The sequence below is a fragment of the Micromonospora sp. NPDC005161 genome (assembly GCF_053599855.1).
In genome coordinates this window covers 57672-114452 of record NZ_JBSFYQ010000019.1, presented here as the reverse complement: position 1 = coordinate 114452, position 56781 = coordinate 57672, and the positions used below count along the sequence as shown (strand labels likewise).

The 56781-nt window shown below is 70.8% G+C and carries 51 protein-coding genes and 3 pseudogenes (1 of these 54 cut by a window edge); 37 read left to right on the top strand and 17 right to left on the bottom strand.

Going from position 1 to position 56781, the window contains the following annotated elements:
• Together ACWD5O_RS19675 and ACWD5O_RS19670 are read right to left on the bottom strand one after the other, a co-directional pair.
• Nucleotides 1-498 carry the 5' portion of an NCS1 family nucleobase:cation symporter-1 gene (locus ACWD5O_RS19675; protein WP_450086134.1) on the bottom strand. The gene continues 1059 nt to the left of window position 1, outside the view, so only the first 498 of its 1557 coding nucleotides appear in the window; it begins with the start codon at nucleotides 496-498; its stop codon lies off the left edge, out of view.
• A 240-nt stretch (nucleotides 499-738) separates the two neighbouring features.
• Complete coding sequence (locus ACWD5O_RS19670) at nucleotides 739-2343, bottom strand: PucR family transcriptional regulator (RefSeq protein ID WP_387321967.1); 1605 nt, start codon at nucleotides 2341-2343, stop codon at nucleotides 739-741.
• A gap of 128 nt (nucleotides 2344-2471) precedes the next feature.
• Here ACWD5O_RS19670 and ACWD5O_RS19665 point away from each other — a divergent pair, with 128 nt between their 5' ends.
• Both ACWD5O_RS19665 and ACWD5O_RS19660 read left to right on the top strand, forming a co-directional pair.
• Nucleotides 2472-3776 carry an aspartate aminotransferase family protein gene (locus ACWD5O_RS19665; protein ID WP_450004858.1) on the top strand — a complete coding sequence of 435 codons (1305 nt, stop codon included), beginning with the start codon at nucleotides 2472-2474 and terminating at the stop codon, nucleotides 3774-3776.
• On the top strand, nucleotides 3773-5263 hold the full coding sequence (locus tag ACWD5O_RS19660) for a CoA-acylating methylmalonate-semialdehyde dehydrogenase (protein ID WP_450086133.1): 1491 nt from the start codon (nucleotides 3773-3775) through the stop codon (nucleotides 5261-5263). Before ACWD5O_RS19665 ends, ACWD5O_RS19660 begins: the two co-directional genes overlap by 4 nt.
• Here ACWD5O_RS19660 and ACWD5O_RS19655 read toward each other — a convergent pair.
• Genes ACWD5O_RS19655 through ccsA form a run of 6 tightly spaced genes read right to left on the bottom strand, consistent with a single transcriptional unit; the run spans nucleotide 5149 to nucleotide 10066 of the window.
• Nucleotides 5149-5514 carry a hypothetical protein gene (locus tag ACWD5O_RS19655; protein ID WP_450086132.1) on the bottom strand — a complete coding sequence of 122 codons (366 nt, stop codon included), beginning with the start codon at nucleotides 5512-5514 and terminating at the stop codon, nucleotides 5149-5151. The two genes, ACWD5O_RS19660 and ACWD5O_RS19655, sit on opposite strands and share 115 nt — an antisense overlap.
• Before the next feature lie 27 nt (nucleotides 5515-5541).
• Complete coding sequence (locus ACWD5O_RS19650) at nucleotides 5542-6438, bottom strand: cytochrome c-type biogenesis protein CcmH (RefSeq protein ID WP_450086131.1); 897 nt, start codon at nucleotides 6436-6438, stop codon at nucleotides 5542-5544.
• The gene (locus tag ACWD5O_RS19645) at nucleotides 6435-6986 is read right to left on the bottom strand and encodes a TlpA family protein disulfide reductase (RefSeq protein WP_354967391.1); all 552 of its coding nucleotides are present in this window, start codon (nucleotides 6984-6986) and stop codon (nucleotides 6435-6437) included. The genes ACWD5O_RS19650 and ACWD5O_RS19645 overlap by 4 nt, the downstream gene beginning before the upstream one ends.
• Complete coding sequence (locus ACWD5O_RS19640) at nucleotides 6986-8917, bottom strand: heme lyase CcmF/NrfE family subunit (RefSeq protein ID WP_450086130.1); 1932 nt, start codon at nucleotides 8915-8917, stop codon at nucleotides 6986-6988. The genes ACWD5O_RS19645 and ACWD5O_RS19640 overlap by 1 nt, the downstream gene beginning before the upstream one ends.
• A complete protein-coding gene (locus ACWD5O_RS19635; protein WP_387321981.1) occupies nucleotides 8907-9317 on the bottom strand; it encodes a cytochrome c maturation protein CcmE in 411 nt (136 codons plus the stop codon). The genes ACWD5O_RS19640 and ACWD5O_RS19635 overlap by 11 nt, the downstream gene beginning before the upstream one ends.
• Nucleotides 9314-10066, bottom strand: coding sequence for a cytochrome c biogenesis protein CcsA (gene ccsA / locus ACWD5O_RS19630; protein ID WP_449938518.1), 753 nt, complete (start codon nucleotides 10064-10066; stop codon nucleotides 9314-9316). Before ccsA ends, ACWD5O_RS19635 begins: the two co-directional genes overlap by 4 nt.
• 136 nt (nucleotides 10067-10202) lie before the next feature.
• Here ccsA and coxB point away from each other — a divergent pair, with 136 nt between their 5' ends.
• From coxB to qcrB, 9 genes are read left to right on the top strand one after another with little or no spacing between them, the layout of a single operon-like run.
• Nucleotides 10203-11246, top strand: a complete 1044-nt coding sequence (gene coxB, locus ACWD5O_RS19625) for a cytochrome c oxidase subunit II (RefSeq protein WP_354967395.1) — start codon at nucleotides 10203-10205, stop codon at nucleotides 11244-11246.
• Between the two features lie 17 nt (nucleotides 11247-11263).
• On the top strand, nucleotides 11264-13189 hold the full coding sequence (gene ctaD, locus ACWD5O_RS19620) for a cytochrome c oxidase subunit I (protein WP_450086129.1): 1926 nt from the start codon (nucleotides 11264-11266) through the stop codon (nucleotides 13187-13189).
• Nucleotides 13186-13812, top strand: a complete 627-nt coding sequence (locus ACWD5O_RS19615; protein WP_354967397.1) for a cytochrome c oxidase subunit 3 — start codon at nucleotides 13186-13188, stop codon at nucleotides 13810-13812. Before ctaD ends, ACWD5O_RS19615 begins: the two co-directional genes overlap by 4 nt.
• Nucleotides 13809-14213: a hypothetical protein gene (locus ACWD5O_RS19610; protein WP_354967398.1), complete on the top strand. Its 405-nt coding sequence runs from the start codon at nucleotides 13809-13811 to the stop codon at nucleotides 14211-14213. The genes ACWD5O_RS19615 and ACWD5O_RS19610 overlap by 4 nt, the downstream gene beginning before the upstream one ends.
• Nucleotides 14201-15115, top strand: a complete 915-nt coding sequence (locus tag ACWD5O_RS19605) for a cytochrome c oxidase assembly protein (protein WP_450086128.1) — start codon at nucleotides 14201-14203, stop codon at nucleotides 15113-15115. Before ACWD5O_RS19610 ends, ACWD5O_RS19605 begins: the two co-directional genes overlap by 13 nt.
• A complete protein-coding gene (locus tag ACWD5O_RS19600) occupies nucleotides 15112-15504 on the top strand; it encodes a c-type cytochrome (RefSeq protein WP_450086127.1) in 393 nt (130 codons plus the stop codon). Before ACWD5O_RS19605 ends, ACWD5O_RS19600 begins: the two co-directional genes overlap by 4 nt.
• A gap of 3 nt (nucleotides 15505-15507) precedes the next feature.
• Nucleotides 15508-16308, top strand: a complete 801-nt coding sequence (qcrC, locus tag ACWD5O_RS19595; protein WP_450086126.1) for a cytochrome bc1 complex diheme cytochrome c subunit — start codon at nucleotides 15508-15510, stop codon at nucleotides 16306-16308.
• Nucleotides 16305-17168: a QcrA and Rieske domain-containing protein gene (locus tag ACWD5O_RS19590; protein WP_450086125.1), complete on the top strand. Its 864-nt coding sequence runs from the start codon at nucleotides 16305-16307 to the stop codon at nucleotides 17166-17168. Before qcrC ends, ACWD5O_RS19590 begins: the two co-directional genes overlap by 4 nt.
• Complete coding sequence (qcrB, locus tag ACWD5O_RS19585; RefSeq protein WP_450086124.1) at nucleotides 17165-18928, top strand: cytochrome bc1 complex cytochrome b subunit; 1764 nt, start codon at nucleotides 17165-17167, stop codon at nucleotides 18926-18928. The genes ACWD5O_RS19590 and qcrB overlap by 4 nt, the downstream gene beginning before the upstream one ends.
• A 90-nt stretch (nucleotides 18929-19018) precedes the next feature.
• Here the strand turns inward: qcrB and ACWD5O_RS19580 are convergent, their stop codons facing one another.
• Entirely contained in the window at nucleotides 19019-19525 is a 507-nt protein-coding gene (locus tag ACWD5O_RS19580; RefSeq protein ID WP_450086123.1) for a hypothetical protein, read from the bottom strand.
• Between the two features lie 224 nt (nucleotides 19526-19749).
• Here ACWD5O_RS19580 and ACWD5O_RS19575 point away from each other — a divergent pair.
• From ACWD5O_RS19575 to ACWD5O_RS19565, 3 genes and pseudogenes are all read left to right on the top strand, one after another.
• Nucleotides 19750-20533: pseudogene (locus tag ACWD5O_RS19575) on the top strand (aldehyde dehydrogenase family protein); the annotation flags it as partial.
• Between the two features lie 19 nt (nucleotides 20534-20552).
• On the top strand, nucleotides 20553-21728 hold the full coding sequence (locus ACWD5O_RS19570; RefSeq protein WP_387322004.1) for an RNA-guided endonuclease InsQ/TnpB family protein: 1176 nt from the start codon (nucleotides 20553-20555) through the stop codon (nucleotides 21726-21728).
• Nucleotides 21729-21828: 100 nt separating this feature from the next.
• Nucleotides 21829-23019: an MFS transporter gene (locus ACWD5O_RS19565; RefSeq protein ID WP_387322006.1), complete on the top strand. Its 1191-nt coding sequence runs from the start codon at nucleotides 21829-21831 to the stop codon at nucleotides 23017-23019.
• A 111-nt stretch (nucleotides 23020-23130) separates the two neighbouring features.
• On the opposite strand, the gene ACWD5O_RS19560 is transcribed toward ACWD5O_RS19565, so the two are convergent.
• Together ACWD5O_RS19560 and ACWD5O_RS19555 are read right to left on the bottom strand one after the other, a co-directional pair.
• Nucleotides 23131-24759 (bottom strand): isovaleryl-CoA dehydrogenase, encoded by a 1629-nt coding sequence (locus ACWD5O_RS19560; RefSeq protein ID WP_450086122.1) that lies wholly within the window; start codon nucleotides 24757-24759, stop codon nucleotides 23131-23133.
• Nucleotides 24756-25355 (bottom strand): TetR/AcrR family transcriptional regulator, encoded by a 600-nt coding sequence (locus ACWD5O_RS19555; RefSeq protein WP_450086121.1) that lies wholly within the window; start codon nucleotides 25353-25355, stop codon nucleotides 24756-24758. The genes ACWD5O_RS19560 and ACWD5O_RS19555 overlap by 4 nt, the downstream gene beginning before the upstream one ends.
• 230 nt (nucleotides 25356-25585) lie before the next feature.
• On the opposite strand from ACWD5O_RS19555, the gene ACWD5O_RS19550 reads away from it, so the two are divergent.
• Both ACWD5O_RS19550 and ACWD5O_RS19545 read left to right on the top strand, forming a co-directional pair.
• Nucleotides 25586-27538, top strand: a complete 1953-nt coding sequence (locus ACWD5O_RS19550) for a beta-propeller domain-containing protein (protein ID WP_450086120.1) — start codon at nucleotides 25586-25588, stop codon at nucleotides 27536-27538.
• 99 nt (nucleotides 27539-27637) lie between these two features.
• On the top strand, nucleotides 27638-27988 hold the full coding sequence (locus ACWD5O_RS19545) for a hypothetical protein (protein WP_354967410.1): 351 nt from the start codon (nucleotides 27638-27640) through the stop codon (nucleotides 27986-27988).
• Nucleotides 27989-28067: 79 nt separating this feature from the next.
• Here the strand turns inward: ACWD5O_RS19545 and ACWD5O_RS19540 are convergent, their stop codons facing one another.
• Both ACWD5O_RS19540 and ACWD5O_RS19535 read right to left on the bottom strand, forming a co-directional pair.
• On the bottom strand, nucleotides 28068-28937 hold the full coding sequence (locus ACWD5O_RS19540) for an NAD(P)-dependent oxidoreductase (protein WP_450086119.1): 870 nt from the start codon (nucleotides 28935-28937) through the stop codon (nucleotides 28068-28070).
• Between the two features lie 167 nt (nucleotides 28938-29104).
• A complete protein-coding gene (locus ACWD5O_RS19535; protein ID WP_387322016.1) occupies nucleotides 29105-29599 on the bottom strand; it encodes a hypothetical protein in 495 nt (164 codons plus the stop codon).
• Between the two features lie 611 nt (nucleotides 29600-30210).
• Between ACWD5O_RS19535 and ACWD5O_RS19530 the strand changes: the two genes are divergently transcribed.
• On the top strand, nucleotides 30211-31188 hold the full coding sequence (locus tag ACWD5O_RS19530; RefSeq protein ID WP_450086118.1) for a Fic family protein: 978 nt from the start codon (nucleotides 30211-30213) through the stop codon (nucleotides 31186-31188).
• A gap of 39 nt (nucleotides 31189-31227) precedes the next feature.
• On the opposite strand, the gene ACWD5O_RS19525 is transcribed toward ACWD5O_RS19530, so the two are convergent.
• Both ACWD5O_RS19525 and ACWD5O_RS19520 read right to left on the bottom strand, forming a co-directional pair.
• Nucleotides 31228-31431, bottom strand: a complete 204-nt coding sequence (locus ACWD5O_RS19525; protein ID WP_450086117.1) for a DUF397 domain-containing protein — start codon at nucleotides 31429-31431, stop codon at nucleotides 31228-31230.
• Nucleotides 31424-31738, bottom strand: coding sequence for a Scr1 family TA system antitoxin-like transcriptional regulator (locus ACWD5O_RS19520; RefSeq protein WP_450086116.1), 315 nt, complete (start codon nucleotides 31736-31738; stop codon nucleotides 31424-31426). The genes ACWD5O_RS19525 and ACWD5O_RS19520 overlap by 8 nt, the downstream gene beginning before the upstream one ends.
• A 133-nt stretch (nucleotides 31739-31871) precedes the next feature.
• Here ACWD5O_RS19520 and ACWD5O_RS19515 point away from each other — a divergent pair, with 133 nt between their 5' ends.
• The 14 genes and pseudogenes from ACWD5O_RS19515 to ACWD5O_RS19450 form a co-directional block, all read left to right on the top strand.
• A complete protein-coding gene (locus ACWD5O_RS19515) occupies nucleotides 31872-32681 on the top strand; it encodes a low temperature requirement protein A (RefSeq protein ID WP_450086115.1) in 810 nt (269 codons plus the stop codon).
• A gap of 26 nt (nucleotides 32682-32707) precedes the next feature.
• Nucleotides 32708-33398: pseudogene (locus tag ACWD5O_RS19510) on the top strand (IS6 family transposase).
• Nucleotides 33399-34148: 750 nt separating this feature from the next.
• Entirely contained in the window at nucleotides 34149-34799 is a 651-nt protein-coding gene (locus ACWD5O_RS19505) for a DUF2291 family protein (protein ID WP_450086114.1), read from the top strand.
• A gap of 44 nt (nucleotides 34800-34843) precedes the next feature.
• The gene (locus ACWD5O_RS19500; protein WP_450086113.1) at nucleotides 34844-36388 is read left to right on the top strand and encodes a sugar ABC transporter ATP-binding protein; all 1545 of its coding nucleotides are present in this window, start codon (nucleotides 34844-34846) and stop codon (nucleotides 36386-36388) included.
• Nucleotides 36385-37506, top strand: a complete 1122-nt coding sequence (locus ACWD5O_RS19495) for an ABC transporter permease (RefSeq protein ID WP_450004835.1) — start codon at nucleotides 36385-36387, stop codon at nucleotides 37504-37506. The genes ACWD5O_RS19500 and ACWD5O_RS19495 overlap by 4 nt, the downstream gene beginning before the upstream one ends.
• Nucleotides 37507-37571: 65 nt before the next feature.
• Complete coding sequence (locus ACWD5O_RS19490; protein WP_450004834.1) at nucleotides 37572-38546, top strand: substrate-binding domain-containing protein; 975 nt, start codon at nucleotides 37572-37574, stop codon at nucleotides 38544-38546.
• 129 nt (nucleotides 38547-38675) lie between these two features.
• A complete protein-coding gene (locus ACWD5O_RS19485) occupies nucleotides 38676-39527 on the top strand; it encodes a DeoR/GlpR family DNA-binding transcription regulator (protein WP_328414910.1) in 852 nt (283 codons plus the stop codon).
• Nucleotides 39528-39579: 52 nt separating this feature from the next.
• Complete coding sequence (locus ACWD5O_RS19480) at nucleotides 39580-41406, top strand: dihydroxyacetone kinase family protein (protein ID WP_450086112.1); 1827 nt, start codon at nucleotides 39580-39582, stop codon at nucleotides 41404-41406.
• Entirely contained in the window at nucleotides 41403-42503 is a 1101-nt protein-coding gene (gene eltD, locus ACWD5O_RS19475; protein ID WP_450004831.1) for an erythritol/L-threitol dehyrogenase, read from the top strand. The genes ACWD5O_RS19480 and eltD overlap by 4 nt, the downstream gene beginning before the upstream one ends.
• A 53-nt stretch (nucleotides 42504-42556) precedes the next feature.
• The gene (locus tag ACWD5O_RS19470) at nucleotides 42557-44314 is read left to right on the top strand and encodes a dihydroxyacetone kinase family protein (protein ID WP_450086111.1); all 1758 of its coding nucleotides are present in this window, start codon (nucleotides 42557-42559) and stop codon (nucleotides 44312-44314) included.
• A 59-nt stretch (nucleotides 44315-44373) separates the two neighbouring features.
• Nucleotides 44374-44844 (top strand): ribose-5-phosphate isomerase, encoded by a 471-nt coding sequence (locus ACWD5O_RS19465; RefSeq protein ID WP_328414918.1) that lies wholly within the window; start codon nucleotides 44374-44376, stop codon nucleotides 44842-44844.
• 42 nt (nucleotides 44845-44886) lie between these two features.
• Entirely contained in the window at nucleotides 44887-45783 is an 897-nt protein-coding gene (rbsK, locus tag ACWD5O_RS19460; RefSeq protein WP_450086110.1) for a ribokinase, read from the top strand.
• 28 nt (nucleotides 45784-45811) lie between these two features.
• Complete coding sequence (locus ACWD5O_RS19455) at nucleotides 45812-46705, top strand: triose-phosphate isomerase (RefSeq protein WP_450086109.1); 894 nt, start codon at nucleotides 45812-45814, stop codon at nucleotides 46703-46705.
• 277 nt (nucleotides 46706-46982) lie between these two features.
• Nucleotides 46983-47480, top strand: a pseudogene (locus tag ACWD5O_RS19450) (IS6 family transposase); the annotation flags it as partial.
• Here the strand turns inward: ACWD5O_RS19450 and ACWD5O_RS19445 are convergent.
• Nucleotides 47380-47661 (bottom strand): Scr1 family TA system antitoxin-like transcriptional regulator, encoded by a 282-nt coding sequence (locus ACWD5O_RS19445; RefSeq protein WP_450004911.1) that lies wholly within the window; start codon nucleotides 47659-47661, stop codon nucleotides 47380-47382. The pseudogene ACWD5O_RS19450 and the gene ACWD5O_RS19445 overlap by 101 nt on opposite strands.
• Entirely contained in the window at nucleotides 47577-47900 is a 324-nt protein-coding gene (locus ACWD5O_RS19440; RefSeq protein ID WP_450004914.1) for a hypothetical protein, read from the bottom strand. The genes ACWD5O_RS19445 and ACWD5O_RS19440 overlap by 85 nt, the downstream gene beginning before the upstream one ends.
• A 160-nt stretch (nucleotides 47901-48060) precedes the next feature.
• On the opposite strand from ACWD5O_RS19440, the gene ACWD5O_RS19435 reads away from it, so the two are divergent.
• From ACWD5O_RS19435 to ACWD5O_RS19410, 6 genes are all read left to right on the top strand, one after another.
• Complete coding sequence (locus ACWD5O_RS19435; protein ID WP_450086108.1) at nucleotides 48061-48276, top strand: DivIVA domain-containing protein; 216 nt, start codon at nucleotides 48061-48063, stop codon at nucleotides 48274-48276.
• Entirely contained in the window at nucleotides 48273-48524 is a 252-nt protein-coding gene (locus ACWD5O_RS19430; protein ID WP_450004827.1) for a hypothetical protein, read from the top strand. The genes ACWD5O_RS19435 and ACWD5O_RS19430 overlap by 4 nt, the downstream gene beginning before the upstream one ends.
• A 121-nt stretch (nucleotides 48525-48645) precedes the next feature.
• Nucleotides 48646-50226: a TIGR02677 family protein gene (locus ACWD5O_RS19425; RefSeq protein WP_450086107.1), complete on the top strand. Its 1581-nt coding sequence runs from the start codon at nucleotides 48646-48648 to the stop codon at nucleotides 50224-50226.
• A complete protein-coding gene (locus ACWD5O_RS19420; protein ID WP_450004825.1) occupies nucleotides 50223-51446 on the top strand; it encodes a TIGR02678 family protein in 1224 nt (407 codons plus the stop codon). The genes ACWD5O_RS19425 and ACWD5O_RS19420 overlap by 4 nt, the downstream gene beginning before the upstream one ends.
• A complete protein-coding gene (locus ACWD5O_RS19415) occupies nucleotides 51443-55483 on the top strand; it encodes a TIGR02680 family protein (protein WP_450086106.1) in 4041 nt (1346 codons plus the stop codon). The genes ACWD5O_RS19420 and ACWD5O_RS19415 overlap by 4 nt, the downstream gene beginning before the upstream one ends.
• Complete coding sequence (locus ACWD5O_RS19410) at nucleotides 55480-56709, top strand: TIGR02679 family protein (RefSeq protein ID WP_354967417.1); 1230 nt, start codon at nucleotides 55480-55482, stop codon at nucleotides 56707-56709. Before ACWD5O_RS19415 ends, ACWD5O_RS19410 begins: the two co-directional genes overlap by 4 nt.
• Nucleotides 56710-56781 lie beyond the last annotated feature (72 nt).

The window sequence follows — 56781 nt, the reverse complement described above, 5'->3', positions numbered from 1 at the left end:
GAGCAGCTTGCCGGCGATCGCGTAGATCGCCTCGCCGCCGATCCAGGTCTGGATGCCGAACCAGCCGCACGCGATGAAGGCGCGCAGCAGGGCCGGGAGGTTCGCGCCGCGGACTCCGTAGAACGCGCGGGCGAAGACCGGGAACGGGATCCCGTACTTCGTGCCCGCGTGGCTGTTCAACAGCATCGGGATCAGGACGAGCAGATTGCCCAGCGTGATCGTGAGGAACGCCTGCACCCAGTTCATGCCGAGCTGGATGAGCCCGGCGGCGAGCAGGTAGGTGGGGATGTTGTGCGCCATGCCGATCCACAGCGCCGCGAAGTTGTACGTGGTCCAGGTGCGCTTCTCGATGGGCACCGGGGCGAGCTCTTCGTTGAAGTACGGGCTGTCGGCGATCGTGGAGAAGTCACGCAGCTCGACTCGGCCATCCGGATGCGTGATCTGTGTGCCCGGCTCGACCGCGGTGGTTTCGGCGGGGGGCAGGGGTTCAACGGCCATCGCTCACCTCGCTGTTACGCTGCCGCAACAGTGGCCGGCCAACCGGCGCGGGTGCTGCGGGTGGGGGCGGATCAGCTCGATCTTTATCTCGGAATGGTGGGTGTCCCGGACCCGCCACGGGCAGCGGCAAAGTGTCCACGCTTGCCATGATCGGGGCACACTCTGTCCACGGCATGCCCGCACCGGGCTGTCAATCGGCGCGGCGGATGGATTGGGGCCTCCTGCTGGCCCCTTGACCCGTCAGGCGTCGTCGAGTTCGTGCACCAGCAGCGCGACGTACAGCGACAGCATCGATTCCGGGTCTTCCAGCGACACCCCGAGCACCTGCGCGATCCGCGACAGCTGCTGGTAGTAGGCCGTACGCGACAGATGCGCGGCGGCGGCCGCCGCCGACTTGTTCCCGCCCTGCTCGCAGAAGCAGCGCAGCAGCTCCACGAGCCGGGTGCGCTGGTTGGCGTCCCGCGCCAACAGCGGACCCAACTCGCGGTCCGCGAATGCCCGGACCCGCTCGTCCTCCCGCAACAGATGTAGGAGGCCGCGCAGGCGCACGTTGTCCAGCTTGTGGTAGAGCTGCGTGCCGGGGGAGCGTAGGGCCGCCCCCGCCACGTGGGCGGCCTCGCTCAGGCTGCGGCGCACCTCGGCGACGTGTGAAACTGTGGTGCCGACCGCCACAAGCACCGGACCGGACGCGGAGCGGTGCACCTCTCTAGCCAACCGGCGCAGTACCCCTTCCACTCCAGTCTGCGCGGGCAGCGACAACAACGCGCGAACGCTCGTGTCGTCCACGATGCCCACCAGGGCGGGCACGGCCAGCCGCCGCGCGGCCAACGCGGTCGCCTCCGCGAGGTCGCGCAACACCTCCTGCGTGGCCAGTGCAGGGGCGCGTGGCGTCACGGTCGCGGGCCGGATCGCGACCCCGATCAGCTGCCGCCGATCGAGGCCGACGCCCAGCGCGGCCGCCCGGGCGGCGAGATCCGGGGGCGGTACTGCCTGACCGAGCAGTTGCGCGAGCAACATGCGGTGCGTCTGCCGCTCCAGACTCTCCCGATCGCGCGCCACGAGCCGATGCACCGCCAGCGCCGACGCGGCCCGCTCGGCAACCACGACGTGCCGATGCGGTGGAGGATCCGGCGAGAGCAGGACCAGGCGCCCCCAGTCGGCGCCCTGCGCGCCGACCATCGTGACCAGCCAGCCGGCCTCCTCGTCGTGGGCGGTCCGCTCGGGCGCCGCCACGGACCGGGACCGCTGACCCCAGTCGGCCAGCAGCTCGGCGGGATCCTGCCCGGCCGCGTCGTAGGCGAGCACCTCGTGCCCCAGCGTCTCCAGCACGACCGGCAGTCCGGAGATCCTGGCCACCTCGCGCAGCACTTCCGCCGGCTCCGCTCCGGCCACGGTGAGCGAGGTGAACGTCTCGTGCACCTGCTCGGCAGCCCGCAGCTCGGCGAGCTGTGCGTCGACGATCAACGCCACCACCGCCTCGGTGACGGACACGAACCGCGTCTCCTCCGCCAGCGTGATCAGTGGGAGTCGGTGCCGGTCGGCCGCTGTCACGAGCGCCTCTGGTATCCCGTCACTCCAGCGCCGGACCAACTCGATCACCAGTCCCGCCGCGCGGACCGCCGCCAGGTCGTCGACGTACCGGGTGAGCGCCGCCGCGTCGTCCGGCAGCGCGATTCCGGTGGTCAGCACCAGTTCTCCGCCGCGCAGCAGGTGCGCGATGTCGGCGACCTCCGCCACGTGGACCCAGCGGACTCGGTCCTGCATGCCGGCCGATCCGGCCACGACGTGCGGCTTCGCGCGCCGGATCACCGGTAGCGCGATGGCTTCTGCGACGGAGGGATACATCGCAGCCTCTCCTCGGGCGGGAATGCACACAACGTAATGCCCTTGCGACCAGGGCGGTACAGGTTGTGCATAGCGGTTGGACAACGAATGCGTCCACACTCGCCGTAGGGACGAGATAGGGGGACGAGATGGCGCACCGCGAGCTGCTGGCCAGGCACCGGTCCGTGATGCCGAGATGGCTGGCGCTGTACTACGAGCAGCCGATCGAGATCGCCACCGCGCAGGGCCGCCGGGTGACCGATCGCGAGGGACGGACCTACCTCGACTTCTTCGCCGGCATCCTCACGAACGCGATCGGCTACGACGTGGCCGAGATCAGCGACGCCATCCGCTCGCAGCTCGACACCGGCGTGCTGCACTCCTCCACGCTGTACCTGATCAAGTCGCAGGTCGAGCTCGCCGAGAAGATCGCGCAACTGTCCGGCATCCCGGACGCCCGGGTGTTCTTCACCAACTCGGGCACCGAGGCGAACGAGACCGCCCTGATGCTCGCCACCCAGTACCGCCGCAGCGAGCAGGTGCTCGCCCTGCGCAACTCCTACCACGGCCGCGCATTCGCCACCGTCGCGATCACCGGCATCCGCGGCTGGTCGGCCAGCGCCCTCAGCCCGATCAAGGTGAGCTGGGTGCACGGCGGCTACCGCTACCGCAGCCCGTTCCGGGATCTGTCCGACCCGGACTACATCAAGGCCTGCGTCGCCGACCTGCGCGAGATCATTGAAACGACGACGGCGGGAGACGTCGCATGCATGATCGTTGAGCCGATCCAAGGCGTCGGTGGCTTCACCACCCCACCCAACGGGCTGTTCGGCGAGTTCAAGAAGGTGCTCGACGAGTACGGCATCCTCCTCGTCTCCGACGAGGTGCAGACCGGCTGGGGCCGCACCGGCGAGCACTTCTGGGGCATCCAGGCGCACGACGTCGTGCCCGATGCGATCACCTTCGCCAAGGGTCTGGGCAACGGCCTGGCGATCGGGGGCGTGGTCGCCCGTCCTGACCTCATGGACTGCCTGCGGGCCAACTCGATCTCCACTTTCGGTGGCAACCCGCTCGCCACCGCCGGCGCTCTCGCCTCGCTGAACTATCTGCTGGAGCACGACCTCCAGGCCAACGCCGCGAAGCTGGGCAGCCGCCTGCTCGACGGCCTGCGCGCCGTCGCCGCGGCGCACCCCGTGGTCGGCGACGTCCGCGGCAAGGGCCTGATGATCGCGCTGGAGCTCGTCGGACCCGACGGCGCACCCGACCCGGCGGCCGCTGCCGCCCTGCTCGAGGAAACGCGGGAACGTGGGTTGCTCGTCGGCAAGGGCGGCCTGTACGGCAACGTCATCCGCCTGGCGCCGCCGATGACCCTGACCCAGGCCGAGGCCGAGGAAGCCCTCGAGATCCTCACCTCGTCGATCGAGGCCGTGGCCAAAGAGGTGCAGCAGCGATGACGACCACGCACTGGATCGGCGGCAAGCCATGGAACGGTGTCGCCGAGCGCACCGGTGACATCTACGACCCCGCCACCGGCCAGGTCTCCGGACAGGTCGACTTCGCAACCGCCTCGGTCGTCGATGAGGCGGTCGCCGCCGCCGCCGAGGCGTTCACCCGATGGCGTAGCGCATCCCTCGCTCGGCGGATGAGCGTCATGTTCTCCTTCCGGGAACTGCTCAACGCCCGAAAGTCCGACCTCGCCCAGATCATCACCGCCGAGCATGGCAAGGTGCTCTCCGACGCCGCGGGGGAGATCCAGCGTGCGCTGGAGGCGGTGGAGTTCGCCTGCGGGATCCCGCAACTGCTGAAGGGCGGGTTCAGCGAGAACGCCTCGGCCCAGGTGGACGTGTACTCCATCCGGCAGCCGCTCGGCGTGGTCGGGGTGATCACCCCCTTCAACTTCCCGGCCATGGTCCCGCTGTGGTTCGTGCCGAACGCCATCGCGTGCGGCAACACGGTGGTGCTCAAGCCGAGCGAGAAGGACCCGTCCGCGTCGAACTTCCTGGCGGAGCTGTTCGCGGAGGCCGGGCTGCCGGACGGCGTTCTCAACGTCGTGCACGGCGACAAGGAGGCGGTCGACCGGATTCTCGAACACCCGACGGTCAAGGCCATCTCGTTTGTCGGCTCCACTCCGGTCGCCCGCTACGTCTATGAAACGGGCACCCGTAACGGCAAGCGGGTGCAGGCGCTCGGCGGCGCGAAGAACCACATGGTCGTACTGCCCGACGCCGACCTCGACCTCGCCGCCGACGCCGCCGTCTCGGCCGGCTTCGGCTCGGCCGGCGAGCGCTGCATGGCCATCTCCGTCGTCGTGGCCGTCGACCCGGTCGGTGACGAGCTCGTCGGCAAGATCAGCGAACGGATCGCGGCACTCCACGTCGGCGACGGCCGTCGCCCGGGCTGCGAGATGGGGCCGCTGGTCACCGGCGCTCACCGCGACCGGGTGATGTCATACCTGGACGCTGGTCGATCCGCGGGGGCGCAGCTGGTGGTCGACGGGCGGAGCCACCTGATCGACGGTGAGCAAGCCGGCTTCTGGCTCGGACCGACTCTCTTCGACCATGTCGACAGCGACATGTCCATATACACCGACGAGATCTTCGGACCGGTCCTCTCGGTGCTCCGGCTGCCCAGCTACGACGCCGCCGTCGAACTCGTCAACGCCAACCGGTACGGCAACGGTACGGCGATCTTCACCAACGACGGTGGCGCAGCTCGCCGGTTCCAGAATGAGGTCGAGATCGGCATGATCGGGGTGAACGTCCCGATCCCGGTCCCGGTCTCGTACTACTCCTTCGGGGGTTGGAAGGACTCACTGTTCGGTGACACTCACGCGTACGGGCCAGAGGGAGTGAACTTCTTCGTCAGATCCAAGGTCGTCACCAGCCGGTGGCTCGACCCGTCCCACGGTGGCGTGAACCTCGGCTTCCCACAGAACAGCTGAGCACCGGCCTGAATCAACTGCGCCAGGGGACGGCCATCTCGCCGGCATCGGGGCGGCCTGCTGACCTCCACGCCGGTGTAGCAGCGTTGCAGGATGTCCAGCGTTCCGGCAGTGGCGCCGAGGTGTATACCGTTCCGCGTCGAGCTGTGCTCCGGATCCGCGAGGTCGGTGCCGAGTGCGGTCAGCAGCATCTCGAAGGATCGGCCGCGATCGGTGCGGGCCAGCACCCTGGAGTGCGCGACCCGGCTCAACGTGGATCCAAGGGGTTCGGGTGGGTGTCACGGGCCGGTGGCCAACAGCCGGCTGATCTCTCCGGCCGCCGGATGCTCCGGAGCGATGGTCAGGAAGCGTCGCAGGGTGCGCGCCGCCTCGGCGGACCGGCTGTCGCGCTGCGCCAGCCCGAGCACGAGCAGGCCGTCCGGGGACTCTGGGGAGCGGGTCAGCACCTCCCGCGCCGACTGCTCCGCGCCGGCGTTGTCGCCGGCCCGCAGCAGCGCGAAGGCGAGCCGCAGCTGGATCGCATCGTCGGGGCGGTCCCGCAGGGCCTCCCGGTACATCCCCGCTGCGGCGTCGTAGCGGGCCTGCCCCTCGAGGTCGCGGGCCAGCTGCACGGCGACCGTCACGGGATCGGCCGGTTCCGGATCCTGGCCCGGCCGGTCCAGGCGGCTGGCGGCCACCGTGACCGACGCGACGAGGCTCACCATTCCCACCGACACCGCGCGCCACGCCCGGCGCGCGGCCCGACCGGTGGGCGCCGCCCGCACCGCCGTGGCCCGCGCGGACGGGGTCGGGCGGGGACGCAGCGTGCGCAGGGCCGCGTAGCCGCCGGCCAGCAAGGTCAGCGCGGGTACGGCCCAGAGCAGCAGCTCCGCCCGGCGGGTCGGCGGGTCGGTCAGCACCTCCGGGCCGTAGCGCTGGACGAACCAGCGGCGGATCTCGTCGCGGTCCCGCCCCTGGGCCAGCTGGTCCGCCACCACCTGCCGCATGGCCGCCGCGATCGGCGACCGGGAGTCCGCCACCGACTCACCCTGGCAGGCCGGGCAGCGTAGACCCACTGCCACGGCGCGTACGGGGTCCTCCCGACCGATGCCGCCGGTCGACCGGACCAACCCCGCGCCCGCTGCGGCGATCAGCGCCGTGAGGACGAGTGCCCCAACGGCCGCGCGCCACCTCATCGGGCCAGCAACGGCGCCACCCGCTGCTCAAGCCACTGCCGGGTGACCACACCCGGCTGCCGGTCGACGATCCGGCCGTCCCGGTCCACCACGAACGTCTCCGGCACTGCCCGGACGCCCCAGTCGACCGCCCGGGTGCCCTCCGGGTCTGGCAGCACGGTCAACTCCCGTGCGCCGGTCTCGTCAAGTAGCGCCCGGACCGCCTCGGCGCCGTCCCGGACGTTCAACCCCACCAGCCGCAGCCCACGGGGCGACCACTGCCGTTCCGTCTCGACCAGTAGCGGCAGCTCGTCCCGGCACGGGCCGCACCAGGAGGCGAACACGTTGACCAGCAGCACGTGACCACGGGCTTCGGTCAGGTCGAACCGGCCACCATCCAGGGTGGCGCCCGTGAGCGCCGGGGCCGGCGCGGGGGTGACGCCGTTGGCGGCGCCGGCGTCGAGCGGCGTCGACGGTGACCGCAGGCCGAGGGCGACCACGGTGCCAACGGCGACGATGAGCACCAGCACCAGCGCCGGGCCAGGTCGCAGCAGGCGGCGGGCGGTCATCACCGGGCCCCGGCGGCGACCGGGTCAGGCGACGCCGCGACGACGTCCGGGCGTCGCGGACGGGCGGTGCGGATCGCCGCCAGGAGTCCCCCCGCGGCCGTCAGCGTGCCGCCGGCCCAGAGCAGCCCGACGAGCGGGTTCACCGCGAGCCGTACGGTCGCGCTGCCGCTGTCCGGGGCGACCGCGATCAGGGTGACGTACGTGTCCCGCAGCAGTCCGGTCTGAATCGCCGGCACCGTGACAGCGGTGTCCCGGGCGGGGTTGTAGCGTAGGGCGGGCCGGACCGTTCGTTCCCCGCCGCCCGCCTCGGTGAGCCGGAGCCGCGCCCGTACGGTCATACCCCCGCTGGCGCCGCTGCGGTCCACGCCGACCAGGCGCACGGACACGTCGCCCACCCGCAGCGCCTCCCCGGTGTGGATGGTTCGCTCCGCGTCGCGACCGTACGCGGAGGATCCCGCGACGCCCACCGCAACCAGGGCGATCCCGGCGTGCGCGACCAGTCCGGCAGCCCTGCCCGGTCTCCGGTTCCGGCCGGAGCGCGGCCGCCGGTCGGCCAGCTCTGCGGCCACGCCGGTGAGCACGAACGCCGCCGCTCCGAACGCGGTGAGCGCGGGCAGGCCGGGCCGGCTGAGCAGCCCCACCACCGCGACGGTGGCGAGCGCCACGGCGCCGGGTAGGGCGAGTCGCCGCAGCGCCTGCGTCCGGTCGCGGACCCGCAGGGCCGGCGTCACGCCCATCATCAGCAGCACCGCGATCGCCAGCGGTACCGCCGTCCGCTGGTAGTAGCCGGGTCCGACCGAGGTGCGCACCCCGCCGAGCGGTTCGGAGAGCAGCGGGAAGATCGTGCCGATCAGCACCACCGCCGCGATCGTCACCAGAAGCACGCCGTTGACCAGCACGGCCGTCATCCGGGACAGCAGCGGTGTGCTCCTGCCGTGGGCGGGTTCTCGATCGCGCCATCCGGTCAGGACCGTCGACACGACGACCGTCAGCAGCACGAAGCCGAGCAGCATCGGCCCCAACGGTGAGTCGGTGAAGGCGTGCACGCTGGCCACCGCGCCGGACCGGGTAAGGAACGTGCCGAGCAGCACCAGCACGAAGCTCGCGCATGCCAGGGCCAGGTTCCAGCCGGCCCGGCCGGCGGCGCGGCCCAGGGTGGCGTGCAGGAAGGCGGTGGCGGTCAGCCAGGGCAGCAGCGACGCGTTCTCCACCGGGTCCCACGCCCAGTAGCCGCCCCAGCCCAGCACCGCGTACGACCACCAGGCCCCGAGCCCGATGCCGGCGGTCAGCGCCGCCCACGCCGCCAGGGCCCAGGGTCGGGCGGACCGTAGCCAGCCCCGCCCCTGCTGGCCGGCCAGTGGTGCGGCGATCGCGAAGGCGAACGGCACGACCAGGCCGATGTAGCCGGCGTAGAGCAGGGGAGGGTGCACGCCCATCGCCGGGTGCTGCTGCAGCAGCGGGTTCGGCCCCGGGCCGTCGGCGGGTACCGGGTTCACCTCGCGGAACGGGTTCGCGGCGAAGGCGGACAGCGCGAAGAAGAACATGGTCACCGTGCTGACGACCACCATCGCGTAGGCGTGCAGCCGAGGCGGGTGCCTGCGGTGGGCCAGCAGTGCCGCGTACCCGGCGAGGATCAGCAGCCAGAGCAGCAGCGACCCGTCCAGCGCGGACCAGAGGCTCGTCAGCGTGTAGTACAACGGCACCTGGCGTCCGCCGTTCTCCGCCACGAATCGGACGCTGAAGTCGTGCCGGAGCAGGGCCGCCTCCAGCAGCGCGCAGGCGACGGCGGCGGTCGTCAGGGTCGCGGCGGTCCCGAGGCGGGCCGCTCGGGTGGGCGTGGCGAACAGGGCCACCCGCAGCCAGAGCAGGGCGGTCAGGGTGGCGCAGAGCAGACCGGCCGTGAGGCTGGCGGTGCCGAGGTCAGCGAGCATCGACCGACCCCGGCGGGGCGGTGGACGGGCGGTATTCGTTGCCGTGCCGGACCACGACGTGGTCGGAGCGGAACACCCCGTCCGCCGAGAGCGTGCCCTCGACGACCGCTCCCTCGCCCTCCCGGAAGGTCTCCGGCGGCACGCCCCGCTGCTCGACGGTGATCTCGCGACCGTCTTCGGTGAGGCGGAACACCACGAGGTCGCCGGTGCGCCGCAGCGACCCGGGCACCACGTCGCCGCCAAGGCGTACCCGTTCCCAGGTCGCGTCCGGATCGCCGAGCACCTCGCCCGGAGTGCGGTAATAGGTCAGGGTCTCCCGGAGCGCGCTGGTGACCAGCAGCGCGCCGGCGGCGAGGAGCACGGCGACGACGGCGGTCCGGCCCGCCCGGCGACGGATCATCCGACCCGGACCGGGACGCGGTCGGGGGCCGTGTCGGGTGTCAGCCGGCGTTCCAGCCGGACCACCCGGTGCAGCAGGACGCAGAGCGCGGCGAGCGTCGCGGCGGCGACGGCGAGCAGCAGGGCGGCGCCCATCCTGGGGTCGATGGGCGGGCGTTGCGGGGCGAGCACGGTCGCCTGCTGGTGCAGCGACCGCCACCAGACGACGGAGAAGTGCACCACCGGGACGAGCAGGAAGCTGGCCATCCCGACGACCGCGGCGGGCCGCGCCACCCGGTGGTCGCCTCCGTCTCGCGCGCCGGTCCGCTCTGCCAGCGAGCGGCGCAGGGCCAGGTAGCCGGCGTACGCCAGCAGCAGCAGGACGGTGCTGACCAGCCGGGGGTCCCACGCCCACCAGGCACCCCAGGCCAGCTTCCCCCACAGTGACCCGGTGGCGATCGCGACGGCGGTCAGGGCCGCGCCGATCTCGGCGCCCGCCCGCGCGAACCGGTCCCAGCGAAGGTCGCCCCCGATCAGGTACGCGCCGCTGGCGGTCAGCACGACGGCGAACGCAGCGTAGGCAACCCAGGCCGCGGGGACGTGGAGGTACATCAGTCGCTGCGCCTGGCCCTGCACCTCGTCGGGGGGTGCCAGCCATCCGCCGGCCACCGTCGCCGCCGCGGTGAGCCCGCCGGCGAGCCAGGCCATGGTCCGGCGGCCGGCGGCCGCTCTGCCGGTGTCCGCGACAAGGTCCACGGTGGAGGCTCGCATGATCTCCCTGTCCGCGCCCCCGGGGCGCTTGCGGATCGAGTTGCGGTATCACCATAAATCGGTCCGGTCGTACTCGTCGGGTTATCAGCCGCAAACGGGGACGAAAGGGGTTCGGAAGGGCCTAGTGTCGCTCTCGGTGGACACGACAGCAGGGATGACCATGAGCGCCGCCCGACCCGCCGGGCGGCGCCGGCAACCGCGCCCGCTCCCGGTGCTGACGGCCCTGTGCGGCCTGGCCCTGCTCGCCGGATGCGGTGGTGACCCGCCGTCCACCCTCAACCCCGCCGGCACGGGCGCCGCCCGGGTCGCCAACCTGTGGTGGCTGCTCTTCTGGATCTCGCTGGCGGTGGTCGCCGAGGTCATGGCGCTGCTGATCTGGGCGCTGGTGTTCCGGCGGGGCAACGTCCGGGTGCGCCACGGGCAGCCGCTCCGCTTCGTCGCGATCGCCGGAGCCGGGCTGCCGTTCGTCATTCTCGTCGCCGTCTACGGGGTGGGGCTGCGGGACCTCGCCGCGCTCGCCGCCGATCCCGACCCCGACGCCCCGACGGTGGAGGTGACCGGCCACAAGTGGTGGTGGGAGGTGCGCTATCCGGGGGCGTCCGGGGCGACCGCGAACGAGATCCACATTCCGGTGGGGGAGCGGGTGAAGGTCCGGCTGCGAACGGACGACGTGCTGCACAGCTTCTGGGTGCCGCAGCTCATGCCGAAGACGGACCTGATCGCCGGTGAGACCCGTGAGACCTGGTTGCGGGCGGAGCGGGCCGGCCGCTACCGCGGCCAGTGCGCCGAGTACTGCGGCACCCAGCACGCTCACATGGCCTTCCTGGTCGTGGCGGAACCCCGCGCCGACTTCGACGCGTGGCTGACCCGCCTGAACGCCCCGGCCCGTCAGCCGAGCACGGAGGCCGAGCGCCGCGGCCAGCAGGCGTTCGTGCAGGGCACCTGCGCCGCCTGCCACGCGGTGCGGGGCACCGGCGCCCAGGGCCAGGTGGGGCCCGACCTGTCGAACGTGGGCTCCCGATGGAGCCTCGGCGCCGGGGCGGTACCGAATGACGCCGGACACCTCGGCGGCTGGATCGTCAACTCCCAGACGGTCAAGCCCGGCAACGCGATGCCCCCACAGCCGGTCGGCGCGGCCGCGCTGCCCGACCTGATCACGTACCTGCGGTCGCTCGAGTAGGTCGGGGAGGGGGAACTATGTCCACGACCAGCACGCCGCCCGGAGTCAGCCGGGTGGACCTGGCCCGGCTGACGGAACACTGGGCGGAGTCGCCCTCGGTACGGGGCTGGTTCAGCACGGTCGACCACAAGAGGATCGGCCGGCGCTACCTGGTCACCGCCGGGGTCTTCTTCGTCCTCGCCGGACTCAGCGCCCTGGCCATGCGCACCCAGCTCGCCCGACCCGAGGCGGGACTGCTGTCGCCCGAGGAGTACAACCAGCTCTTCACCATGCACGGCACGGCGATGATCTTCCTGTTCGCCACACCGATGCTCTTCGGCTTCGGGAACTACCTCGTGCCCCTGATGATCGGCGCCCGGGACATGGCGTTCCCGAGACTGAACGCCTTCGGCTACTGGGTCTTCCTGTTCGCCGGCCTGTTCATGTGGGCGAGCCTGCCCTTCGGCGCCGCCCCCAACAACGGCTGGTTCGCGTACGCGCCGCTGAGCTCGGAGCAGCACAACCCCGGCCTGCACATGGACGTCTACGCCCTCGGGCTGCTCTTCCTCGGCATATCCACGACCGCCGCCTCGATCAACTTCATCGTCACCGCGCTCAAGCTGCGCGCACCGGGAATGTCGCTCAACCGGGTACCGCTGTTCGTCTGGGCGATCGTCGCTACCGCGTTCATGGTGATCTTCGCGCTGCCGGCGCTGAACCTCGACAACGCGATGCTGTTCTTCGACCGCCGGTTCGACACCCACTTCTTCGACCCGTCGGCCGGCGGAAACGTCCTGCTCTGGCAGCACCTGTTCTGGATCTTCGGACACCCCGACGTGTACATCATCGTCATGCCGGGGCTGGGCATCGTTTCGGCGGTGCTACCCGCATTCACCCGGCGAGGCGTGGTCGGCTACCCGCTGATCGTGCTGTCCATCGTGGCGATCGCGATCATCTCGTTCGGGGTCTGGGTGCACCACATGTTCGCCACCGGGCTGCCGCAACTGTCGTACAGCTTCTTCAGCGCGGCCAGCACGATCATCACCATTCCGTCCGGGCTGCAGATCTTCGCCTGGCTGGCCACCATGCTGCTCGGCCGGCTGGTCATCCGGGTGCCGCTACTGTTCGTCGTCGGCTTCATCGTGACCTTCGTGCTCGGCGGCGTCACTGGCACGATGTTCGCCCTGACCGCGTTCGACCAGCAGGTCACCGACACCTACTTCGTGGTGGCGCACTTCCACTACGTGCTGATCGGCGGCGCGGTCTTCCCGATGCTCGCCGGCATCTACTACTGGCTGCCCAAAATCACCGGGCGGATGTACCACGAAGGGCTGGGGCGCTGGGCGTTCTGGCTGGTCTTCGTGGGCATGCACGTCACCTTCTTCCCCATGCACCTCTACGGTCTGTTCGGGATGCCCCGCCGGGTCTACACCTATGCCAGCGAGCCGGGCTGGGGCGGATGGAACCTGGTCAGCACCATCGGCTCCTACGTGCTCGCTCTCGGACTGCTGCTCGTGCTCGTCGGCGTGGTGCACGCCGTCCGCCGGGGTCGGCCCGCCCCGCCGGACCCCTGGGGCGCCGACACCCTGGAATGGGCCACCACGTCACCGCCCGAGCCATACAACTTCCCCGTCCTGCCTCGCGTGCACAGCCTGCACCCGGTGTGGGACGAACGGACCGCCGACTCGATTGGCGAGGGGGCGACCGCGGACCGCATCCTCAGCGAGGGACGCGACACACTGCTCACCAGCGAACTGGACGCCCGCGTCGAACGCCCGGTGCCGATGCCGGAGTCAACGCTCAAGCCCCTCGTGCTCGCCGCCGCGTTGCTGGTCTTCTTCGCCGCTCTGCTCGTCGCCTGGTACCCGGTGGCGGCCGTCGCCGCGGTGGTGGTGGCCGCGACGATCGCGGTCTGGCTCTGGCCAGCTGGACCGAGCCGGACGAGCGGGGTGGCGACACCATGACGGATCGGGGCGGGATCATGGCGGCCACCGGCGCTGAGGCGCTGAGCACCGAGCTGCCAGCCGGTCGATCGACCGGCTGGTGGGGCATGGTGATGTTCGTGGCCACCGAGGCCACCCTCTTCGCCTGCCTGCTCGGCAGCTACTTCTACCTCCGCTTCCAGTACGGCCCCCAGTGGCCGCCGGGCGCCATCGGGGCCCCGGAGCTGCTCAAGCCGTTGATCATGACCGCCGTGCTGCTGCCCAGCAGTCTGCCCATGGTGTGGGCCGAACGCGGCAGCCGGCACGGCCGGCGGTGGCAGCTGCGGTGCGGCCTGGGCGCCACCATGGTGCTCGGGCTGACCTTCCTGACCCTGCAGGCCACCGAGTACGCCGAGAAGCTCCGGCACTTCACCCTGACCACCGACGTGTACGGGTCGCTGTTCTACCTGATCACCGGTTTCCACGGGCTGCACGTCCTGGTCGGCCTGACCATGATCGGCTGGCTGCTCGCCGCCGCCCTGAGCGGCGGCACCATCGACGCCCACCGGCGCGAGCGGGTCCGCAACACCGCCATCTACTGGCACTTCGTCGACGCGGTGTGGGCCGCCATCCTGTTCACCATCTACCTCTCCCCACGACTATGACCACCACACCACCCGGGCCACGGGCCCGTCTGACCGGCGGGGTGCTGCTCTGGTACGGCGTCCTCGGCGGCGGCGTCGCTTGGGCCGTACACGTGCTCGCCGCCTGGGGCCTCGACGAACTCGCCTGCGCCGCCGGCTCCGACCGCGTCCTCGCCATGCCGCTCGGGCGGGTCGTCGGGCTCGCGGTGATCGTCCCGGCCCTGGTCACCGCGGGCTCGCTGGCGGTCGCCGCCCTGGCGTGGCGACGCACCGCCCGCGCGCAGGCCACGGGCACCCAGGACCGGGCGTACGGCCGGTCCCGGATGCTCGCCGTGGTGGGCGTCTGGGTCAACCTGCTGTTCCTGACGATCATCGTGCTCGGCGGGGTCGCCGTGCTGGTGCTGCCGCCATGTCAGCTCTGAGCGTCCACCAGGCACACGGGCCCGGCGAGAGCCCGCTGGCCGAGAGCCTGCTGGCGATGCTCGTCGTCGTCACGGTCTGCCTGCTGGCAGCCGGCTACGGGCGGGGCGTCCAGGAGCTGTGGTCGCGCCGCGGCGCGGGGCACGTGGTCCCCCGCTGGCGGGTGGCCGCGTTCGGCGCCGGACTGCTGGTGGTGCTCGGCACTGAGCACGGGCCGGCGCACGAGATGGCGGAGTCCTCCTTGGCCGGGCACATGGCTCAGCACATGCTGCTCCTGCTGGTGGCCGGGCCGTTGCTCGCGGCCGGCGCGGCGGGGCTGCCGCTGAGCATGGCCGTGCCGCTCCCGCTGCGCCGGCTGCTCGCCCGCTGCCGGGTGGCGCCGCCGATGCGCCGGCTGCGCCACCCGGGCACGTACGCCCTGCTGGCCGGCGGCGGGCAGACCGTCGTGCTCTGGTTCTGGCACCTGCCCGGGCCGTACGCGGCCGCGGTCGACCGTCCCGTCGTGCACGCCACCGAGCATCTGTGCTTCCTGGCCACGGCCTGGCTGTTCTGGGCCCCGGTGCTCGGCTCGCCACGGCACCGCGCCCCCGCCCCGGTGACGGTGCTGCTGCTGGCCGGCACCATGCTGCCCGCCTCGGCCCTCGGCGCCGTGCTCACCTTCGCCCCGCAACCGATCTATCCGCGGCGGGTGTTCGGCGCCGACCCGCTGGCCGACCAGCAACTCGCCGGCCTGTTGATGTGGGCGCCGATGGACCTGGCCGTGCTGGTCGTGGCGCTGACCGTGTTCCTGGGCTGGCTGCTGCGGATGGACCGCGACCGGCCCGACGGCCTGCGCGGGGGGCCGCCACCCGGAGGGACCCGCCCGATGGCGACCACAGCTGAAGCGGAAGGGATGGTGCCATGATGCTGCCCCGCCGGCTCTGGGCACTCGGTGCGGCCCTCATGATCCTGCCGATGGTCGCGGTCACCGCCTGCGCCTCGACGGCCCCACCGCCACCACCGGAGTCGCGCAACGGACGGCCCGACCGCGGCGCGGAGCTGATCGCCCAGTACGGCTGCGGGTCGTGCCACACCATCCCCGGCATCAACCGCGCCGACGGCCTGGTCGGCCCGCCCCTGACCCGGTTCGGCGCCCGCTCCTACATCGCCGGTCAACTGCCCAACAACGCCGACAACCTCCGGCGCTGGATCGTCGATCCCCAGGCCGTGGAGCCCGGGACCGCCATGCCGAACCTTGGTATCAGTGCCATTGACGCCCAGGACATCGCCGCCTACCTCTACACGCTGGACTGACCGATGCGGCACTCACGAGCCGCGGCCCGGCGGCTCACCCTGCATCCCCGCCGGATGCTCGCGGTCGGAGCCGTGCTGGTGCTCGCCGCCGGTCCGGTGGCGCTCGCCGCCGAGCCGACGCCCGGGGCGACGACCCCGGCCGTGTCCGCGCCGTCGTCCAACCCGGCGGACCGGGGCGCCGAGCTCTACCTGCAGCAGTGCGCGAGTTGCCACGGTGAGCAGGGGCGGGGCACGCAGCGGGGCCCGTCGCTGATCGGCGTCGGCCCCGCCTCGGTCGACTTCCAGGTCTCCACCGGACGGATGCCGCTGTCGCGGGAGGAGCAGCAGGCCCGGCGCGCGGAACCGGTGTTCTCGGCCGACGACATCCGCGCACTGGTGGGCCACGTCGGCAGCTTCGGCGGGGGTGGTCCGCAGATACCCCGGGTCGCCCCGGGCAACCTGGCCTCCGGTCAGGAGATCTTCGCCGCCAACTGCGCACCCTGCCATGGGGCCACCGGCGCGGGCACCGCGCTGACCGACGGCTTGACCGCCCCGCCGCTGTACGACGCCACAGCGACGCAGGTCGCCGAGGCGGTCCGGGTCGGCCCCGGGCTGATGCCGGTCTTTCCCAGCCAGGTGCTCGACGACCAGCAGGTCAACGACCTCACCGCATACGTGCAGCGGCTCCGCGGCGAGCGGCTGGACCGGGGCGGCAACCCCCTCGGTCGGCTCGGCCCGCTGGCCGAGGGACTGGTCGCCTGGGTGGCCGTCCTGGGTCTGCTGGTGGCAGCCGCGCGATGGCTGGGCAGGAGGGCGGGGGAGTGAGCGCGCGGCGTCCCTCGGCGAGCGAGCGGGCGGCCAGTCGCCGGACCGTCGTCGCGTTTCTGGTCAGCGCCGCCGGGGCGGTGGGCTTCGCGGTGACGTACGCGGTGGGCGGCGACACCCGCTGGGAGGGGGTCTGTCTCGCGGTGGCCTTCGCCGGGCTGGCCGTGGGCCTCGCCATCTGGGGCCGGCGGCTCGTGCCGGTCGACGGGTACGTCGAGGAGCACGAGGGCTTCGCGCCGCCTCCGACCGAGCAGGCGATGACCGCCGCGGTGCTCGCCGCGCCGGACAGCCCGGTGCGGCGGCGGGGCCTGCTCGCCGCGCTCGGGCTCGCGCTGAGCGCGCTCGGCGCCGCCGCGCTGTTCCCGCTGCGCTCCCTGCTGCCCTCCGGACGGGCCCACCCGCTCCAGGCACGCAGAGACACCCCATGGGGACCCGGCGTGCGGCTGGTCACCGCGGACGGACGGCCACTGCGGCTGCAGGACGTGCCCACCGGCACCGCGGTCGGGATCTTTCCCGAGGGCCACCTCAACACCGGGGACGGCCCCGCTTTCGCGGTCCGCCTTGACCCGGAACGCTTCTCCCGCCCGCCCTCCGCCGGTCACCTGAACGGGCTGGTCGTCCACTCGCTGCTCTGCACGCACGCAGGGTGCCCGGTCCGGATCTACCTCAAGGGCACCGGGCAGGTGCTCTGTCCCTGCCATCAGTCCTCCTTCGACCTGCTGGCAGATGCCCGGCCCGTGGCCGGTCCGGCGGCCCGGGCGCTACCAGGGCTGCCGATCGAGGTCGGACCGGACGGCTTCCTCCGCGCAACCGGTGACTTCACCGTGCCGCCCGGCGCGGGCTTCTGGAGCTCACCATGATCACCGACCGGCTGGCCCGGGCCCTGGACGACCGGCTACGGCTCTCGCCGATCACCCGCCGGGCGCTGGTGAAGGTCTTTCCCGACCACTGGTCGTTCATGCTCGGCGAGATCGCGCTCTACTCGTTCATCGCGCTGATCCTCACCGGCGTCTACCTGACCTTCTTCTTCGACGCCAGCTCCGCCGACCGGGTCTACCGCGGTGCGTACGCCCCGCTGGACGGCGCCACCACCTCCGCGGCCTACGCCTCGACCGTGCGGCTCAGCTGGGACGTCCGGGCCGGCCTGCTGATCCGGCAGACCCACCACTGGGCCGCGCTGGTCTTCGTCGCGGCCATCGTGCTGCACCTGGCGCGGATCTTCTTCACCGGAGCGTTCCGCAAACCCCGTGAGCTCAACTGGCTGATCGGCGTGACCATGCTGACCCTCGCCCTCGCCAACGGCTTCACCGGCTACTCCCTGCCAGACGACCTGCTCTCCGGGCTGGGCCTGCGGATCATCACCTCGGTGGTGGAGTCGATCCCCCTGGTCGGAGCGTGGCTGGTTTCCCTGGCCCTGGGCGGGGAGTTCCCCTCCGACGAGATGATCCCCCGGATGTTCGTCGCCCACGTGCTGCTGGTGCCGGCCGTCCTCGTCGCCCTCGTGTCGCTGCACATGGGCATCCTGGTGCGGCAGAAGCACACCCAGTTCCCCGGTCCGGGGCGGACCGAGCACAACGTCGTCGGCTCCCGGCTGTGGCCGAGCTACACCCTGCGCACGCTCGCCCTGTTCGCCTGGGTGCTGGCGGTACTGTTCGCCCTCGGCGGCCTGATCCAGATCAACCCGGTCTGGCTCTACGGGCCCTTCGAACCGGCCCAGTCCACCGCGCCGGCCCAGCCCGACTGGTACGTCGCCTGGGGTGATGGGGCCCTGCGGCTGTTCCCGCCGCTCGAGTTCCGCGTCGCCGGGCATCTGGTGCCCGCGCCGTTCTTCCCCGGCGTGGTGCTCGGCGGGTTGACCTTCCTCGTCCTCTACGCGTGGCCGTTCGTCGAACGGCTGCGTACCGGCGATCGCCGGCAGCACCACCTGCTCGACCGGCCCCGCGACCATCCCTTCCGGACGGGCATCGGCGTGGCCGCGCTGACCTTCTACGCGGTACTCACGGTGGCGGCCGGCGACGACATCATCGCCCGCCTGCTGCGGGTGCCGATCTACGACCTGCTGTCGGTGTTCCAGGTGCTGGTGCTCGTCCTACCGATCCTGGCCGGGGCGCTCGCCTTCCTGACCGCGCGGGCGCTGCACCGCGGCGGCGCAGCCGGCGTCGGCGAACTCACCCGCGCGGACCTGCGGCGGGCCGCCCACCGCTCGCCTCACCCGCCCGAAGGCGAGGGTGAACCGGAAACACCCGCCCTGGACAGGCCGGGGGAGCGAATCGAGCTGTGGCCGGAGGGCGACCTGTGGCATTGGCGTTACCGCGACGAGGCCCGGCACCTCGTCATCGGCGGGAACCGGGCCCTGCGCTCGGAGGAGGAAGCGATCTCGGCCTCCCGGCTCGCGTACCCGGGGGTCGACCGGGTGGTGGTGCCCGGACCGCCGCCGGCGCCACCGCCCGGGCCGATCCGCGCCGCCCTGCGCCGTTGGGGCCGGGCGGCGGCCGTCGGGTCGCTGCTGCTCGCAGCCCTCGTCGAGAAACGGCGGGACCGCCGGGAGCGGGAACGGGTGGACGGCCCGACGCCGCCGGAGCCGGCGGAAGAGGCGCCGACCGGGGATGGGCGGACATGACACACCTGGTGGGGCGCGTGGAGGGAAAGGGCCGATGAAGGCTCCGCCGTCGCCGAGGGTGGCGCGACCGGTGATGTATCACCGATGGAGCTAGACGCTAGCCTCGGCGACGGTGCCGATCGCCTCGTCGCCGAGGAGCGTCCGAACCGCCGCCAGGACCTCCTGCGGATCGTTGGCCATCGCCATACCCGCCTGGGCGAGCAGCGCCGCGGTATCGGCCTGCCGCTGCCGGTCGAGGTCGGCCAGCAACTGGTCCACCTCCGGCACCGACCGCTCTCCGGACAGCGCGCGGGTGGGCGGCTGGAGGTCCATGAAGTGGCAGAGCAGCCGCAACGGCCGGTGACCGTATACCCGGGTGCCGCTCGGCAGGGTGGACCAACCGTAGGTGAGCAGCCGCGCCACGGCGCCGTCGAGCAGCGGCGTGGCCCAGTGGGCGTTGTCGAACAGGCTGTTCGAGGACGCCTCAGGCAGCCCGAGCCCGGCGACGACCCGGTCGACCTCCTTCGCGGCGTCCTCGGCGACGACGAACACGTAGGGCGAGATGCGGCTGCGGCGAAAGACCTCCGACCAGGCCCGGCGCGGCTTCGATGATGTCACGCGGGAAGTATCCGAACCGGTGGTCGGGGCGTTCACGCGGGCGGCGAACCCAATCCCGCGGCCGCAGCCGCCCTGCTGGAGGAAGCGCGCAGTCGCGGACTGCTGGTCGGCAAGGGCGGCCCGCACGGCAACGTGATCCGGCTGGCGCCGCCGATGACGCTCACCGAGGACGAGGCCGACGAGGCGCTGGGCATCCTCGCTGAGGCAATTGAGGCGGTGTCGGCATGAGGATCACGCACTGGATCGGCGGCAAGGCATGGACCGGCATCGCCCAGCGCACGGGTGACGTGTACGACCCCGCGACGGGTCAGGTCGGCGGGAAGGTCGATTTCGCCAGCGCCTCGGACGTCGACGAGGCGGTCACCGCCGCCCGCGAAGCCTTCTCCCGGTGACGCAACGCCTCCCTCGCCCAACGCGCGAACGTGATGTTCGCGTTCCGCGAACTGCTCAACGCCCGGAAGTCCGACCTCGCCGAGATCATCACCGCCGAGCACGGCAAGGTGCTCTCCGACGCGGCGGGCGAGATACAGCGTGCGCTGGAGGCGGTGGAGTTCGCCTGCGGCATCCCGCAGTTGCTCAAGGGCGGGTTCAGCGAGAACGCCTCGACCAAGGTGGACGTGCACTCGATCCAGCAGCCGCTCGGCGTGGTCGGGGTGATCTCCCCATTCAATTTCCCGGCGATGGTGCCGCTGTGGTTCGTGCCCAACGCCATCGCCTGCGGCAACACCGTGGTGCTGAAGCCGAGCGAGAAGGACCCCTCCGCGGCGAACTTCCTGGCGGAGCTCTTCGCCGAGGCCGGGCTACCGGATGGCGTGTTCAACGTCGTGCACGGCGACAAGGAGGCGGTTGATTGACCGGATCCTCGAGCATCCGGAGGTCAAGGCGGTCTCGTTCGTCGGGTCGACGCCGATCGCCCGGTACGTCTACGAAACCGGAACGCACAACGGCAAGCGGGTGCAGGCGCTCGGCGGCGCGAAGAACCACATGGTCCATCGAGGTGACATGGACCAGTTGCTACTGTGATCGCATGAAGCTGGTTGTGCAGGTGAAACTCCTGCCGACGCCCGGGCATGCGGCAGCGCTGGGGGCGACCCTGCGCGCGTGTAACCAGGCGGCCAGCGACGTGGCGATCGTGGCCCGCGAGTCGGCCGTGTACCGCAACTACGACCTGCGCAAGCACGTCTACGCCGGGATCAAGGCCGACTACGGGTTGGGTGCCCAGGCGGCACAGCACGTCATCAAGAAGGTCGCCGACGCCTACACCACCCTGACGGCGAACCTCAAGGCCGGGCGGTACGGCAAGCCCGGCTCGAATCGGCGCAGGCGGGTCGAGGCCAACCCGATCCGGTTTCGGTGGGACGCCGCCCAGCCTTACGACGCCCGGATGCTGTCCTGGCAGCACGACGCTCGGACGGTGTCCATCTGGACCACCACCGGCCGGCTCAGAGGCATGGCATACACCGGCTCGCCGGCCCAGCTCAAGGCTGTCGCCACCAGCGTGATCGGCGAGTCCGACCTGGTGCACCGCGACGGGATGTGGTTCCTGTACGCCTCGATCGAGGTGCCCGAGGCGCCGCCGTACGAACCGGACGGCTTCCTCGGCGTGGACATGGGCATCGTCAACATCGCCTACAACTCCGACGGTACCCGCTACGCCGGCACCCGGCTCAACGGCTACCGCCGCCGCCAGATGCGGCTGCGGGCTCGGCTGCAACAGAAGGGCAGCACTTCGGCCAAGCGGCTTCTGGCCCGACGTAACAAGAAGGAAGCGCGGCACGCCGCGAACGTCAACCATCGCATCGCCAAGACCATTGTGACCGAGGCTGCACGCACCGGTCGCGGTATCGCCGTCGAAGAACTGACGGGGATCCGTGAGCGGGTCCGGCTGAGAAAGCCCCAACGGGTCACGCTCCACTCGTGGTCGTTTCACCAGCTCGGCGGGTTCCTTACCTACAAGGCCCGCCGAGCTGGTGTACCGCTGGTCCAGGTCGACCCGCGGTATACCTCCCAGACCTGCCACGGCTGCAAGCACCGCGACAAGCGGAACCGGCCTAACCAGGAAACCTTCACCTGTCGGTCGTGCGGGGTCGTTGCCCACGCCGATCACAATGCGGCTCTCAACATCGCCGAGCGCGGTGTCGAGGGCTGGGGCGCAGTCAACCGCCCGCACGTGGCATCACCTCGCAGCCAGCGAGAGGCTTGATCTACAAGCCCGCCCATTCATGGGCGGGTAGTTGACTATGGCGCGGGTCGGCGTTGCAGATCCACGCCCGGCCAGCTTGCCGGTAGGCCAGACTGCACGGGTGAGAGTCACCGCGCTCACCATCAGGTGGACGCCGTGGCGGTTCGTGACCGCCTTCGGTGTTGTCAGCCTGCTGTCGGACGTGGTGTACGAGGGCGCCCGGTCGGTCATCGGCCCCTACCTGGCCACCGTCGGCGCATCCGCGACCGTCGTCGGGCTGGTCACCGGCGCTGGCGAGGCGACCGCCCTGACCGGGCGGCTGGCCACCGGACCCCTCGCGGACCGGACCCGCGCCTACTGGCCGCTCGTCCTGGTCGGCTATGCCGTGACCATGGTCGCCGTGCCCGCTCTCGGGCTGACCACCGCACTGTGGCTGGCTGCGGCGCTGTTCGTCGCGGAGCGCGCCGGCAAGGCGATCCGCGGCCCGGCGAGAGATGTCATGCTCTCGCACGCCGCTGCGGCAGTCGGCCGCGGCAAGGGCTTCGCCGTCCATGAGGCGCTCGACCAGGCCGGCGGCGTGGCGGGGCCGCTGCTGGTCGCCGCCGTACTGGCCGCGACCGCTCACAACTACCGGCCCGCGTTCCTCGCCTTGGCCGTACCCGCTGTGGCGGCGATGCTCGTGCTGCTGTGGCTACGCGCCGGCGTGCCCGATCCGCGTCGCTTCGAACCGGAACCTCGACCCGGCGCGCCGCCCGCCCCGCCGGGCGGCCGGCTACCCCGCGTGTTCTGGACCTATCTGGCGTTCACGGCGGTGACCACGGCCGGCTACGCCACCTTCGGGGTGCTCAGCTTCCACCTCGCCACCCGGCACGTCGTACCCGTGGCGGTGGTCCCGGTCGTGTACGCCGCCGCGATGGGCGTCGACGCGCTCGCCGCGCTGGCCTCGGGGTGGCTGTACGACCGGGCCGGCGTCCGGGTACTGGCCGCCGTACCTGTGCTGACCGCCCTGATCCCGCTGGCGGCCTTCACGACCACCCCGGCGACCGCGGTCGCCGGGGTCCTGGCCTGGGGCGCCGTGCTCGGCATTCAGGAATCGACCATGCGTGCGACCATCGCCGACATCGTCCCCGCCGCTCGGCGGGGCACCGCCTACGGCATCTTCGCCGCCGGGTTGGGTGGGGCGACCCTGGTCGGTGGGCTGCTCACCGGCGCCCTCTACGACTACTCGATCACCGCGTTGATCATCACCGTGGCCGGCATCCAGGCCGTCGCCCTGGCCCTGTTCCTTGCCATCGTTCGACCGGCGACCTGACGTTGGGTACCGAGAGCCGGCGGCGGACGTCCGGCTGACCAGCCGGCACCCCGCCGCGTCTGGTGTGGCCGACACCGGTCCGGACGGTGGTGGCCACCGGGGAGGTTTCTGTCAGCTCACCTTCGGGGTGGCGCGGGAGATGATCGCGGCGAAGTCGACGCCGGTCGGCAGGGTGCCGTACGCCTGGCCGTGGTCGCCGCCGAGCCGGGACGCGCAGAAGGCGTCGGCGACGGCGGGGTGGCCGTGCCGCACCAGCAGGGAGCCCTGCAGCACCAGGGCGAGCCGTTCGACGACGCGCCGCGCCCGCAGTTCGAGGTCGTCGAGGTCGGACAGGTCGGCCCGCACCTGGCGGACCGCGGCGTCGAGCCGTGCGTCGGTGCCGGCAGCGGCGCTCAGCTCGGCCTGGAACGCCTCCATGACCTGGGGTTCCTTGACGAGAACGCGCAGGACGTCCAGTGCGGCGACGTTGCCGGAGCCCTCCCAGATCGAGTTCAGCGGCGACTCGCGGAACAGCCGCGGCATGCCCGACTCCTCGATGTAGCCGTTGCCGCCCAGGCATTCGAGGGCCTCTGCGGCGTGTGCCGGCCAGCGCTTGCAGACCCAGTACTTGCCGACGGCGAGGGCGAGCCGTTTGAACGCGGTCTCGCTGGCGTCGCCGCGCGCGGATCGGTCGGTCGCTCCGGCGAGGCGCATCATGAGGACGGTGGCGGCCTCGGACTCGACCGCGAGGTCGGCGAGCACGTTGCGCATCAGTGGCTGGTCGATGAGGTACCGGCCGAAGGTCTGCCGGTGGGTGGCGTGGTGGACGGCGGTGATCACGCCTTGGCGCATCCCGGCCGCCGCGCCGATCACGCAGTCGAGGCGGGTCAGGTTGACCATGTCGATGATCGTGCGCACGCCACGGCCCTCGTCTCCGAGACGCCAGGCGACCGCCTGCTCGTATTCGACCTCCGCCGAGGCGTTGGACCGGTTGCCGAGCTTGTCCTTCAAACGCATCAGCCGCATCGGGTTGCGGGTGCCGTCGGGAAGGACACGCGGGACGAGGAAGCAGGTGATTCCGTCCGGTGCCTGGGCGAGGGTGAGGAAGATGTCGCACATCGGCGCCGACGTGAACCACTTGTGCCCGACGAGCCGGTAGGTTCCGTCCGGCTCAGGGCGGGCGGTGGTGGTGTTGGCGCGCACGTCCGAGCCGCCCTGCTTCTCCGTCATCGACATGCCCGCCAGCAGCCCCTGCTTGGCCAGCGGCGGACGCAGCCCGAAGTCGTACGTCGTGGCAGCGAGCAGCGGCTCGTACCGCGCGGCCAGCTCCGGGTTGTGCCGCAGCGCCGGCACTGCCGCGTAGGTCATCGAGATCGGGCAGCCGTGGCCGGCGTCGGGCCGCCATGTGTAGAACTTGGCGGCCCGGGCCACGTGTGCGCCCGGTCGGGCATCCGCCCACGGTGCGGCGTGCAGGCCGTGCGTGACCGCGGTGCGCATCAGCTCGTGCCAGGCGGGATGGAACTCCACCTCGTCGATGCGATGGCCGTAGCGGTCGTGGGTGCGTAGGACCGGCGGATGCTCGTTGGCCAGCCGCCCGTACTCGCTGGCCTGCTCGGCGCCGCCCAGGCGGCCGAGCTCGTGCAGCTCGGCGGTGGCCCAGCCGGCGCCCTCCCGCTCGAGCCCGTCGAGCAGTGCCGGGTCGTCCGCGGCGTCGTAGCCGGCGAGCGGGGGAACCTGGTTGAAGACCTCGTGTGTCGTCACGGCGATACTCCCAGCGCGCGGTGGATGAAGGCGATCAGGGCGGGGATGGTCTCCGGGCCGGCGACCCCGGCGGCCAGCGGACTGACCATGGCCTCGGCCAGGGCACCGACCAGCGCGGTCGCGGTCAGCTCTGGATCTTGTGGAGGTAGTTCGCCGCTCGCCACACCGGCCGCGACGTACCCGGCGATCAGTTCGGCGTACGCGCGGCGGAAGACGAGCCGCTCGGCGTCGACCGCCGGGTCGACCGGCTCGGCGAGCAGGGCATACGCCAACCGTGGGGACTGCAGGGCGCGGCCGGAGAACGTCTCGACGACGGCGGCCATCTGCTCGGCGGCGGAGGTCTCCAGCGCTGCGGCGCGCGCGACCGCGTCCACCTCGCGCTGGGAGGCCGTGCGGAACACCTCGGCGAACAGGTCGGCCTTGGTCGGGAAGTGGCGGTAGACGCTGCCGGTCGCCACGCCGGCCCGCTCGGCGACGGCGGCGACCGAGCAGCCGGCGTACCCGTGCTCGGCCATGATTCCCAATGCCGCGGCGATGATCCGTTCCCGGGAGGCGCTCAGCCGAGCCTTCACCCGCTCGGTGCTTCGGTACGCCACGCAAGGATTGAACCATCATTCAATCCTTCGCGACAAGGTGCCGTGCCGGCCGGGCCGGCCTCGCCGGGCCCACGCGGTGGTGCGACCGACACTCGCACCCCCGGGTCAATTACTCGGCGTGAGGTCTGCATGCCGGGAACCCAGGCCGGGGCGACCACGTCGTAGGGGGCATGACGCGTAGCAGCGCCCACGTACCCCAGCCAACGGCCGCCACCGGCGTCCCCCGAGTCATGACTCCAGCTCGCATCATGGGGCTGGCCCTGGTCGCCGGCCTGGCGCTGGTCACCGGCTGTACGGCGGAGCCGGTCCCCGTGCCGCCACGGGACCGGCCGGCGCCGGCCGGCGGGTTCCGGCTCGTCGCGTTCGACTCCTGCCCGGAGGCGCTGCGGCAGCTGAAGACGGCTGCCAGGGCGTACGTCGGGCCCTGGGGGCTCAGGCCGAACGGGGACATGCGTACCTTCGGCGGCGTCGACCAGGCCGCCGGGCCCGCCACTGCGGGGCGGGCGGATGCGGCGCCCAAGAGCTACTCGGGCACCAACACCCACGAGGCCGGGGCTGATGAACCGGACCTGGTCAAGACCGACGGCAAGCGGATCGTCACCGTGCAGCACGGCACGCTGTACGGGGTCGACCCGACCACCCGCCGGCTGACCGGTGAGCTGGAGCTGGCACCGGGTGCCGATCAGTTCGGCGGGGCCGAAGACGACCTGCTGCTGCACGGTGACCGGGCGCTGGTGCTGCTCCGCGACGGGTGGGCCGGGATCGCGAAACCGGCCGTCCGCGGGGGAGGCGGGCGCGTCGCGGACGGCCCGACGCCGGACGGCATCGTCGGCCCCCGGCTGATCATGGTCGACCTGTCCGGCGAGCCGAAGATCATCGGCGAGTACCGGATCGACGGCAATCTGGTGGACGCCCGACAGGTCGGCACGACGGTCCGGGTCGTGGTCCGATCCGCGCCCCGGCTGAACTTCCCGTACCGGCAACGGGCCACCGATGAGCAGCGCACCGCCGCCAACCGCGAGATCATCGACAACGCGACCGCCGACGACTGGCTGCCCCGGTACGAGGTCACCTCCGGCGGGCGCACCAGCACCGGACGGGTCGGCTGCGAACGGGTGAGCCGGCCGGCCGCCTACTCCGGCGCGTCGCTCGTGACCGTGCTCAGCTTCGACCTCGGTGCGGCCACGCTCGGTGCCGGCGACCCGGTCACCGTGATCGCCGACGGCGACACCGTCTACAGCAACGGACCCCGGCTGTACGTCGCCAACGACCAGCGCTGGCGGGTGCTGCCGATGCTGACCGAACGGAACATCGCACCCGATCCCAAGGACGAGACCACCGAGATCTATCAGTTCGACGTCTCGGGCGCGGGTGCCCCGCGGTACGTTGCCGACGCGTCCGTACCGGGCTGGCTCATCAACCAGTACGCCATGTCCGAGTGGGACGGTCACCTGCGAGTGGCCACCACCAGTGGCCGTACCTGGGGCAACAAGCCGAACTCGACGTCCAGCGTGTACGTCCTGCGCGCCGACGGCACGGCGTTGACCCAGGTTGGCAAGGTCACCGGGCTGGGCAAGGGGGAGCGGATATACGCGGTACGGTTCGTCGGCGGCACCGGGTACGTCGTCACCTTCCGGCGGACCGACCCGCTCTACACCGTCGATCTGCGTGATCCGGGGGCGCCGAAGGTGAGCGGCGAACTGAAGATCAACGGGTATTCGGCGTACCTGCACCCGGCCGGCGAAGGACGGCTGCTCGGCGTCGGGCAGGAGGCGTCCGACCAGGGCCGTGTCCAGGGCACCCAGCTCTCACTTTTCGACGTCGGCGATCCGGCCAAGCCGACCCGGATCGCCCAGTATCACGTCAAGCAGGGGCACTCCGAGGCGGAATTCGACCCGCATGCCTTCCTCTACTGGCCGGCCGAACGCCTGGTCGTGGCCCCACTGACCGTCTACGGCAAGGGCATGCCGAGCAACGTCGCCGTGGCTCTGCGGGTCGACGACGGCGGCTTCACCGAGATCGGCAGGATCGACCACACAGTGGGCACCGAGCGTACCGATGGGTTCACGCCGATCCGCCGGTCACTGGTGATCGACGGAGTGCTCTGGACCGTCTCCGCCGCTGGCCTCAAGGCGACCAGCCTCTCCACGATGAAGACCCTCGACTGGCTGCGTACGACGTGAACGGGACGGTGGTGTGGGCCGGCCGCGCATTGCCCTGGCGTCCGCTCGACTACGAGTGATCAGGCCCGTGGTGATCAGGCGGCGGGTACCGTGAACGCCGTGGAGGATCTCGGCGCGAAGGTCTCGTACCTTGCGCTCGCCGTCGGCACCCGGGTCTACGACGTCGACTCGGCACCCGTCGGCGTGGTCGAGCACGTGCTCACCGACGAACGCTCCGACATCTTCCACGGCGTGATCGTGGCCCCGCCGAAGCCGTACGGTTCCCACCGCTTCGCCCACCGGGAGCAGATCGCCGACCTGTACGAGCGGGGGGTCGTGCTGTCGGTGCCCGGTGGCGAGATGCACGAGCCGGGCGAGGACACGCCGGCCAGAGAGGTCGAGGGCGCGGGTGACGACCCGGTGCAGGTGGGCCTCCGCCGCGCCTGGGAGTGGCTGAGTCGACCACGCTGAACCTGGCGGCTCGATCTGGCATTGCCTGCTGCCCCGCGAGTTCAACGGTCACCGGACGGGCCTGCCGCACGGCCAGGTCTCAGGCTGATCGGGCAGCGTCGGTGATGTGCGCGATCACGGCCGAGTAGTCCCGGTCGCCAAGGCCGGCCTCCTGGGCTGACGCGACCCACTGCCGCGCGGCCGCCGCGACCGGCATTTCGACTCCTGCCGACTCGGCGGCCGACACGACCAGGTTGGCGTCCTTACGGGCGAGTGACAGCGCGAACCGGAGTGGAAACTGGTCGGACTCGATTGCCGGTCGTCGCCGATCCGCTTGCGAGCCGACGGGGGTCGCGGACAAGACCTCGAACGCCGTGTCACGCGGCAGTCCAAGCCCATCGGCGAGGGCGAGCGCCTCACCGAGAACAGCGAGCACTCCGAAGAGCGTCGAATTGGCGACCAGTTTGGCCGCAGCGCCGGCACCGAGCGGCCCGACATGTATCGGCGAGCCAAGCGCGCCCAACACGGGCATCCACCGTTGGGCGAGCGGCTCCGGCCCACCGACGAAGATCCGCAGTGAACCCGACTCGGCCTCCGAGACGCTGCCCAGCACCGGCGCATCGAGCAGGCCAACGCCATCCGGCAGCATCGCGGCCAACCGTCGCACCGCGGACGGCCCGACCGTGGACATCTCAGCGAGCGTCGTCGACGCGGTAGCACCGGCGAGGATGCCCTGCGGGCCCTCGGCCACCTCTTGCAGCGCGGCCGGGTCGGACAGCATGGTGATGACCAAATCGGCCCGGCGGGCAGCTTGTTCCGGACTGTCGGCAGCGACCGCGCCACGCGCCACAAGATCGCTGGTCCTCTGCGGCGTGCGGTTCCAGACAACGAGGTCATGGCCGGCATCGAGCAGCCGGCCCGCCATCCGGCTACCCATCTCACCCAGACCGATCACAGCGACCGTGGCCATGGCGCCATCCTGCCAATTCCCCCAGGGCAATGCCGCACAAAGCGCCGACTCGTCTACATTCGATCATCAGCTCCGTGGCCCTGAGGCGCCGCAGCCCGGCCGAGGTCGAAACTGCCTCGACCGGGCGCAGGGTGCCTGGCCGCTGCGGTGTCCCTGCCTGGGCCGCTTCAGCCGAGGGGGCTGAAGCTGCGGCCGTCGAGGACGTTGATGAGATCGTCGTCGCGGGTCACCTCGTAGCCGCGCTGGCGCAAGTCGGCCACCAGCTCGGCTTCGTGGTCGAGCGGGATCTCGAGGATGTCGCCGTTGAGGGCCGTGAACTCGCGTCCTCCGAACCGGGCCTGCAGGTCCTGCGGTAGCAGCTCGAACGCCCGCTCCGTGACCATCGGGGGCCAGTCTCCCTCCGCAACCGCACCAACTTCGTTGATGCTGAAGGGCTTGTCGTCGGCGAACCCGTCCTCGGGGTCGTGGTACTCCGGGCCCGCGGGGTTCCACAGGTGGGTGGTCTGAACCTGCCGGGCTTCGCCCCAGGTGCGGGCGGAGGCCAGCGCCTTGATCTCCTCGGCCTCCGCGGGGGCAGTGTCGGCGTCGGCGAAGGCGAGGCAGTCGTGCATCTGTGCGTGGCCGTACACCAGGCGCCGGGGGTTCGGGTGGTGCGTCGTCATGGCGCACATCGTGCCGCAGGGGTACGACATTCAAGATCAAGGGGGTCAGGGCCCAGCCTGAAGATCGAATGGGTAGAGCGTCGGCGCCTGCGGCGGTGACGATTCCGCCGCTTGACCGGTGCCCGTTCCCCTCCGAAGCGGATCCAGGTGGTCCCGTCACCCCGTCTAAAGTCTCAGTCGTGGAGCGAGCCCACTGGATCCTCAGATCATCGGGCTCCGGCTGGACCTGGCCAACCTCCACGAGATGGCCGGCGCCTACCGCGAGGCCCTGGCCGAGTTCATCGCGTTGACCCGAGACCTTGAGCAACCGGGCGGCGACCGCGAGCTGGCACGACACTGCCGCCGGCAGATTGCTGTCTGCAAGGCAGAGCTGGGTCAGTCTGCGAGAACTTGAATCGATGACCTTGGCGAAGTGGGTGGGGGAAAGGTCCACTCCTGCTGCGCGCCTTCGCTCACCGACTCGCAGAACTTGATAAGTTTAATTAGCCGCCGAAATCCTATGACAAGTTTCGTTCATCGATATCGGAACGGCGGATAGCTGAGAAGAGGTGTGCGTGGTCGGTAGAGGGCGTCCAAGCCGGTCCACCGTCTACCTGCGTCTCGATCAGGCGTTGGGCGAACTGAACCAGCGTCTCGGTGGCCTCCCGAGCCCGAAGGAGGCCCAGACGATCTGGGAAGACATCTGGCACCAGGAGGCCCACCACTCCACCGCACTGGAGGGCAACACGCTCGTGCTGCGTGAGGTGCAGGCGCTGCTCGAACGGGGCCGGGCCGTCGGGTCGAAGCCGCTGAGGGAGTACAACGAGGTCCGCGGCTATGCGGACGCCGCCCGTTGGGTCTACAGCCAGGCGCTCGAACCCGACGGATGGCACGATGGTCGCCTGGTCAGCGTCACAGAGGTCCGCCAGGTCCATCACACCGCCATGACTCCCGTCTGGGACGTTGAACCTCACCCCGAGGCTACCGGCAGCGAAGGGCCGGGAAGCTTCAGGCAGCACGATATCCATCCGTTCTCCGCCGGGATGGCCCCGCCAGCATGGCCCCTGGTGCCGGCGCAGGTCGACCAATGGGTCGAGGACGCCTGCACGACCGGGGAGCGTCTCGCGGCCGGCGGTCCGCTGCATCGGCCGTTGCCGGAGGAACTCGCCCGGCTGCACAACGACTTCGAGCGGGCGCACCCCTTCATCGACGGAAACGGGCGTGCGGGGCGGCTGCTGCTCAACCTGATCCTCGTACGCCTCGGCTACCCGCCCGTGATCATCTTCAAGCGCCAGCGTGACGCCTACCTCGCCGCGATGCAGAGGGCAGACGTCGGAGACTACGGTGCGCTGGGAGAACTCATCGCTCGTGCCATGTATGACAACCTGAACCGCTTCATCGTGCCGAACGTCGCCGGCCCTGCCCGCCTCGTGCCGCTCGCGGCCCTGGTGACAACGAAGTTCAGCCTTCCGGCGTTGCGACAGGCTGCGCAGCGCGGGCGTCTGGACGCAGTACAGGGGTCGGACGGCATCTGGCGAAGTTCCCGCAAGGCGGTCGAGGCGTACCGGGCGACGAGGAATCAGAAGCGGCACCGCTCCGAGGGAACCTGACCCAGTTGCCTCGCGTCGCTCCGACAGCGACCGCCGGGATCAGTCAACAAGTCCTCCTCCGCGGACAGCGGCAAGAAATGCAGACCAGGTCTGTGGGGCGAAGGTCAGGGCGGGCCCGGTGGTGTCCTTGGAGTCGCGTACGGCGACAAGGCCGGGGAGGTTGTCGGCGACCTCGACGCAGTCGCCGCCGTTGCCGCCGCGGCGGGTGCTCTTGCGCCAGATGGCGCCGGTCAGGTCAGTCATGCTGCAGCTCCCCGACGATCCTCTTGATCATGTCTCTGGATTCTCCGTCGCTGAGCGCCAAGGCTGCTATGCCCTTCCAGGCGTCCTCGTAGGCGCGCAGCTCGTCGGGCTTGTCGAGGTACAGCGCTCCGATGAGCGACTCGCGGTAGACGACGGAAGGTTCGGGTGCCGCGGGACCGCCCTTAGTGGCGGGGAAGTCGAGACCACGAAGGATCCGGCGACCGCCCCCCGGCGGCGGTCCGGCAGACAGCGGAAGGACTCGGACGGACACGTTTGCCAGATCGCCCACTTCGAGTAGGCGCCCCATGGGCGGGTGGGGCGATCATCGGAGCCGGCGCAGGCCGGGGGCATCCTGCGCGGCGAGGAGGATGCCCGCCAGGCCAGCTTCCTGGAGCTGTTCTTCGACCTGGTGCTGGTCTTCGCCCTGGGTCGTCAGCTGGATGGTGCCGGACCTTCTCTCCGACAACGTGGGCTCGCGCTGGCTGTCGCTGCTGTACCCGGTCCTTCTGGCCCTGCCGCTGCTCTGGCTGTGGACGGCTACCGCGTACATAACCAGCCGGTTCGACATATGCAACCGCTGGATTCAGCTACTGGTCCTGGTCAGCGCGTTCGGCCTGCTGATCATGTCGACGTCCCTGCCGTACCAGTTCGAGGCACGCGGCGCCTCCTTCGCCGTTGTGTACGTGTTGCTGCACATCGGACGCCCCTTGCTGCTCCGGCCGCTGTTACGGGAGCACGAGAACGTGCGGGCGCTCTACACCCGCCTGGCCATCTGGGCGAGCGTCACCGGCGTGATCTGGCTCGCCGGAGCGGTGATGCAGGGATCCAATCGAATCGTGCTGTGGTTGATCGCCATCACCGTCGACATGATCGTGGCGCGGTTCAACTGGCCGATACCCGGCTTGCGCCGAACAACGACCAGCGCGTGGGCGATGGCCAGCAGCCGACACCTCCCCGAGCGCTACGGGCAACTGTTGCTGATCGCGCTCGGCGAGACGGTGGTGTCGATAGGCCTCACCTACGCCAACCACCCCGCCACGGTCGCTGCAACGGCGGCCCTGGTGATCACATTCTTCTCGTCCGTGCTGATGTGGCGGATCTACTTCTATCGCGCCGGCCAGGTGTTGGCCGAGGCCGTCGCAGTGTCGTCGAACCGGGTGGTTGCCGGCCGGACGGTTGGCGCGGCCCATGTGCTCATGGGGCTCCGTTGCGTTGAGCGTCGCCAAGATCGAGGCAAACTTGAGCAGTGAAGTCATCGACCTGGCCTGGCTCGTGGCTGCCTCCGAAGTCGGCGTTCGCCGGGTTTCGGTTCCCGCCGGAGGTGATCGTGGTCGCGGTGCGCTGGTATCTGCGGTTCAACCTGTCCTATCGGGATGTTGAGGAGTTGCTGGTTGAACGTGGCGTGGAGGTCGATCACGTCACCGTCTACCGGTGGGTGCAGCGGTTCACGCCGCTGCTGGCCGACGCCGCCCGATTCTGCCGCCACTCGCCGGGCGACAGGTGGTTCGTTGATGAGACGTACGTCAAGGTCAACGGGATGTGGCGGTACGTGTACCGGGCGGTCGACCAGGACGGGCAGGTCATCGACGTGCTCGTCTCGACCCGCCGGGACGCCGGTGCAGCCCGGCGGTTCTTCCGACGAGCGCTGTCGACGCTGAAGGTGACGCCCAACGAGGTGGTCACGGATGCCGCGCCGGTCTACCCCAGGCGTGCTCGACGAGCTGATCCCGTCCGCGTGGCACCGCGTTCAACGGTACGCGAACAATCCGATCGAAGCCGATCACAGCCGGTTGAAACACCGTTTGAGACCGATGCGCGGGCTACGAACGGACAAGACGGCGCAGGTGATCATCGCTGGACACGCATTCCTGCAGAACCTCCGACGCGGCCACTACGAACTCGCCATCGACACGCCGCCGACCACGCAGGTCGCCGCTGCGTTCACCGAACTCGCCCAAGCGATCTGACCGCGGACCCGACCCGGGTTCAACACGTCCGCCCATCCGATAACGCAACGGCGCCGTCAGCGGTACTGCGCGACTGACAGGAATCCGGGGTGTCCGGCTGGCAGGGGTCACACCCCCGCTTATGTCGTGCACCTCGTGGGACCTCGACCAGCAGCGTCGCGCGACGCGTACGGATGGCCGCCATTGCCTTGGCCAGGACCGCAGCGGATCTTCGTCCTCACCGACATCTGGCAGCGACGGCAGCGAATTTGGTGGGTCTGGTGGCGGCAGTCCGCGCCGCTCAGCGCGGGAACGGTGCCACACCAAGCTCACAAGGTCGTTGGTGCGCTCGTAGGGGAGGCGGCCCAGACGAGGGTAGGCGCCGTCGTTGACCGTCTTGCCGTCGCCGTCTAGGGGAGGGTGCCGCGAGGCGACGGGCAACCCGCGATACCCCGAACGCAGTCGGCGCTTCCGCCCAGCCGGCAACCCGCCCCCTGTGCAACTTGGCCTGGTCGAGTCACAGGTCTCCCTGAGGCGGCTGCCGGACCCGGCCACCCCGTCAGGATTGGGGCGAGGTCAGGTTCCATATCAAACGGGCAAAATCTACCGCCGAAAGACCGGGCAGGCGTCCGGCAGGTGTCCCCGAGAAATCCTGGCTTAACACTTGTGCTCCAAGAGTTCACATCCTAGGCTGCGAACATCACAGATCTTCTTGGGCGTTTCCCCACACGCTCGCCGCCCCTGTGGCGACCCCCGATTTGAGGTGACTGTATGAGTTCCGAGAACGGACATCGGTCGAGATCGATGAAAAGGCTCGTGGGTCTCGCCGTCATTGCTGCCCTCCTGGTTGCGGCGGCGCTCGACACCAAGTTCCTCTCGCCCCAGCAGGCGGCGGAGCTGAACCCGGCACCGTTCAATGTGGAAAGCTACGCTGCGAAAGCATTTCCCGAGGTCGCGGGCGCAATCAAGGAGAAGGCAACGGACCTCGAGGTGCTGGCGCCGGCCGTCGAAGCGGACCCTGCGGCCGCCGGCAAGCAGTACGGCCAGGACCTGGGCAGTGGTTCCTACGCCATTCCGGTCAAGGTGACCGGCACGGTGGACCAGGTCGATGAGAACTTCATGCAGCTGAAGGTCTCCGGCGTGCCGGACAGTACCGCGGTTCGCGTCCCGGTGGGGCCGGCCCTCAGTGGAACGCCGGTCCGGGACGCCACTGGAACCATCAAGTTTGGTGATTTCGCAGGCCAGAGTGATTACCAGTCGGTGGCCAACCAGTTCAAGCTCCGGATGCAGCAGGACGTGCTCGCCAAGATCGACCCGGCGTCGCTGAAGGGCAAGCGAGTGACGGTCTACGGAGCCTGGTCGACGGGGGGACCGCCGAAATCCTTCGTCATCCAGCCGGTCGAAATCGAGGCGCGGTCGTGATCGCGCCCAGCGCGTCCTCGGTACCCGGTGACGCGTCTCCCGGCATGGACGACGACGTGGTGCTGCGCGCGGTCGACATCACCAAGACATACGGTGTCACCCGAGCGCTGAAGGGCGTCAACTTCGAGGTGCGACGTGGGAAAGTCACCGTTCTGTTTGGTGAAAACGGCGCCGGCAAGTCCACGCTGATGAAGATCCTCTCCGGCGTCGAGCGGCCGACGAGCGGCCACCTCGAACTCGACGGCAAGGTTGTCGACCTGCGGTCGACCACCCAGGCGGTCGACCGCGGCATCTCGATCATCCACCAGGAGCTCAACCTCTGTCCGAACCTGAACGTCCGGGACAACATCTTCGTCGGGCGCGAGCTGCGCTCGCGCGGTGGTGGCGTGGCCTACGCGCGCGAGGGGGAGATCACCCGAGAGCTCATGGCGAGGCTGGAGGAGGACATCGCACCCACCACCCTGGTGGCTGACTTGCGCCTCGGCCAGCAACAGGTGGTGGAGATCGCACGGGCCCTCGCCACCAACGCTCGAATCCTGATCATGGATGAGCCGACATCAGCGTTGAGCGCGGCCGAGGTCATGGTCCTGTTCAAGGTCATTCGCGAGCTGAAGTCCCAGGGCGTGGCGATCGTCTACATCTCCCACCACCTTGAGGAGGCGATCGAGATCGCCGACCACGCGGTGGTCTTCCGCGACGGGGCGCTGGTCGCCAAGAAGGACGCGGCCGACATCGACCTGCCCTGGGTGGTGTCCAAGATGGTCGGGCGCGCCGCCGAGTACGACTTCACCGGCGAGCCGCGCGGCCACGGGGAGGTCGCCCTTTCCATCGAGAACGTCCGGGTACCCGATCCGGACGCCAGCGGTCGGCTGGCAGTCAACGACGTCTCGTTGCAGGTGCGCGCCGGAGAGATCGTGTGCCTCTACGGTCTGATGGGCGCAGGCCGTACCGAATTGTTGGAAGCGCTTGCCGGGCGGCAGCCCATCGCGGCCGGCCGGGCGCTCCTGGAAGGCCGGGATCTGCGTCGACTCTCGATCGAGGAGCGGATCTCCAGCGGCATTGGGCTCGTCCCCGAGGATCGCCAGCGCGACGGTCTCGTCCAGCTCATGTCCGTCGGGGCGAACATGTCGCTGTCCAGCCTGCTGTCCATGGTCAAACGCACGTTTGTCTCCCGCCGCAGGGAGAACGCCGACGTCCAGACCATGATCAAGGAGGTGCGGGTGAAGACCGCCGGACCGGGTGCCCCGCTCACCTCCCTCAGCGGCGGCAACCAGCAGAAGGTCGTCATCGGCAAGATGCTGATGACCCGGCCCAAGGTCCTGCTGCTCGACGAGCCCACCCGCGGCATCGACGTCGGAGCGAAGGGCGAGATCTTCGCCCTGCTGTTCCACGAGGCGCGCAAGGGTCTCGCCGTGCTGTACGCGACGTCCGAGATCAGCGAGGCGCTGACCGCCTCGCATCGGCTGGTCGTCATGTCGAAGGGCCGCATCGTGCGGGAGTTCGACCCGGGCACCGCCACTCGAGAGGAAGTCATGGCCGCCTCCGGCGAGCCCGAGCCTGAGGCCCTACACATCGGAGCATCGGAATGAGCGACACACAGGCCGCCACCGGCCCTCGGATCCTCGGCCGTCGGGTGAACCTCAACAAGCTGCTCGTCGAGGGACGGGCCCTGGTAGCGCTGGCGATCATCATCATCGTCTTCTCGTCGCTGTCGTCAAACTTCCTGCAGCCGGACAACCTCATCCTGATGACCCGGCACGTCGCCATGAACGCGATCTTGGCCATCGGCATGCTGATGGTGATCCTCAACGGCGGCATCGACCTCTCGGTCGGCTCCACCGTCGGCCTGTCCGGCGTGATGGCCGGCTATCTGCTGCAGGGCTCCAACGTTCCCTTCTCGGACCTGGTCGCCTACCCGTCGGTGTGGGTGGTGATCCTGGTCTCGCTGGCGGTGGGGGCCCTGGTCGGCTATGTCAACGGGCTGCTGGTCGCCCGGCTGAACGTCGCGCCGTTCATCGCCACCCTCGGCATGCTCTATGTCGCCCGTGGCATCGCGCTGCTGATCACCAACGGGGAGACCTTCACCAAGCTGCGCGGTGAGGAGACCCTGGGAAACAGAGGCTTCATCCCGGTCCTCGCCGGCACCCCGCTCGGCATTCCCATGCCGGTGTGGCTGATGGTCGTCTTCGCCATCGTGTTCTCCCTGGTGCTCAACCGCACCGCGTTCGGCCGGTGGCTCTACGCCACCGGTGGCAACGAGCGAGCGGCGGAACTGTCCGGCGTACCGGTGCGGCGGGTCAAGGTCCTCATCTACGTCATCTCCGGCTTCTGCGCCGGCACCGTCGGTCTGCTGCTCGCCGCCGACCTGCCGGCAGCCACCCCGCGGGGCGGCGAATTCTACGAGCTCAATGCAATCGCAGCGGTGGTCATCGGCGGCGCCGCCCTCTCCGGTGGCCGAGGCACGATCCGGGGAACACTCATCGGCGCTTTCGTCATCGGCTTCCTCGTCGACGGTCTCGTCCTGGTCGGGGTGTCCGTCTTCTGGCAGCAGGTGATCAAGGGGGCGGTCATCATCCTCGCCGTCGCTGTCGACCAGATCCAGCAGATGCTGCAGAAGCGCCGCGACCTCAAGCGCGCCGCCGCCCCGAACCCGCCGGCCGACCCTACGTCCACTGCCGGCGACCCGGCACTGGCCGGTGCCCGGTGACGTCGTTCCACCCGTTCACAGTCGTCCATCCCCCATCCCCCGTCCCTCGAAAAAGAAGGTGTTCGATGAAGCGCAGACTCGCCCTGCTCGCCCTGCCGATGGCGGTGGTTTTCGGCGTCGCCGCTTGTGGCGGCTCCGGCTCCGGCTCCGGCTCCAGCGGCGACAAGGCAGGCGGAACTATCGCCGTCATCACGGTCGACCCCTCCAACCCGTACTGGAAGGCCGAGGTCGACACTGCGGTCGCCGAGGCCAAGAAGCTCGGGTACGACACCACGGTCGACGCCCACAACAACGACCCCGACAAGCAGAACCAGTTCATCGACGGGGCCATCTCGAAGAAGGTCAAGGCGATCATCCTCGACCCGGCCGGCGCCAAGGAGAGCGTCGGGGCGGTGCGGAAGGCCACTGACGCCGGTATCCCGGTGTTCCTGGTCAACGCCGAGATCGCCGAGCAGGGCATCGCGAAGTCCCAGATCGTGTCTAACAACGCTCAGGGCGCCACCGTAGGTGCTCAGGAGTGGGCCAAGGCCATGGGCGGCAAGGGCAAGTACGTCGAGCTCTTCGGCAACCCGACCGACAACAACGCCAAGGTCCGCTCCGACGGTTACGCCGAGGTGCTGGCCCAGTACCCGGACCTGAAGTCGGTGCAGCGGGAGACCGCGAACTGGGACCGGGCGGAGGGCAAGCAGAAGATGGAGGTCATGCTCCGGGCGCACCCCGACATCACCGGCGTGGTGGCCGGCAATGATGAGATGGCCCTCGGCGCGATCCAGGCACTCAAGGATGCCGGCAAGCTGTCGAAGATCAAGGTTCTCGGGTTCGACGGCAACCAGGACGCGGTCAACGCCGTCAAGGCGGGGGAGATGGTGGCCACCGTGCTGCAGCCCATCGTCCAGGGCACCACGCTCGCGGTGCAGCAGGCCGACCAGTTCCTCAAGAACGGCAAGACCGGTGCGGCCCAGGAGAAGCAGGCACTGGACTGCGTGCTTGTCATCAAGGACAACGCGGACAAGCTGAACAACTTCGTCGTCGCCGGCTGATCCGGCGGTCCGACGGGCCCTTCCGACGACGCGTCGACGGGTCGGTCGTGGGCCCCGGCAGATGACCTCCATCAAGATGGAGCTTGTCGAAGCGGCACACGGCGAATTGCCGGTGCACGCTGCCAGCCCATGACCGACCCCCGGCCCTGCAAGGGACACCACATGAACAACGCCCGGTCCAACGCCCAGGGAACAGTCCGTCAGCGCGAGCGCAAGACGGAGACGCGGCAACGGCAGATTGCCGAGCGCGTGGCCGCGGAGGGTTCCTGCTCTCCACAGGAACTCGCCAGCGCGTTCAACGTGAGCATCATGACCATCCACCGCGACCTCGAACAACTGGAACGACGTGGGATCGTGCGCCGCTTCCACGGCGGGGTGACCGCACAGCCGTCCGGGGTCTTCGAGTCCCAGATGTCGTACCGGATGATGTCCAGGACCGAGGAGAAGAGTGCCATCGCCGCAGCGGCGATGCGCCACGTCGACGCAGGCATGTCGGTGCTTCTCGACGACTCGACCACGGTCATGCACATGATCGAAGGCTTGGGCGAGCGGGCGCCCCTGCACGTTGCGACGACCTTCCTGGAAGGCCTGCGCCGGCTCAGCCAGCTCGCCACCGAGACGGACCTGACCGTCATCGGCCTGGGTGGGGTCTACGACGTACCGCACGACTCCTTTGTGGGACTGCAGACCATCGAACAGATCGCCGGCCTGCAGGCCGACGCTCTGTTCCTGTCGACCTCGGCGATCTCGCTGACCGACGCCTTCCACCAGGAGGAGCGCATCGTGGCCCTCAAACGGGCCATGGTGCAGGCCGCGACCCGGCGGTACCTCCTGGTCGACCACAGCAAGCTCGGCCGGGTCGCCCTGCACAAAATCGTGCCGCTCGACGTGTTCGACCTCGTCATCACCGACGCGGGAGCGGATCCGAAGGTGCTGGCCGCGTGGGACGCGGCGGGCATCCGGTACGAGGTGGCCTCATGACGGTCCACCAGTACCGCCGCACCTTGAGCACACGCGGGCAGGAGACCTGGCGATGACACACATCTACGACAACCCGGCGGATTTCAAGGACCATGTGATCGCTGGTTTCGCTGCGGCGTACGGTCGCTATGTCGAGCGGGTGCCCGGGGCGTCGGGCTTCCTCCGGCGGGGCGGACCTCGAGCGGGAAAGGTCAGCCTCGTGGTGGGCGGCGGCTCCGGCCACTACCCGTCGTACTCCGGCACGGTTGGTCCCGGGTTCGCCGACGGCTGCGTGTTGGGCGACGTCTTCGCGTCCCCGTCAGCCGAGCAGATCGTCCGCGTCGCCCGCGCAGCCGACGGTGGCGCCGGCGTGGTGCTGTCCTACGGCAACTACGCCGGGGACCGGCTCAACTTCGGCGCCGCACAGGAGCGGCTGCGGGCGGCCGGTGTGGACTGCCGCAACGTGTACGTAACCGACGACATCGCCTCTGCCGGACCCGACGAGGCCGACCGGCGTCGTGGCATCGCCGGCACCTTCCTCGTCTACAAGATCGGCGGTGCCGCCGCCGACACCGGATGCGACCTCGACACCGTGGAGCGGGTGATGCGTTCGGCCAACGCCGCCACCTTCTCGTTCGGGGTCGCGTTCGGCGGCTGCACGCTGCCCGGGCGGGCCGAGCCGCTGTTCTCCGTCGACAAGAACCAGATGGAATTCGGCCTGGGCATCCACGGCGAACCCGGCATCCGGGCGGCCTCCTGGGTGCCCGCCGAGGAGTTGGCGAAGGTCCTGGTCGAAGCCGTTCTCGCCGAGCGTCCCGCTGGCGCCGGTGGCCGGGCGGCGGTGATCCTCAACGGACTGGGAAGTACCAAGTACGAGGAACTCTTCGTGCTCTACCGACACGTCCAGCGGCGGCTCGCCACCGCCGGGATCGAACCCGTGCTGCCCGAGATCGGCGAGCTGGTGACCAGCCTCGACATGGCTGGCTGTTCGCTGTCGGTCACGTGGCTGGACGAGGAGCTGGAACGGTACTGGGTTGCACCGGCCGACACCGCCGCCTTCCGTCGCGGTGAAACGTCGGTGCTGCCGGCCTACGAACGGTGGGCCAGCGCGATAGAGCACGAGCGCGGCGACTGTGGTTCGGCCGAGGCAAGCGCCGCGTCCCGGGCGGCCGCCGACGTCGCTCGGCGGGCCATCGCAGCGATGGCGGATGTCGTCGTGGAGAACGAGGAGGCCCTCGGCCGCATCGACGCCGTAGCGGGCGACGGCGACCACGGCATCGGCATGGTACGTGGCCTGCGTGCGGCGCAGGTGGCAGCCGAGGCGACCGACGGCGGGGTCGGCGATGTGCTGACCGCAGCCGGGGACGCGTTCAGCGACAAGGCCGGCGGCACCAGTGGCTTGCTGTGGGGAGTCAGCCTCGCCGCCGTCGGTGCCGCCCTCGGAAACACCGACCAGGTAACGCCGGAACGCCTGCGGGATGCCGTGTGTGCCGGCGCGGCGACGATCCAGCGGGTCGGCAAAGCGGAGCGGGGCGACAAGACCATGCTCGACGCGCTGTTGCCCTTCGTCGACGAGCTTGAGGAGCGGCTCGATGCCGGCTCCGCCCTGACCGACGCGTGGCGGGGGGCAGCCGCCGTCGCTGTCGAGACCGGCGCCGCCACCGCATCCCAGCGCGCGCGGGTCGGCCGGGCGCGACCGCTGGCCGAGCGAAGCGTCGGCACCCCTGACGCCGGCGCTGTCTCCATGGGACTGATCCTCACCGCCGTCGGGGAGGTGCTCGCGCGCAGGCCGACTGCGGCCGATGAGCAACCGCACTCCCGATCCCTTGCCTCTTCAGCTTGCAGCAACCACCGCCACGGCGGTGCGCGCCCACCCCTCGGTGAAGGAGAAGCACAATGACCGCGACAAGCATCCAACCCGTGCCCGAGACCATGCAGGCAGTCGTCTGCCACGGCCCGGAGGATTACCGCTTGGAGGAGGTGCCGGTACCGAAGCCGGGCCTGGGCGAAGCGCTCGTCCGCGTCGAGGCCGTGGGCATCTGCGCCAGCGACCTGAAGTGCTACCACGGCGCTGCGAAATTCTGGGGCGACGCCAACCGGCCCGCCTGGGCCGAGACCGAGGTCATCCCGGGCCACGAGTTCGTCGGCGAGATCGTGCAGCTCGACGATGAGGCCGCCCGGCGCTGGGGTGTGGCTGTCGGCGACCGCGTCGTGTCCGAGCAGATCGTGCCGTGTTGGAAGTGCCGGTACTGCGTCCGTGGCGAGTACTGGATGTGCGCGCCGCACGACATGTACGGGTTCAAGCGCCGCAACCCGGGCGGGATGGCGTCCTACATGGTCTTCCCGGCGGAGGCGCTCGTCCACAAGATCAGCAAGGACCTGCCCCCGGCCCACGCCGCCTTCACCGAGCCGCTGTCGTGCGCGCTGCACGCCGTCGAGCGGGCCAACATCAAGTTCGAGGACGTCGTGGTCGTCGCCGGCTGCGGCCCCATCGGCCTCGGCATGATCGCCGGCGCGGCCGCGAAGTTCCCGGCCGAGGTGATCGCCCTGGACATGTCGCCGGCCAAGCTCGAACTGGCCAAGCAGTGCGGCGCCACTCGGACCATCAACATCTCCGAGCAGGACGCCGTGGCGCTGATCAAGGAACTCACCGATGGCTACGGCGCGGACGTCTACCTGGAGGGCACCGGGCATCCCTCGGCGGTGGCACAGGGTCTGAACCTGCTCCGCAAGCTCGGCCGCTACGTCGAGTACAGCGTCTTCGGCTCCGACGTCACCGTCGACTGGAGCATCATCAGCGACGACAAGGAGCTGGACGTGTTGGGCGCCCACCTGGGTCCGCACTGCTGGCCGGCGGCCATCCGGATGCTCGAGTCCGGGAAGCTGCCGATGGACAAGATCTGCACCCACCAGCTCCCTTTGAGCAAGTTCCAGGAGGGGCTCGACCTGGTCGCCGAAGGCACCAAGTCGATCAAGGTTTCCCTGATCCCCGGCTGACGTCGCCGGCCGCCGGAGACGACCCGCTGACCCACGCCCCTCAAGGAGTGCAGATGACCCGCATCTTCGACGACCCCGCGAACTTCACCGACGACATGCTGGTGGGCTTCCTCGACGCCAACGCCCGGTACGTGACGGGGGTGCCGGGCGGGGTGGTTCGGGCCACCACCACCCGGCCCGGCAAGGTGGCGGTCGTGGTGGGCGGCGGCTCCGGCCACTATCCCGCGTTCTGCGGCATCGTCGGGCCAGGCTTCGCCGATGGCGCTGTCGTCGGCAACGTCTTCACCTCCCCATCGGCGGCCGATGCGGCGTCGGTTGGGCGTGGCGCCGACGGCGGTGCCGGCGTGGTGTTCAGCACCGGCAACTACGCCGGTGACGTGATGAACTTCAACCAGGCGGTGCAGCGGCTCGCCGCCGAGGGGATCGAAGCGCGGTACGTGCTCGTCACCGACGACGTGGCCAGCGCCCCGGCGGCGGAACGGTCCCGGCGGCGGGGCATCGCGGGCGACTTCACGGTGTTCAAGGTGGCCTCCGCGGCAGCCGAGGAGGGCTACGACCTTGACGGCGTCGTACGCGTGGCGGAACACGCCAACGGCCGCACGCGTACCCTCGGCGTCGCGTTCGACGGGTGCACGATGCCGGGCGCGCGGGAGCCGCTGTTCATGGTGGAGCCCGGCCGGATGGGGCTCGGTCTCGGCATCCACGGCGAGCCCGGCATCGCCGACGAGGCACTGCCCCGGGCGGCGGACCTCGCCCGGACGCTTGTCAACGGGGTGCTCGCCGAGCAGCCGGACGGTGCCGGCACGAGAGTCACGGCGATCCTGAACGGGCTGGGCCGCACAAAGTACGAGGAGCTCTTCATCCTCTGGGCCACGGTGAGCCGGCTGCTGCGCGAGGCCGGACTCGACGTTGTCGAACCCGAGGTGGGGGAGCTCGTCACCAGCCTTGACATGGCGGGCTGCTCGCTAACCCTGATGTGGCTCGACGACGAACTGGAGCGGCTATGGTCCGCTCCGGCCGACACCCCGGCGTACCGGAAAGGGGCCGGAACGGTGGCCGGGGCGACCGGCGAGCGCCGCCGCGCGTCCGATGCGACGACCGCCATAGCCGGCGAGCGGGATCCGGCTATCGTGCCGGACCGTTCGGAGCGGCCCGCCGACGAGGCGGCCCTTAGATGTGCGGCCACCGCCCTCACCGCCCTGGAGGCGATGGCACACGCCGTGGGCGAGGCCGAGGAGGAACTTGGCCGCCTCGACGCCGTCGCCGGAGACGGGGACCACGGCCGGGGAATGGTCCGGGGGAGCGCGGCCGCCGTACAGGCCGCACGCCATACCCTCGACGCTGGAGCCGGCCCGGGTTCCCTTCTCATCGCCGCAGGCGACGCGTGGGCGTCCAAGGCGGGCGGGACGTCGGGGGTGCTGTGGGGCGCGGCGATCGCGGCGATGGGCCGACGCGTCGGCGATGCCGGACGACCTGACGAGGCGACCGTGGCGGCCGGCGTGCGTGACGGGTACGTCAGCCTTATCAGCACCGGCGGCGCCAAGCCCGGCGACAAGACGATGCTCGACGCGTTGCTGCCCTTCACCGAGTGGCTTTCCACCGCGGTGGCTGCGGGTGAACCACTGGCCACGGCATGGGCGGAGGCCGCCCGGGAGGCGGAGCGTGCCGCCGAGGCGACGGCCTCGCTGTGGCCGCAGGTGGGCAGGGCCCGCCCGCTGGCCGAGCGCAGCCTCGGCACGCCGGACCCCGGCGCGGTGTCGATGGCGCTGTGCCTGCGTGCGGTCGCAGACGTACTTGGAGACGAGCACTGAAGCAGGGCGGGACGGCTGCCGTCGGCTGCGGCGCAGCAGTGACAAGCAAGGAGAAGGCAATGTCTGACAAGCTACGTATTGTGCTCGGCAGCGATGACGCTGGTGCGCGCTACAAGACGCAACTGACGGCGGACCTGCGGGCCGACGACCGGGTGAGCGAGGTCATCGACCTCGGCGTCGACCAGGACGAGGACACCCACTACCCGCACGTTGCCGCGGCGGCGGCCCGGCTCATCGCCGAGGGAAGGGCCGACCGGGCCCTGCTCATCTGCGGCACCGGCCTCGGAGTGGCGATCACCGCGAACAAGATCCCTGGAATCCGAGCAGTGACCGCCCACGACAGCTACTCCGTGGAGCGGGCGGTGCTGAGCAACAACGCGCAGGTGCTTTGCATGGGCGAGCGGGTGGTCGGCTTGGAGGTCGCCCGCCGGCTGGCGAAGGAGTGGCTGGGCTACCGCTTCGACCCCGGATCCGCCTCGGCAGAAAAGGTCGCCGCCATCAGCGAGTACGAGTCCGGAACCGAGGCGTGAAGGACGGCGATCGTGGGTGACCGGGTCGGTGTCCGCGCTGTCGTGGTGGGCAGCCTGAACGCCGATCTCGTCACCGAGGTGCCCCGAATCCCGCCGGTCGGGCAGACGCTGCAGGCCACCGCGGTGCGTCGGTCGGCCGGCGGCAAGGGCGCGAACCAGGCTGTAGCGCTCGCCCGGCTGGGCGCAACGGTCGACATGGTCGGCGCCGTCGGGAACGATGCCGACGGCCGGAGGATGCTGGATGAGCTGGCCGCAGCCGGCGTGTCGGCCCGCCATGTCGCCGTCGACGCCCACGAGCCGACGGGACTCGCCCTGGTCATGGTGGATGCCGACGGTGACAACGCCATCGTGGTCGTGCCCGGCGCGAACGACAGCGTGGACGAGGCAGCCGTGTCGGCTGGCGGCGGGGCGATCGACGGGTGCGACGTGCTGCTCGCGCAGCTCGAGATTCCGATGTCGGCAGTGGAGGCGGCTCTAAGCCGCGGAGCGGCGTGCGGGGCACTCGTCGTGCTCAATGCGGCGCCGGCGCGGCCCCTGCCCGACGAACTGCTGGCACTCGTGGACGTACTCGTCGTCAATGAGCACGAGGCGCGGGAGCTGTCCGACCGTACCGATGTGGAGGCGGCGGCCGTCCACCTGTGCGGCCGCGGCGCCGCCGCAGTCGTGGTCACGCTCGGTGCCGACGGCGCCCTGATGCTGCGCGGCGACGAACGCGTCACCGCCGCGGGCTTCCCGGTGCGTCCGGTCGACACCACCGGAGCGGGTGACTGCTTCGTCGCCGCGCTCACGATGGCCCTCGCCGCACGTCGCCCCCCAGCGGATGCCCTCCACTTTGCCAACGCCGCCGCCGCGGTGGCGGTGACCCGCCAGGGCACGCAGTCCGCTATGCCGAGCCGCGACGAGGTGCAGGCGTTCCTCGCCAGCCACCCGCTCGCCTGAGCACTGACGAGGAAGGGGTCTGTCGACCATGCTCTGGATCGGTACGAGCTGGAAGATGAACAAGACCATCGGCGAGAGCCGCGACTACGCCGGGCGGCTGGCCACGGCACTGGCCGAGGCGCCGCTGCCCCAGGGAGTGCAACCCTTCATCCTGCCGCCGCACACCAGTCTCGCGGCCGTCCGCGACCAGCTCGCCGGCGCGCCCGTGATGCTCGGCGCACAGAACGCGCACTGGGCAGCGGAGGGGGCTTGCACGGGCGAGATCTCCATGCGCATGGTCGCCGACGCGGGCGCCCAAGTCGTCGAAATGGGCCACTCCGAACGGCGGGAGCAGTTCGGGGAAACCGATGAGACCGTGGCGCGCAGGGCCCGCGCGGCCGTCGACCTGGGCCTGCTGCCGCTGATCTGCGTCGGTGAGCCGCGGTCGGTCCGCGCGGCCGGTCGCGCGGAGCGGTTCGTCACCGAGCAGGTACGGGTGGCCCTGTCCCTGCTGCGCCCCGACGAGATCGGAGGAGCGCTGATCGCGTACGAGCCGGTGTGGGCCATCGGCGCTCGCGGAACACCTGCGACCCCCGAACAGGTCTCGCCTGTCATGGACCTGATCGCCGAAGAGGTCCGCCGTCTCAGCGACGGAGGCGGATGCCACGCACTGCTGTATGGGGGTGGCGTCGACCTCGACAATGCCGCCCTCCTGCTGCGTGACACGCCCGCGGACGGGCTCTTCGTCGGCCGGGCCGCCTGGGGTGTCGACGGATTGCTGCAACTGCTCGCGATCGGAAGTCGGCACGTCGAGGTCGCTGCCGCGAAGGCGCTTCGCGGCCGCCACTCGCCTGCCACCGGTGGCCCCTCGCCGCGATCGCAAAATCCGCTGGCGCCCGCGCGACCACTACGACCGGCGCAGAGCCGCTGGCAACAGCCATAACGCCGCCCTGCGCAACCTGGCCGACAAACTCCTCGGCGGGCTCTGGTGGTGCCTGACCAACGATCAGCCCTGGGACGAACAAGCTGCCTAATGGGTCGTACCGCGTTGTCGTACGACACTCGCTCTGTTCCGGTAGCCGCCGGCCGGTGAGCACTTCCGCCGCCTGGACTTTCGAGTCCTAAGGGCATATCGGGCTCTGTTGCATTCGCCGTTGGCAAGCTCGAGGCAGACTTGAGCGGTGAACGCTTCGACCCGTCCTGCCCTGTGTGCCCCGTGGATGCCTCCGGAGTCTGCGTTCGTAGGGTTCCGGTTCCCACCAGAGGTGATCGTCCTCGCGGTCCGCTGGTAGCTGCGGTTCAATCTGTCCTACCGGGACGTTGAAGAGCTCCTGGTAGAGCGTGGGGTCGAGGTCGATCACGTTACGGTCTACTGGTGGGTGCAGCGGTTCACCCCGGTGTTGGCCGACGCCGCGCGGTTCTGTCGGCACTCGCCGGGTAACAGGTGGTTCGTCGACGAGACGTACGTCAACGGGGTATGGCGGTACGTGTACCGGGCGATCGACCAGTACGGACAGGTCATCGACGTACTCGTCTCGACCCGACGGGACGCCGGCGCGGCCCGCCGGTTCTTCCGCCGAGTGTTATCAACGTTGAAGGTGACACCGAGTGAGGTGGTCACTGACGCCGCCGCGGTCTATCCCGCCGTGCTCGACGAGTTGATCCCGTCCGCGTGGCACCACGTCGAGCAGTACGCCAACAATCCGATCGAGGCCGAGGCTGAGACGTCATGACTGTCGACCCGCTGACGATCCGACGCAGCACTGCCTCGGAGAGGATCTGGTCCACCTGAGGAGCCGCAGGCAGTCGGCGGGTCAGGAGGGACTGTTTTTGCAACCGCACTTCAACGGCTCGATCTCGGTCCTCCTCGCTGGACGTAGGTCGGTCGAGCCGATAGATGGCCTGCGCGTATTTCTGAGTCTGGAGTAGCCGGGAACCAGGGATTCGTCGTATCGGCGAAGCTTGGCGGCGGCGGACTCCAGGCCGACGTACAGCTCGAACCAGCTCGGCACCGCGTCCCCGGACGCGTGCCACCAGCCCTTCGACTTTGTCTCGGCGGCCAACCCTCGCATCGCGTCGGTCATCTCCGCCGACACGTGGTACAGCTCGCACATCGCCTTGACGTCGAGCACCCGCACCGGCCCCATGCGGTGGCAGGGCGGGGTGGGTCCGCCCGTGCGGGGAGGGCGGGTGGGCCCGCCCCTTCCATTCCATGAGAGAGGCAGGCTGCAGATGAGAGACGAGCGCTCGACCTACCGGGGCACAGCATCCGCGTACACCAGTCTATTGCCGTGGCAGGTGCGTGAGCGCCGCTTCAAGCTGGTCGGGCTCGGACGTCGCGGACTTGAGCCGGACGACGTGTATGCCTTCCTCGACCGGGTCGCCGGCGACCTGGCCGCCGTCTACGCGGCCCTTGCCGCGAGCTGGCGGGAGACTGCCGTCATCAAGGACGTGCTGCGCCGCTGGCAGAGCGACCACGCCCGCGCCAGCACCGAGCGGGGCCCGGCCCGATGACCCAGCGCCACGTCATCCACGTCCCCGTGGCCGCCGCCGACCTGCCCGCCGCGCAGCGTCTGGCCCGGGTGATCGGCCGCTGGCTGCTGGTGCTGCCGCAGACCGACCCGGGGGAGACCACCGTGTCGGAGGAGGACCTGCAATGCGTACGCCATCGGGTCTTCTGCGACCTGCTGATGCCCGGCGGCCGGCGCTGCCTGCTCCGCGCCGATCACGACGGCGCCTGCGCCCGCCGCCTCCGCCGCTGAGTCGTAGGCGGTGAGCGTCGCCACGCGCCCCGGCCCATGGCGCCGGTGACGTGCGGTGGCCTGTCGGCGGCGCCGGGTAGCCTGCGAGGGGCGTCCGCAAGCGTGAGCACGGGAGGGGTAAGTGGTCGACAATCCGCGCCCACGGCCGATCTTCCGCCAGGTGCCGGCGGACATGTTCGCCTTCACCACCACCGACCGGGCCGAGCTGCACACGGCGGTCATGCAGGTCTTCGGTGACGCCCACGAGCGGCTGGTCGCCGCGCTGACCTTCGACGAGGTCCTCGCCGCGCTGCCTGGCGCCGGTTGGTACGAGCCGGTCACCGACAGCTCGCTGGACTACACGCTCGGTGCGCTGCACAAGTACGGGCTGGTCGAGCGCACCCAGAACCACACCGCCCACTACGCCTCGGCGGAGGAGTACGAGCGACGCAACCTGCACTACTCGTTGAGCCGCAAGGGTGAGGCGGCCTACGAGGGTGTGCTGCACGCCGTTCAGCTGTTGTCGTCGACCGGGGCGCTGCAGACCGCGGTGCTCGACGCGATCCTCGACCGCCTCGGCGAGCTGCACGATCTGCTCGTCGCCGACGACAGCGCCGACCGGCGGGTCTACGCAGCCCTGATGGAGCTGGAGGGTCACCTCGCCGGGCTGCGCGCCAGCACCAAGCAGTTCAACGGCCAGTTGCAGCGGCTGTTGCGCGCGGAGGGCGCCGATCCCGCGACGTTCGCCGAGGTCAAGCAGGCGACGATCGCCTATTTGTCGGAGTTTGTGACGAACCTCGACGCCCGCCGGCAGAGGATCGCGCAGGGCGTGGCCCGGGTGGAGGCGCGGGGGGTCATCGTCCTGCACCATCGGGCGCTGCGTGGCGCCGACCTGCCGGCGCTGCCGGGTGAGGCTGACCCGGCCCCGCGCTGGCTGCAGCAGCGTGCCGCCCGGTGGGACGGTCTGTGCGCCTGGTTCCGGCCCGCCGATGGCGGCCGTCCGCGCATCGACCAGCTCGCCGACGTGGCGCGGCGGGCCATCATCGCCCTGATGCGGGCGCTGGAGCGGCTCAGCGACAGCCGGCGCCGGGGCACCAGCACGGCGGCCGACTTCCGCGTCCTCGCCCGTTGGTTCTCCGCCTGCGAATCGGACGACGCGGCGCACGAGTTGTGGTCGGGGGCGTTCGGGCTGTGGCCGGCCCGGCACACCCACCTCGCGCTGGACGACCCGACCGCGGTGCCGGCCACCACCTCCTGGTGGCAGGCGCCGGCGGTGCCCGTGTCACCGCTGCTGCGGACCAGTGGCCAGGTGGACAAGGTCGCCCGCACCGCCCGGGTGCGGGACACCGGCGAGGTGCGGCGGTTGCGGCGCGAACGGGTGCTCGCCGAGCGGGCCGAGCTGGAGCGGGCGTGGCGCCGGCTGGCCACCCCCGGCCCGGTGCGGCTGTCGGCCTTCGGCACCCTGGACCCGGGCAGCTTCGGTCGGCTGCTGGAGCTGCTGTCGCGGGCACTGTCCGCCGTGCCGCAGGATGGAGTACGGCGGGCGGCGACGGCTGACGGCCGCCTGATCGTGGCGCTCACCGGCCCGCAGGGTGCCGGCCGGGCCTGGTTGCGGACACCGCACGGCGTTCTCTCGGCACCGGACTTCCTGGTGTCGATCACCGAGGCCCGACCGCACGACCTCGAGGCCCGAGCGGCCGATGCCCGGGAGGCCAGCGCATGAGTGACCTGCGTAGCGAACTCGACCGTCAGCGGGCCACCGAGCGTGCCCAGGCGATCCGGGCGCTGCTCGTGCGTCCTCTGCTCACCCGGGACGCCGGGCCGGACGACTTCGCCCTCGTGGTGCGACACCGCGGTGAGCTGATCACCTGGTTCGACACGCACACCGGCTGGCGGTTGGTCATCGAACCCCGCGCCGGGTACGCCCGGCTGCTGAAGTCCTCGCCGCAGCCGCCAGCCGACCGCCCCGCCCGCCGCCCGCGCGGGGCGCGGGTCCCGTTCGACCGCCGCCGTTACGCCCTGTTCTGCCTGGTCGCCGCCGAGCTGCTCGCCGGGCCGGTGACCACCATCGGCATCATCGCCGAGCGGCTGGCGCAGGCGTCCGCGGTCGAGCCCGACATTGCCGGGTTCGACAGCACCCGGCACGACGACCGCCGTGCCTACGTCGACGCCCTGCTCGTCCTCGAGGAGTTGGGCGTGCTCACCGCCGTGGACGGCAGCACCGACGCCTTCCTGCAGCAGACCGATGCCAAGGTGCTCTACCGGGTCGACAGCGGTCGTTTGGTCCGGTTGCTCGCCGCGCGGCAGGCGCCGTCGCGGCTGCCGGCCTTCGACCTGGGTGCCCTGGTGTACGAGCCGCGCTACGGCGGCGCCGACGACCCGGGCGCCGACGTCTCCGACGAGCAGCGCAACCGCTGGCTGCGGCACTCCATCGTGCGTCGGCTCCTCGACGATCCGGTCGTCTACCTCGCCGACCTGTCGGAGGCGCAGCGGGGCTACGCCGCCAGCATCACCGGCCGGCGGATGCTGCGCACCGCGGTGGCCGAGGCCGGGATGCTGCTGGAGGAGCGGGCCGAGGGCCTGCTCGCGGTCGACCCGGACGCCGCAGCGACGGACGAGAGGTTCCCGGCCGGTGGCAGCGTCGCCGGGCAGACGGCGCTGCTGCTGCTCGACACCATCCTCGCGGCCCATCCCGCGCCGGTCGCCGATGAGCAGCTCATCCGGCAGCTCGCCGACCGGTTCGCGGCGGTGCCGGCGTGGGCGCGTACTTACCGCTCCGACGGCGGGCCGGAGCGGCTTACCGGCGAGGCGCTGGCGCTGCTCGGCCGCTTCGGTCTGATCGAGCGCGCGGGCGGCAGCGTGCGCGCGCTGCCCGCCGCGGCCCGGTACACCGTCGGCGCGGCCACCGTCGCCACCCCACGAGCAGCCAGGAGCAACCGGTGACCGTCCTGTCTCTACCCGGCGCGGCCACCGGCGCCGACGCGCTGCGCGTCGACCGGTGGCAGCCCACCCGAGCCGGCGTGCTCAACGTCTGGCGTTACTACGACGAGGAGTTCGGCTTCCACCGAGGTCGGCTGCTGCTGCGCGGGCCCAACGGCACCGGCAAGTCCAAGGCCCTGGAGCTGCTGCTGCCGTACCTGCTCGACGCCAACCTGCGCCCGTCGCGGCTGTCCACTTTCGGCGGCTCCGAGCGCACCATGCACTGGAACCTGATGGGCGACGGCTACCCGCACACCACCCGGGTGGGCTATGTGTGGCTGGAGTTCGGCCACGGCGGCGACGATGCGCCGCGCTGGTTCACCTGCGGTGCCCGACTGGCCGCGTCCACCAACACCCGCACCGTCGACGCCACCTACTTCACCACCGAGCTGCGTGTGGGCGGCGCCGATGGCCTGTCGCTGGTCAAGGACGGCAATGTGCCCTTGACCCGTCAGGATCTGGTCCAGGCGCTCGGCGACCGGGGCGTCGTGCATCCGGCAGCCGAGTCCTACCGGCGCATGGTGCGCGAGACGCTGTTCCGGGGGTTGAGCGAGACGCAGTACGAGGCGTTGATCGCGACGCTGCTGCAACTGCGTACCCCGAAGCTGTCCGAGCACCTGAATCCCGACGCGCTCTCGGAGGTGCTGTCCAAGGCGCTCCCCCCGCTGGACGCGGCCGACCTGGCCGAGATCGCCGAGGGTTTCGAGCAGCTGGACCGGCGCCGTGAGCGGCTCGCCCGACTCGATGAGGAGGTGCTCGCCGCGCAGCGGCTGACCGAGCGGCAGCGGCGCTACGCCCGGCGTGCCCTGCGTCGGGGCGCCGGTGAGGTCATCGCCGCCACCACCGGGCTGGACAACGTCACCCGGGACGCGCGGCAGCGCCGGCAGGAGCACGCTACGGCCGCCGACGAGCTGGCGCAGGTGCGGACGGCCATCACCGGCAACGAGCGCGACCAGGGCGTCACCGAAGAGGCGATCGGTGGTCTGCGCGACAGTGACGCCTACCGCGAGGGGCAGCAGCTCGACCAGCTGCGCTCGCAGACGCGCGCGGCCCGGCGCAGCGCCCAGGACGTGGCCGCCACGGCGGAGAGTCGACGCGCGGAGGCAGCGGGCACCGCTGAGCGGGCGGAACGTCTCGCCGCTGACGAGGCGGCGACCGTGGCACAAACCGCCCGATCCTGGCGGGACACGACGGCCGCGGCGCTGGAGGCCGGTCTGGCGACGCTCGTCGAGCCGCTCGCCGCCGAATCCGTGGAGCGGGCCCGGCAGTTGCTACGCGGCCTCGTGCGCGGCCGGGAAGACGAGGTCACCGCGGTCCGGGCCGCAATGACCGGCCACGAGCGGGCGGTGGCCGAGCGAGAGCGGGCGCAGGGCCGCCGGGAGCGGCGTGCGGCAGAGCGCGAGGCGGCCGAGGTCGCCCTGCGACAGGCCACCCGGGGGTACGAGGACGAGCTGGCCAGACTGCGCGACGACATCGTGGGATGGGCATCAGGCTGCCGCGTCCTGCCCGTCGGCGACCGTGGCACGGACCTGGCCGACCTGGCCGGCGACGAGGTCTCCCTCGGCGCCGTGGTCAGTGACCTCGCCGCCGCGGTACGCGAACAGCTCGCCACCACCGAGGCCCGCGAGCAGGCCCGCGGCGCCGACCTGCAGCGGCGTCGGGTCGCGCCGGCGGCGGAACGCGAGGCGCTGGCGGCGGCCGTGACCCGGGAGCCAGCCGCACCACGGCATCGCACGGCGCCCCGGGCGGACCGGCCGGGCGGCCCGCTGTGGCGGCTGGTCGACTGGCGTGCCGACGTACCCCCGCATGTCCAGGCCGCCGTGGAGGCCGCGCTCGAGGTCTCCGGCCTGCTCGACGCCTGGATCTGGCCCGACGGTTCGGTGACGTCGGACCGGCGTGGCCATGACACCTACCTGGCGGCGACTGCCGCGCTGCCCGCGCCGCACCGGTCCCTACTCGACGTACTCGACGTCGACGACCGGGCGACGGTGCCGGCACCGCTGGTGACCGCCGTCCTCGCCGGGGTGGCCTTCGGGCCCGCCGCACCCCACCACAGCGCGGCGATCGGCGCGGACGGCACGTGGCGGCTCGGTCCGTTGTACGGCAGCTGGAGCAAGCCGGACGTCGAGTTCTTGGGCGCGGCGGCCCGGGACCGGGCTCGGCAGCGCCGGTTGGCCGAACTTGCGGCACAGCTCGCGGAAATCGACGCGGAGCGCAGCGTGGTGGCCGACCGGCTACGGCAGTTGGCTGAGCGGCGGTCCCTGCTGCGCGCCGACGTGGCCGCCCGGCCGGATCATCGCGAGGTGGTGCGCGCCGCAGAACGGGTCGGGCGGGCCGAGCTGAAGCTCGCCGGGCTCCAGGACCTGCTCGATGAGGCAGCCCGCGAGGCGCTCGCCGGCGACGAGGACGCCCGAGTCGCACTGCGCGAGCTGACCCTCGTCAGCTCCCGGTACGGCCTGCCAACCACCGCGGCGGACCTCGATCTGCTGACCGCCGCGCTGCGCACCCTCGGCCAGGCGGCGGACGGATGGCTGACCGACCGGGGCCGGCAGGCCCACGCCGCCGCCCGGCTCGACGACGCCCGCGAGACCGCCGGTCATGCCGTGACACTGGCCGAGGAGGAGGCGCTGCGGGCAGAGACCGCCGAGGAGGCCGCAGCCGGCCTCGAAGCCCGCCTCGACGCCGTCGAGCGCACCGTTGGCGTCGAGTACCGCGCGGTCCTCGACGAGGTGCAACGGCTGCGTACCCATGCGGAAGCCCTGAAACAGGAACTGCGCCGGCTGCGGCCCCGCCACGACACGCTCATCGGGCGCCTGCACGAGCTCAACGCCCGCGCCGAGCGGGCGGAACAGGACCGGGACGCCGCCGCCGGCACCCGCGACGCTGCGGTGTCCCGGCTGGCCCGGCTCGTCGACCTCCTCGGCCCGGACGCGGCGCTCGCCACCGACCTGTCCGGCGTCGGTCCCCTCACCGCGACCCTGCAGGCCGCGCGTCAGCTCGCGGAGGAGCTCGGCAGCCTTCCGCACGGCCCCCGGCACCTACGTCAGGACGAGGGCGAGCTGAGCAACGTGCTGCACGTCATCAGCGCCTCGCTGGCCGGGTACGCCGATCTGGCGATGAACGCCGATGAGGAGTGCGACGTGCAGGTCGTCACCGCCACGGTGGACGGACTGCGGACCACCCCAACGGCTCTGGTGCACCGGCTGACGACGGAGCGCGACGAGATGCGGGCCCACCTGACCGAGGAGGAGCGGCAGTTGTTCGACCGCACCCTCACCGGCGACACCCGTCGCCACGTGGCCCACCGCACCCGGCAGGCCGCTGACCTGGTGCGGCAGGTTAGTGCTCAGCTGGAGCAGGTGCGTACCGTCTCCGGCCTCGGCGTCCGGCTGATCTGGGAGGTCAACAGCGAGCTCGATCCGCGGTTGAGGCAGGCCCGGGAGCTGTTGTTGCAGGATCCGGCGCGGCTGACCGAGGCCCAGCGCACCGCGTTGCACGACTTCTTTCGCGCCCGCATCGATGACGTCCGCGGCGCCGGTTCGACCGACGGGTGGGAACAGCAGCTCGGCGAGGTTCTCGACTACCGACGGTGGCACCGGTTCGTGGTGCAGGTCCGTTCCGCCGCTGGCGACTGGTCTGCGGTTACTCGACGCCAGCACGGCGCCAAATCGGGTGGCGAGAAGGCCATCGTGCTGCACCTGCCGCTGTTCGCCGCGGCCGGCGCGCACTACCGGGCCGCACCCTCGGCGCCCCGGCTCATCCTGCTCGACGAGGTCTTCGTCGGCGTCGACCAAACCAACCGTGGACAGTTGATGGCCGTGTTGAGCGCCCTCGACCTCGACCTGCTGCTGACCTCCGATCAGGAGTGGTGCACCTACGCCGAGGTGGACGGCATCGCCATCCACCAACTGATCGCCGGCGCGGAGGACGGCGATGACGCCGTCACCACCGCCCGTTTCGTCTGGACCGGCCGCGACGTCGTGGCGGCAGACGTGACATGACGGCTGCTCGATTCGACCGCCCGGAACTCGCGCCGCTGTGGGCGGAGGCACGCCGTCGACTGGCGGCCACCGACGGAACGGTGAGTCGCGTGCACCTGCGCGGGCTGCGTCCGGCCGAGCGAGCCGCCCTGGCAGATCTGCTCGGCCTCGCGTACACCCCCGATCCGGAGGTCACGGTCGCGCTGCGGGGACTGGACGCGATCCTGCGTGCCGCCACCGGCGGGCTGGACACCCGAGGTGTGGTGGAGGCGATCGGTGGGCCGATCGCCGACCGGGCGGGTGACCGGCGCCGGCAGGCAGCCGACCGGGCCGAGTTGTGGCGCTGGGCGCGTGAGCACCCCGTCGTCGCCGCCGAACCGGCACTGCAGCCCTGGCTCGACGGCGTACGCGCCGGCGGCCTCGTTTCCGGCGACGCGCTCGTCACCCGCGCCCTGCTGGATCAGGTGTTTCATGTCCTCGCGGCATTGCCGGTGTTGGGGGAACCGCTGCCGGTGCTGGCCGCACGGCTCATCGGCGACTCGCATGCCCTCGACGACGATGGTCGACTCGGCAAGCTGGTGCTCCGTGCCCTGGCAGCCCTGCACGACGAAGAACCGCCAGCCGACGCCGAGCACCGCCGACGGCTCTGGGAACATGCGGGCGTCGCCTGCGACGAGCTTTCCACCACCGTCTTGGTCGCCGGGCTGCGACCACCCGGCGACGATCCGCTCGCCAGCGGACTGCGGGCATGGGCTGACGCCGGTCAGGCCACAGTGGTCACCCTGGCGCAGCTGAAGCATTACCCCGTCAGTCGGCTGGACGGGCCGGTGTTCGTCGTCGAGAACCCGGCAGTGTTGACGGTCGCTCTGCGGCACTTCGGTGCTGCGTGTCCGCCGCTGGTCTGCGTCGCCGGGTGGCCGAGCACGGCGGCCGTGGTGCTGTTGCGCGGTATCGCCGCGACCGGGGCGGAGCTGCACTATCACGGAGACATCGACGGTGAGGGTCTGCGGATCGCCGCGCACGTGATGACCAAGACGGGCGCGCGGCCGTGGCTGTTACAGGCTGAGGACTATCTCGATGCCGCACCGGGTGTCGGCCCGGTCGCTGGCCGGATCGACGACACGCCGTGGGACCCACGGCTGGCTGAGGTCGTCCGCGGACACGACGTCGCACTGCTCGAGGAGGTCGTGCTCGAGTCCCTGCTCGTCGACATGGCCGCACGGGCTGGTGTCGAACGGGCCGTGTGACTGCGGTCAGGTGAGTGCGTGGCCGCTGACACCCAGGGTCGCACCCGCCGGTGGGGCGCGTCGCGCCGCCGG

Excerpts from the sequence above, each read along its gene's own strand:
- ACWD5O_RS19670 (WP_387321967.1), bottom strand. The coding sequence starts at position 2,343 with ATGTATCCCTCCGTCGCAGAAGCCATCGCGCTACCGGTGATCCGGCGC.
- ACWD5O_RS19665 (WP_450004858.1), top strand. The coding sequence starts at position 2,472 with ATGGCGCACCGCGAGCTGCTGGCCAGGCACCGGTCCGTGATGCCGAGA.
- ACWD5O_RS19660 (WP_450086133.1), top strand. The coding sequence starts at position 3,773 with ATGACGACCACGCACTGGATCGGCGGCAAGCCATGGAACGGTGTCGCC.
- ACWD5O_RS19650 (WP_450086131.1), bottom strand. The coding sequence starts at position 6,438 with ATGAGGTGGCGCGCGGCCGTTGGGGCACTCGTCCTCACGGCGCTGATC.
- ACWD5O_RS19645 (WP_354967391.1), bottom strand. The coding sequence starts at position 6,986 with ATGACCGCCCGCCGCCTGCTGCGACCTGGCCCGGCGCTGGTGCTGGTG.
- ACWD5O_RS19640 (WP_450086130.1), bottom strand. The coding sequence starts at position 8,917 with ATGCTCGCTGACCTCGGCACCGCCAGCCTCACGGCCGGTCTGCTCTGC.
- ACWD5O_RS19635 (WP_387321981.1), bottom strand. The coding sequence starts at position 9,317 with ATGATCCGTCGCCGGGCGGGCCGGACCGCCGTCGTCGCCGTGCTCCTC.
- ccsA (WP_449938518.1), bottom strand. The coding sequence starts at position 10,066 with ATGCGAGCCTCCACCGTGGACCTTGTCGCGGACACCGGCAGAGCGGCC.
- ctaD (WP_450086129.1), top strand. The coding sequence starts at position 11,264 with ATGTCCACGACCAGCACGCCGCCCGGAGTCAGCCGGGTGGACCTGGCC.
- ACWD5O_RS19615 (WP_354967397.1), top strand. The coding sequence starts at position 13,186 with ATGACGGATCGGGGCGGGATCATGGCGGCCACCGGCGCTGAGGCGCTG.
- ACWD5O_RS19610 (WP_354967398.1), top strand. The coding sequence starts at position 13,809 with ATGACCACCACACCACCCGGGCCACGGGCCCGTCTGACCGGCGGGGTG.
- ACWD5O_RS19605 (WP_450086128.1), top strand. The coding sequence starts at position 14,201 with ATGTCAGCTCTGAGCGTCCACCAGGCACACGGGCCCGGCGAGAGCCCG.
- ACWD5O_RS19600 (WP_450086127.1), top strand. The coding sequence starts at position 15,112 with ATGATGCTGCCCCGCCGGCTCTGGGCACTCGGTGCGGCCCTCATGATC.
- qcrC (WP_450086126.1), top strand. The coding sequence starts at position 15,508 with ATGCGGCACTCACGAGCCGCGGCCCGGCGGCTCACCCTGCATCCCCGC.
- qcrB (WP_450086124.1), top strand. The coding sequence starts at position 17,165 with ATGATCACCGACCGGCTGGCCCGGGCCCTGGACGACCGGCTACGGCTC.
- ACWD5O_RS19570 (WP_387322004.1), top strand. The coding sequence starts at position 20,553 with ATGAAGCTGGTTGTGCAGGTGAAACTCCTGCCGACGCCCGGGCATGCG.
- ACWD5O_RS19550 (WP_450086120.1), top strand. The coding sequence starts at position 25,586 with ATGACTCCAGCTCGCATCATGGGGCTGGCCCTGGTCGCCGGCCTGGCG.
- ACWD5O_RS19540 (WP_450086119.1), bottom strand. The coding sequence starts at position 28,937 with ATGGCCACGGTCGCTGTGATCGGTCTGGGTGAGATGGGTAGCCGGATG.
- ACWD5O_RS19535 (WP_387322016.1), bottom strand. The coding sequence starts at position 29,599 with ATGACGACGCACCACCCGAACCCCCGGCGCCTGGTGTACGGCCACGCA.
- ACWD5O_RS19525 (WP_450086117.1), bottom strand. The coding sequence starts at position 31,431 with ATGACTGACCTGACCGGCGCCATCTGGCGCAAGAGCACCCGCCGCGGC.
- ACWD5O_RS19520 (WP_450086116.1), bottom strand. The coding sequence starts at position 31,738 with ATGGGGCGCCTACTCGAAGTGGGCGATCTGGCAAACGTGTCCGTCCGA.
- ACWD5O_RS19515 (WP_450086115.1), top strand. The coding sequence starts at position 31,872 with ATGGTGCCGGACCTTCTCTCCGACAACGTGGGCTCGCGCTGGCTGTCG.
- ACWD5O_RS19505 (WP_450086114.1), top strand. The coding sequence starts at position 34,149 with ATGAGTTCCGAGAACGGACATCGGTCGAGATCGATGAAAAGGCTCGTG.
- ACWD5O_RS19500 (WP_450086113.1), top strand. The coding sequence starts at position 34,844 with ATGGACGACGACGTGGTGCTGCGCGCGGTCGACATCACCAAGACATAC.
- ACWD5O_RS19495 (WP_450004835.1), top strand. The coding sequence starts at position 36,385 with ATGAGCGACACACAGGCCGCCACCGGCCCTCGGATCCTCGGCCGTCGG.
- ACWD5O_RS19490 (WP_450004834.1), top strand. The coding sequence starts at position 37,572 with ATGAAGCGCAGACTCGCCCTGCTCGCCCTGCCGATGGCGGTGGTTTTC.
- ACWD5O_RS19485 (WP_328414910.1), top strand. The coding sequence starts at position 38,676 with ATGACCGACCCCCGGCCCTGCAAGGGACACCACATGAACAACGCCCGG.
- ACWD5O_RS19480 (WP_450086112.1), top strand. The coding sequence starts at position 39,580 with ATGACACACATCTACGACAACCCGGCGGATTTCAAGGACCATGTGATC.
- eltD (WP_450004831.1), top strand. The coding sequence starts at position 41,403 with ATGACCGCGACAAGCATCCAACCCGTGCCCGAGACCATGCAGGCAGTC.
- ACWD5O_RS19470 (WP_450086111.1), top strand. The coding sequence starts at position 42,557 with ATGACCCGCATCTTCGACGACCCCGCGAACTTCACCGACGACATGCTG.
- ACWD5O_RS19465 (WP_328414918.1), top strand. The coding sequence starts at position 44,374 with ATGTCTGACAAGCTACGTATTGTGCTCGGCAGCGATGACGCTGGTGCG.
- ACWD5O_RS19455 (WP_450086109.1), top strand. The coding sequence starts at position 45,812 with ATGCTCTGGATCGGTACGAGCTGGAAGATGAACAAGACCATCGGCGAG.
- ACWD5O_RS19430 (WP_450004827.1), top strand. The coding sequence starts at position 48,273 with ATGACCCAGCGCCACGTCATCCACGTCCCCGTGGCCGCCGCCGACCTG.
- ACWD5O_RS19420 (WP_450004825.1), top strand. The coding sequence starts at position 50,223 with ATGAGTGACCTGCGTAGCGAACTCGACCGTCAGCGGGCCACCGAGCGT.
- ACWD5O_RS19410 (WP_354967417.1), top strand. The coding sequence starts at position 55,480 with ATGACGGCTGCTCGATTCGACCGCCCGGAACTCGCGCCGCTGTGGGCG.